Genomic DNA, 57671 nt, shown 5'->3' with positions numbered 1-57671 from the left:
AGAACTTTGATGCAGGAGTTAAATATTCAATAAGTAAAGTGGAAGAATACAAAAAGAGTGATTACTTTATCAATAAAGTTGCTGAAGGGCTAAAAGATGATCTTAAAAATTTTGAAGCATCAAAAAAACAAATAAGTCAATCAACAGATTCAAATAAGGTAAAGGAACTTATTGAATTAAATAAAAAAATAGATGAAACTAAAAAGAGCATTCAAATAGAAGAAGAGAATAATATTGATACATATTTTAAGAAAATATTCAATGATTTTGTATATATGGATGTGTATGATGATAAATATAAAAATGAAATAAATACTGAGGTCAATAAGGATGAGCTTAGAAAGAGTATAGTAGGCAAAGAATATATTAAAAATATAAATGAAATAGATACAGATAAGAGATATGCGCAAGTGAATTTTAGTAATAATAGTGTAACCTTATTAGTTGATGATACTGAAAAAAATAAAGATGAAGGTAAGAATGCAGGTATTTCCTACACAACATTAGAAGCTGGTTCGGATAGAAAATATAGTACTAGAAAATATACAATAAAAATTACATCTTCATATACTACTTCAGACAGAAATGGAACAAATGAAAGAAAACTTCAATCTATATATAATATAACAGTGCCAGATTATAAAGATGTTGCCTACAGTGAAAGTAATGGTGGACTTGCTAATTATGAATTTTTAGAAGATAAAGCATTAATTGTTGGCAAGAATATGAATATAACTTCTGATCTTTCTATTACTGGAAATACATTTGTTCAGGGAGAACCCACTGGAGATATTTCATCTAGAGTTTATGATAAGTATAATGGAGGAATAGTTTTAGATGCAAGTTCTAGCGAAAAAGTTGAATTTACTGGAGATGTGATTACAGGGAGAACTTTTAATATTAGAGATAATATAAATTCAATTATAAATGGTGATTTATATGCTATGAATGTTTATGCAGGAAATCAAGAAAAGGAATCTATGGCAGATGGGTCAACATTATTAGTTAAGAATAGTGATAATACTGGAAAAGTAATAGTAGATAATGATATTACATTGAAAGCAAGTCGTACTAAAATCATAATTGATGAGTTTTATGGAATTAATGACAAGAACATAAATTATGGTGACTCAAAAACTACTATTGACAGTAAATTATTAGATAGAACATCAAGTAGTATTATAGTAAATGGAAATAAAGAATCTAGTGTTAAAATTAACAAAAAAGCTTATATTATGGGGGTAGCCCACATTAATACTAAGAATGAAGAAGGTTATACTACAGGTGAGTCTACAGGGGTAAAGGGAAACTACATAGCATATGCATATCCTACTAATAATGATGAAAAATTTGATTATTATGAGCCACTTCAGTTATTAGACGAAGATAATATTATTAAAAAGAGTGAGCATTTTGTTCAGTATTGGAAAGATAAACTTGATAAAGTGAATACTGGAGGTATTGAGCTTCCGGATGAAAGTAATATATATTCAATAGGAGCATTAGTTTATAAAGATTCAAATGGAGAAACAAAAGTTGTAAATAGCAGCTATAGTTTAGATGGCCAAAATTCCGTAAAAGATAAAAAAGAAGAATTTGCAGAAAAAGTATACAATCTTGGAGGAAAAAAATTAGAAGATTGGGAAAAATTAAATCTATATGAATCATTAGGAACTTCAAAGGATAAAGTAGAAGATTTGATGATTACAAATAGCCAAGATGAAGCTTTTATAAAATATAAGAATGCAAATGGAAGATTCTTCAAAGGCAGTGTAGATGTTGAGCCAAATGAACAAAGCAATAATGAAAAATTTATAATAAGTGATAAGAATATAAAAATTGTAGCTTCAACTTCAAGTTCAGAAAATAAAGATGGAATTAGCACAGAAGGGGATGACACCATAGTAATAAATGTACCAGAAAAGTCATCTGTACATAAACTTAATGCTTTTATAGCAACAAAAGGAAATGTAACTATAACAGGAAATATTGATTTTGAAGGCTTTATTTTAGCACAAGGCAATTTAGAGATAATAGGGGATGGAAATACAATAAAATACAATAAGGATTTAGTAAACAGGATTACTGCTTCAAATGCAGAGGTATTTAATTCTGTATTTGGACATATGAGACAAGATATAGATGCTTCTCAACAACAAAGTAGTGAAGCTGCTGCTACCATTGATTATGATAGAAATAAGTTTGTAAAAGATATGATTTGGAAGATTGTTAAATAAATATTATCTAAGGATGTGAGGCAGATTTGATAATTCGTAGAAAGAAAAAAGGTTTTACAGTAACAGAATTAGTGATTGCTATGACTATTATGATTACTGTGCTTGGAATACTGTGGGCCATGTTTAGTATAAGCAACAAAACAATTTCAGATGTAACTATTAAATCTGACTTGCAAAGTGAAGGGCAGGCTATTCAAGAAAAATTAAGTAATATTATGATGCAGGCAACGGTAATAAAATCAATAGATGGAGATTCACTAACAGGAGAAATAAATTCTATAAAATTTGAATCCTATGGAAGTGATTTAAATCTAGAGGAATTTGCAATTGAAAAGGTAGAGTCGGGTGATAACTATAAAGATGGTGGGAAAAACTATAAACTTTCTATAAGGAATAATGTTAATACAAATAACTTAACTATTTCAAATAATGTAAAGAGTATAAAAATTAGTAATCCAGAGGTCATTCAATATAGTGGAGAGGCACTTAGAAATGTAAAGACAGCTGAGTTTTATATTATATTGAAGAAAGAAAATGGCTACAGTAAAAACATAGAGTATCCCATATCAATAAAGGCTAGATTTAGAAATAACAGCAAGGGTTAAAAATTATCATCAGCAAGGAAAGGAGTGAATTGTTTGTATTTTTTTAAAAACAAAAGATTAAGTGGAAGAGGCTTGTTTTTAGTTACTTTCTCATTAGTAGTGATGATAAGTTTTATGTTTGTAAAAGCTGGTGTGTACAAGCCTAATATGACAATTACCTATGATAGTACAATTATATCAGGGACACCAACTACAAGCTTAGATATTAAGGGACTCGTAAATCAAGATGTAGAGATAAAGTATAAGGTAACCCCAGATTCACTTGCATTTGGAGATGTTAACACAAAAGTAAACAAAGAAATAGTACTTGTTCTAGATACTTCTGGAAGTATGAATGATGGTATTTCTTCTACAGACAAAACTATTAGAATTGATGCATTAAAGGTAGCAGCAACAAATTTTATTAACAATTTCAAAACTGAAAGTAATGTGAAAATAGGTATAGCTAATTATTCAACTAAAGCAAATTATAATAATTTAAGTTTGCCACTTACAGCTGCAAGTACTGGCAATGCTACATTATTAAGCAAGATAAATAGCTATAAAAGAAGTACTTATGATAGTTATGGAAATAAAACTAATGATGGTAATATTGAAGGAGGAACTAATACTGGTGATGGTATAAGGTATGCTTTGAATATGTTAAATAATGGATCTACCGCTAAAAAATTTGTTGTGTTGATGTCTGATGGAGAACCAACATTTTATATGAAAAAAGCAGTGTATACTCAAAAGCAAGTATGGCATGATGGATATTATACAGGATACTGGTGGAATAGAGTATGGCATGAAGGGTATTATACAACTGAAACTGTAACTACATATGAGTATTACACACAATTAGATGATAGTAGTGGGCCAATACTAGATGGACCAGGTAATGCAGATGATGCTTCACAGAATTGCTTAAACTATGCATCAACTATGTCAGTCAAGATAAAAGATGCTAATTATTCAAGTTTCAATATAGCATATAGTTCTGGTGGTTCAGCAGATAAGATGAAGGCATTAGCAACAGCATCTGGAGGAAAATACTTTAGTGCATTAGATGCAAATGCTATTAATAATGTTTTTAGTGAAATTGCAGATCAAATTAAGGGTACTTATGCAATAAGTGGTGTAAATTTAAAAGCTACACTCCCTGCTGGTATAGAATATACTGGATCAATGGCAGATGTAACTATTGATGGAACCACATATACTCAAAAGCTTCCTGATTTAATTTATAGGCTTAGTAGTGATAAAAGCAAGTATATAACTGATCCTTTTTATATTAGTTTTAAGTTTAAAGCTACTAAAAGTGGAACATATAGCTTGCCACAAAATGCCACATTAAACTATAAAGGAACAGATGGAAATTTAATTTCAATAAATTTAAATCAAACCATAAATTATGTTGCCAATGACTTAGTTGATGAAGGTACACCTTTAATAAAGGCTGCTATAGTAGGGCAAGATCCAACTCCAGGAATAGTAGGACAAGATTTAAAGCTTAAATATAGTGTGAGTTCAGAAACATTTAAGATTTTTGAAACTACAAACTTTATAAAGCCATCATCATATACAATTAAGGCAAAACTTAAATTTAACTTACAGGGAAAATTTGAGAGTGGGTTAGGATTAAATAAATCTACAGATTCAAATTTTGAGGTTGAAACTCCAGAGTTTGATGTGGTTTATAAACTAGATACAAGTGGTAGTTATGTTCTACAACCTATTGAGAATAAGGAATTTACAGTGAAAATTAAAGAGGCCATAGATATAGAAAATTTACAATTTGGGCCTGGTATTGTTTCATATATTGATCTAAATAATAAGCCGGTAAATACGAACATAGAACCATATTTGATTAAAATGGTTCAGATTGGGAAGTTTGGAATGTATAGAGGCATAAAAGATAGTGTGCCTGATATTTTAGAGAATAGTAGTTCATTTAATATACAAAGAAGGACAAATATAAGGTTAGGTGCTACTTTAACTGGAAGTTTGAATAATAAATCTCAACTTAGATTAGAAATTGCAAATGGACTTGAATTGTATAAGAATATAGAAGTATATACCTATGATGATAAAGGTACATTAACTTTAGTTGGAAATATGGAAGAAAAAACTTCTACTGATACACGTAAAAAAACTTATAGTTATAATGGAAAAGATGTTACTAATCAAAAAATATTGATATTGTATAATGAAACTATAAGTGAAAATGCTATGTCAGGTAGTAAATATGTAAATGAGTTATATATAGGAAAAGATATAAAAGATGTACAAATAAGTGTTTATGATGGAGAAGTAGAGCTTTTCTAAAAGTGAATTAAAAGAATTTAATGCAGAAGAGAAATGCTGATGTTATTTAGTCAACATTTCTCTTTTGTTTATGAATTTGAATTGATAGTATAAGGTTCATATGTTATAGGTACTGCAATTTCTTGGTCATTAACTGTTAAATTAGTATTAACAGTAGGATTTTTACCAGATACTAAATTCATTCCAACATCATAGAGAGCTTTAGCTACAGGTTTAGTTTCTTGAGAAACTGTACCTGTCATAAATCCTTCTTTTACTAAGTATTTGGCTTCAGGAGTTCCGTCCGCTCCAAACACTGGAATGTATTTTAATTTATTACCTTTGTTATATCCATATTGCTGAAGTGCTTCAACAGCTCCAATAGCCATAGTATCATCATTTGCAATAATTGCTTCAATATTATTTCCGTATTTTAGAAAAGCTGAAGAAATCGAATTTTTAGCTAAATCTTTATCCCAGTTAGCAGAGATAGAAGCAAGTTCTTGAGTTTCTATTCCAGCTTCATTAATTGTTAAAATAGGGTACTTTGTTCTTGCAGCTGATAATCTAGAACCTGGTCTACCTTGCAACATTATGTATTGAAGTTTACCATCTCCATTCTTATCCATAGATAATTTATTATTTTTCCATTCATCTACAATTAATCTTCCCTCCATAATGCTAGATTCTTTATAATCTATATTTATAAAAACAACTTTAGAATAATATTTAATAGGACTAGATTCTGGAATTGTAGAATTAAAAAAGATTAATGGCAAATTTTTTTGCTTAAGTTTAAAATAAATATCATCCATTATATCCTTTCTTTTCTGACCTATATTAAATATAAAAAGGTCAAATTCACTATCGGTGATATTTTTCATAATTTGTGATTGTGTATCTGGATTTCCTTTTCCGTCAAAGAAAGTGAATTTAACTTTATCAGGATTATCTTTTTGAATATCCTCTAAATCCTTTTGTATCATTTTATTATATAAGTAATCAAAAGAATATAATAATACTGCTACATTAACTGGACTTCTTGTATTTGAACTAGTAATTATAGGGTTAAAACCATAGCATTTTATATTAGAAGATAGTGTGAAGAAAATTATAGTAAAAGAAAGAATTTTTTTTAATACTTTCATTTTTTACCTCCATACTTAGCAAATTTCATTATTTATTATGTGCTTCAATCAATAAATATATAGATTTAATATAGTACAAAAATTCACCAATTAGTATAAAATTAATAAAATAGAAGTGTATTAATTATTTCTAGGAGAATAGTAAAATTTTGATGGAACAGTATAATAACCAAATGAATGTCAATCCCAAAATGAAGGAAACTCTTGAAGGTATAATGAAAGGAGTCCAAGGAGAAAGAGAAGATGAGTTGTTTTATGACTATTTAATTAGTCAAGCTCCAACTAATGATGAAAAACAAATAATAAGTTCTATAAGAGATGATGAACGTAGACACAATATGTTATTTAGAAGAATGTACAAAGACTTTACAGGAATGGAAATTCCACAAGGTGAAGAAGAAAAATTTCAATCACCTGAATCATATTTAGAGGGGATAAAAAGAGCTTTATTTGGAGAACTAAGTGCAGTAGAAAGGTATAGAGCTATAAGAAGAAGATTACCTAGAGAAATATATAGAGATATGTTATTTGATATAATTACAGATGAATTAAAACATGCTTCAAAATACAATTATCTATTTACTTTAAATAGCATGAACAATAATACATCTATGAGTGGAAATATGACAGGTGGACCACAGATGCAAGGAATGACACCAGGCACATCTATGAGTGGAGATATGACAAGTGGACCACAGATGCAAGGAATGATACCAGGTACATCTATGGGTGGAAATATGACAGGTGGACCACAGATGCAAGGAATGACACCAGGCACATCTATGAGTGGAAATATGATAGGTGGTACACAAACACAAGGAACAACTCCTGGTTCATCTATGAAGAGAAATGTGATAAGAGAAGATACATCGGAGTATACACCAGATGATTGGGTTAAATATATTACACCATTGGTTAGTCTTGCTATGGAAGAGACTAAGGAAGGTATTAATAATGAACATTTATATCAAAAATATATAATACTAGGAGTACTTGTTGGAACAGGAATGACACCAAAAGAAGCTATTGATCAAGTTGAAGAGTGGAAGAAAACAGGAAGCTCTAAGTTATTAAGATTAAGTAGGATGAGCAGATACTTTGATTATTAAGATGATTGTTAAATCAATTCAATAATTAAATTTTTAAAAGTGATTTTATCCAATAGCTAGCATCCATAACACTCATCTTTCTTCAAGTGGGATTAACGGTTGCACGCTCCTGGACTGGGTGCCCCTTGAGGGTATAAGTTCAACTAAATTCAGGTGGAGTTAAAACTCCACCTGAAAAGTTTCACTTTATATGGGATAAGCTTGTTATTTTTTATAGCAGCTTATCTTTTTTTTTATAAGAATTTTAGGGCGAAGATTCACAAAGATTAAACTGATAATGGTGATTTATGGTAGTAATTGCTATGAATATAAAAATGAAATTTAAACAAAATAGAATTGGAGGTGTTTTATTTTGCAAATAAATTTAACTCAAAAAGAAAGACTATTATTAGAAGATCAAAAAAGTCATGAAGAAACTTGCATAGAAAAGTATTCTAACTATGCAAATCAAGCAAAAGATATTCAATTAAAGCAAATATGTAAGAATAATGAACAAATTGAAAGAAGTCATCTTGACACTATTAATCAATTATTAAGTGGCACTGTTCCACAAATTAACCAACAACAAAATCAAAATACTGCACAAGTTTCAAATAGTACACAAAGTGCAGCAGGTAATTTTTCAGATAAGGAAATATGTTCTGATTTGCTGATGACAGAAAAATATGTATCTGGAGCTTATGATACAGCTATTTTTGAATTTAAAGATACAGAAGTTCGTGATGTGCTAAATCATATACAAAAGGAAGAGCAAAAACATGGAGAAGCTATATTTAAGTATATGGATAGTAAGGGAATGTATAATATTCAATAATAGCTAATATTATAAAAACACAAAAATGATTACTTCTATGAGTAAATAATTTTTGTGTTTTTATTTTTTTATGTTAAAATGTGTGATTTAGAAAAATGTTAATAATATGTACATTGTTCTAAATATAAACTAAATTGTTAGATTGAAAAAGAAATAATGAAAACGATATTGTGTTTACAATTACACTAATAATATGATAAAATATTATTATATTTAACAGAAACAAACTTGTTGGATTAATATTTTTATTAATAAATTTGTTGTTATTTTAATAATTGTTTTATTAAATTGAAATTACATTAGAAATGTGAAGAGCAGATTATAATGTTAAAAATGCTTTTTAACAAGAATATAGTTCAACAAAAAAATGTGTACTAGCTTTGAGGAATAATTAAATTAGACAAAAGAAGAGTTTGGGGAACAAAGGAGGAAATAATATGAATTTTAAAAAATTTATGGATGTTTTATTGGGCAATAATGAAGAAGATAGTGATGATAATGCAGACTATAATGCAAATTATATTGAAAGTATTGGCCCTAAAGATAATCAAAAAAAAGATTTGAGTGAAGCACAAGAAATAGAAGAAGTGCAAGAAATAGGAGAAGAACAAGAAGAATATATTGGAGATCTTCCAGAAAGTACAATAAGAGATATTTTTATAGATTTATACTCTCAGCTAGATATTGAACCAACAAAGAGAATATATAGAATCTTTTTAGATGGTTGGAGAGATGGATTGGTGAATATCGAGAGTACAACAATTAAAGAAGAAATAATTGCACCAAAGGGGATGGATGAATTTAGTGCTTTGTGCATGGCTTTTAAAGGGATGCTAGAAGAACAGCTAAATGAAGAGCTAGATGTGAACTTTGTAAGAGGTTATTGTTATTGTTTATGTTTCTTTATGCCAAATAAGTAAGTGTAAATAAATGAGTAAAGTTCCATATGTAATCGTATGCTAGAATATAAATCAAGTTATTCTAGAAAATCCAATGAGTGGTAAATAACAATCTGTTTTAAGTTAATAATTATAAGAATAGAGAAAAGTGTATATAAAATAATAAAAGGCAATAAACATCTATTTAAGAGTTTATTGCCTTTTATTAAATTGTGTGGTTATTAGTATTATTGACATTACTATTTTTTTTATACAAAAATATAACAATTAACTTTTCATATTAATCCAACTCTCTAAAGAATGAATAGAAAATCCATTAAAAGAAGAATTAGTTTTGTAGTTTAGATAAACTTTATTTAACTCTTTATACATATAATTTTGTCCTTGATCAAAGAAAGTAAGGTGTGTACCATCATTTACATCAGTGGTTTCAATAGCTAAAGTTGATTTTACATTATATCTCTTAGCTAAATTTATTTCGTTTTTAGTAATCTTAATGATACCATTATCTCCATTTGCAGTATCTCTATATGACATAATTGAAATTGATTTTATATTCTTAAATATCCATTCTGCAAGATTTCCATTTCCGTAAGATGTGTTAAATTCCACTTCATTAAACCAAAAAGGAATATCAATAGCTAAATTTAAGTTAAGTTGGTTACAAATATCTTTTGATTTTAGCAAACAATCTTGAAATCTAGATATCACCTCATCTTGATTAATGTTGTATTCATCATATCCATAAGGTTCAACATCAAGATGAACACCTTTAAATCTAGCATTTATTGGTGAGTTTTTTTGATAATCATTAAGCCAATGAAAAAAATTATTTTGAAGCAAGGTTCCATCTGGAGATACCCAAGCAGGGGAACCATCTAAAGCTTCAACTATTATATTATTTTCATAAGCTTTATTAATAAAGTTATTATAATGATCATAATCTAAATTATAGTCAATTTGAAGATATAAAGTCTTAACCTTATTTTCTGATAAAAAATCAATTATATTGTCTGAATTATTTATGATTTCATTTGTATTCCAAAGCCAAGTAGAAAAATTTGTAGAATTCATTAGTCTTTTTTTTGAGTTAAAAAGTGTTGCATTAACAATATTCTGTTCTGGTACGAAAAAAATCCCAATTAACAAAATGATTAAAAAGAGTCTTGAAAGTTTCATAACTGTGTCTCCTTTGATAATGTGCTTTTAACACTTATACAATAGAAAATTTTACTTAATATGATTTTCATAATATTTTTTATATAGATATACATATTGTAGCTGTTTACTGTGCAAATTATACAATAGAATATATATTTACATAATTAAGATAATAAGCGTATTCGAGGTACATTATTATGAAAAATGAATTAAAAAATGTAGAGCTTGCAGATGGGGTCTACTGGGTAGGAGAGATACCAAAGAATAATGAGCTTAATTGCAATCCATATCTTATTATAGATAATGAAGAAGGTGTTCTTATTGATCCTGGCTCAGTATTGGATTTTGATGTTGTATATTCTAATGTTATAGAATTGATACCATTAAACAATATTAAATATGTAATACTTCATCATCAAGACCCAGACCTTTGTGCAAGTGTACCTCTATTTGAAAAGAAAGGATTAAAGGCAAAAATAGTAACACATTGGAGGACTACTTTAATAATTAGGTATTATGGTATAAAATCTGAATATTATATTGTAGATGAAAATGATTATAAGTTAACATTATCATCAGGAAGGATTTTGAAGTTTATTTCAACACCATATTTACATTTTTCAGGAGCTATAACAACATATGATACTAACACTAAGATATTGTTTTCAAGTGATTTATTTGGAGCATTTAACAGTAGTAATTGGAGTTTGTTTGCAAAAGAGGAGTATATAGAATCAATAAAAGCTTTTCATGAACATTACATGCCTGGAAATGAAATTTTGAGACCAGTGATGGAAAACCTATTGATGATGGATATTAAGCAGATAGCCCCTCAACATGGATGTATAATTCAGGATAATATAAAAACTTATATCAAAGTACTTAGAGATTTAGAATGTGGAACTTTTTTAAATCCTATAAAAAAGATAATATCAAAGAAGGATGAATATTTAGGGATTTGTAATGAAGTGATAAAGAGACTTTGTTCTGTTTTGCAAAAAGAAGAGATAAATAGAATTCTTATAAATGTGGGAATAAAATTAAATGAGGTAACAGGAGAAATAGAGGATTCTAATTTTACTGGACAAGAACTTTGGAATAAAATTTTTGAAGCTTTGTATAAAGAAAAAGGGATTAATTTTTTAACTATTATGGAACCTTTTGCACATAAAATATCAAAAGAATATGATGTTTTATTGCCTGAAATAGTAAGTTCTAAAATAGCTGAAGGAAGAAAAAAGGCAATACATCTTAGTGAAAAAAATAAAAAGTTAATAGAAATAAACAAAGAATTAAAAGAAGATGTGAAAAAAATACAGGATAAATTTACTGTTGATCCTATTTCAGGATTATATAATGAAGCTTTTTTCCTAGATTATTTGGAAATAACTTTCGATAAACATAAAAATTCTGCCCTATTGTTAATTACTATAGATAACATGACTGAAATAAATTTTAAGTATGGAAGAGAAATTGGAAATGAAACTATAAAAAATCTTGCCTATTTTCTAAAGAATTATAAGAATGAAAACCATGAAATATTTAGGTTGCATGGATCAATGTTTGGGTATTATATGATAGATGTGAATAAGAGTGAAGCAATAAATATAGCAGAAATTATACGAAAAAATGTGGCTAAATCTGAAAGTTTTATTGAAAGTATAACTGTATCAATTGGATTGGTTTATTTAAAAGATTTGGAAAATGCAGAGGATTCAACTGAAAAAATCTCTAGTACTATTTTTAATTCTGCTCTTAATAGTTTAAAAACAGCTAGATCTAAAGGAAAAAATATAGTGAGTAGTGAATCATTAACAGAAGATTCAAATTCTGAAAGAAAAAAAGTTTTGTTAGTTGATAATGATAATATGAGTTTAGAAATTTTAAAGATTTACTTTGAAAAAGAAGATTTTGAAGTAATAATAGCAAGGGATGGATTAGAAGCATTAAAGATGATAGAGAAGGAAGATATAAGTATAGTGATTTCTGAACTGATGCTTCCTAAATTAGATGGCTTTTTAATAAAGGAAAGGATGTCTTTTTACTCTAATAAAGCTAATCTTCCATTTATACTTATTTCTCATCAAAAAGATAAAGAAACAATAAAAAGAGCAATAGATTTAAAAATTGATTATTATTTTAAAAAACCATATATGATTATGGAGGTTATTGGATTTGCTAAAAATATGATAAAGGGAGCAGAGAGATAAAATGGATTTAGATTTAAATACAATAATCTATATTTCCTTCTTAATGATGATTGTGAATTTAATTTTATTATCTTTAATTTTATTTAATAAGAAATATTTTAAAGTAAAGGAAGAGAAAATTAAAAAAATAGATTCTTTCATTATTAATGAAATGATATCAAAGAAAGAATTTCATTCAAAAATGAATGGAAAACTATTCCTAGAACGCTTCTCAGAATTAAAGCAGATTTTTGATTTTGATAAAGAAACAGAAGAAAAATTTGTTGAAATAATTAAAAGGAATAAAATAGAAACCCATTTTTTAAAAAGATTATCTTCTATAATAAAATATAGAAGAATAGAAGCTATAGTTTACTTAGGTATTATAGCAACTGAGGAAGCAAGAAAATCATTAGAGAATATCCTAGGCAAAGAAGATGATTATCATATAAAGATATACATAATTAACTCATTGGTTGATATAGGAAGTTCAGAATCTATTTATAAAATTATTAATACCTTACCTGATGCTCCAAGTTGGTATCGAAAAAAAGCTCAAGAATTACTATATGAGTATGGTGTAGAATTATATAAATATATTGATGAATTGAAAGATAGCAATAATAGTTATATTAAAGAGCTAATAATAGGGTTTGCAAGTATATTTTCAACCAAGGAGTTAAGTAAATATTTGGTGAAACTTATTGAGAGTGAAGGTGAAGAATCAATTATTAAACGAAAAGCAGCAAAAACATTATCAGATGGATATTTTACAGAATTAAATAGTGATAAGTATATTTATAATATGGACCCATATATACGTGGAATTGCAATAGAATCACTTGGAAATAATTATTCAAATGAAAATATATTAAATTTGATTTCAATGCTTGAAGAAGAAAAGATAAAAAAACATGTGATTATAGCAATTACAAAAATTCTTGAAGAAAAACCAGAAAAAATTAATATATTGATTTATGAATTCAATAAGCAAGAAAATTTAACTATTAAAAATTCTTTAGCTGAAGTTATATCCGTTAGAATGGAATATTTAATATTAAAACTTTCTGGAGAAGATAAATTACTAATTAGCAATGCAATTAAAGAAATTATGTTAATGGGAAAAAATAGTGAAGTCATTAGCTTTTTAAATAGAAATAAGGATTTAGAGATTGAAAAACAGGTTATTTCTATATTAAAAAAAGTTCTAGAAAAAAAGCCGGAATTAAAATTAGAATTTAGCATTTATTTAAATGAAAATGTACTAAATAAATGCAATTTAATTAAGTATAATCATGAGTTAAAAGAAATTGATGAAAAAAAGAATAAAAAAATAGTAGCATTTTTATATTTATTAGCTATATTTCTTATTATAGTTTTTCCAGGAATATATTCAATAAGACATAATGACTTGCTTTATGTAGCACCATTTAATGAACAATTAGAAATCTATATAGCAGAGTTTAATTATTATCTTGTATATTATTTTTTTGTGTTAAATAGTAGCTACATAATAATATTATTGTTTTCTTATGTTGGGGTTTTTAAGCAATCAAAGTATTGGAAAATTAAGAAGGTGAATTTTCTGTTTAAAAAAGGTATTATGCCAGATATTTCAATAATTGCTCCTGCCTTTAATGAAGAAGCAACTATTGTTGAAAGTGCAAATTCACTTTTAAATTTAAAATATCCTGATTATGAATTGATAATTGTTAATGATGGATCGAAAGACAATACACTTGAAAAATTAATTGAATATTTTAATCTTGAAAAAGTAGATATTATTGTATATGAAAAATTAAAAACTAAACCTATAAGGGGCATATATAAAAATAAGTCAATTCCCAAACTTACAATAGTAGATAAAGAAAATGGAGGCAAAGCAGACTCACTAAATACAGGAATAAATATATCTCAAAAAAAATATTTTTGTGGAATAGATGCAGATTCACTATTAGAATCAGACACATTATTAAAGTTAACGTCTCAATTGTTAGATGAAGAAGTTGAATGTCCTGCAATAGGAGGAAATATATTGCCTATAAATGGATGTAAAATCCATAAAGGGGTACTTGAAGATATTAGAATTCCAAAAAACAATTTAGCAAGGTTGCAAAATATTGAATATATAAGAGCATTTATGGCTGGGAGAGCTGGATGGGCGCAAATAGAAAGTCTTTTAATTATTTCAGGTGCTTTTGGATTATTTAAAAAGGATAGGATTATTGAAATAGGAGGGTATCTTACAAGTAGTGGAAAATTTCTAAAAGATACTGTAGGAGAAGACATGGAACTTGTAGTTAGATTAACTAAATATCTTATTGATAAAAAAATAAGATTCAAAATTAAATATGCCTTTAATGCAAACTGTTGGACAGAAGTACCAGAAAGTTATAAATCATTGAAAAAGCAGAGGGATAGATGGCATAGAGGGCTTATTGATATTTTAACCTATCATAGAGCTATTATTGGAAATCCTACATATGGGAAAGTTGGTATGGTTGCTTTTCCATACTTTTTTATATTTGAAATGGTAGGACCATTAATTGAGTTCCAAGGGTATTGCATGGTTTTGTTATCTGCTATATTTGGATATTTAGGAGCGAAAATTGTAATGCTTCTTTTTATTAGTATTATATTAATGGGAATTATGATTTCATTATCTTCTTTATATTTAGCTGAAAAAGAAACAAATTATTACACAATAAAGGAAGTAATGATACTAATACTATTTTCATTTATTGAAAACTTTGGACCAAGACAAATAATTAGTATATGGAGAGTTGGAGGGTATATAAGCTCTTTGAGAAAGTCAAAAGGATGGGGAGTTGCTGAAAGAAAAGGATTTTCTATGGAAAGGTAATAAACATTTTAAATTGGATATTACCTTTCCAGTTAACTTTTTTAAAGTTTAATAGAATTTTAGCTAATTTAATTAAGTTTAAAGCATTATAGTGCCATTATTATAAGAAAAGAGTGAAAAAAATATAAAAACATTAAAAAAATCTTTACCTATATAAAAATATGAAATATAATAAAAACCATAACAAAAAATAACAAAAAAGGTTAATTTGTTTTGATTTTGTTAAAAAAGCCTATAGAATAGGCTTTTAGAAATTATATCTTATTATTTTAATATGGGGAGATGGAATAATGATTAAAAAGAAAATTACTTTACTTACATCAGTTGCATTTTTAGCAACTACTTTACTAGGGGTTATACCAGCCAAAGCTGTTACTATTAATCCAAGTAATACAATTAGTTCTGCAATGCAAAACTCAAAAAGTACAGGAAAGAAGCTAACAGTTATGGTATATTGTGATGCAGATAATAATCTTGAAGATTATCTATTAGGAGATATTCAACAAATGAAAGATGGGTATGTAGATAATCCAAATTTAAATTTGATTGTTTTAGTAGATAGAACTTCAGGGTATTCTACTAATAGAAGTGTACTTGGGCAGAATTTCACGGACACTAGAATGTATAAAATTGGTAGTGGAAAAGCTATAAGAATAAGTGGAGGGAATGAATTTCCTGAGATAACCACAACTAGTAATTATGAAGCAAATATGGGTGATGGAGATACATTGAAGAAATTTATAGATTCTTGTAAATCTAATTATCCAGCAGATGAATATGCTCTTATCGTTTCAAATCATGGTGGTGGAGCAAGAGAAAATGAACTTGTCAAAAAAGTAAAAAATCCAAAAGCAGTTTGTTGGGATGATACAAACAATGGAGATTGTTTATATACAGCAGAAGTTACAGACTCGTTAACTAGTGCTGAATCTGTAGATTTATTAGCATATGATGCTTGTCTAATGGGAACAGCGGAAGTTGCATACCAATATAGACCAGGCAATGGAAGCTTTCAAGCAGGAGTTATGGTAGCATCAGCACCTGTAGTCTGGGGCGATGGTTATGACTATAAAAAAATATTTAGCAGAATTAAATCAGGTGGAGGAAATAATGGACAAGCTGATTCAACTTTAGGTGGAAAAGAGTTATATTATGATCCATCAACAGTTACAGCTGATCAACTTGGAGCAGTAATGGTTGAAGCTCAAAGAGATTCAGTTAATGCTGCCGGAGATACTACTCAAGTATTAAGTTGTTTTGATCTTGCCCAAATTTCAAATGTAAAAAATTCTGTAGATAAACTAGCTAGAGCTTTATGGAGTGAAAATGATAAAGCAGCTGTAGAAAAACTTAGAGGTACTGGAAGAAATACATCTTTAATACACTACTTTAATGAGACAGATCAAAGTGAGTGGTTAGATTATCCTTATTTTGATTTATATGATTTATGCAAACAAATAAGTACAAGCTCTGCTTTTAGTACTAATGTTAAAAGTTTAGCCACTGAAGTTATGACAAGTGTAGATGATATGAACCTTTATTCATATGGTGGATCACAGTTTAAAGGCTTTACTGAAGGAAAAAGTGGTTTAAGCATTTTCTTACCAGATGGAAGTAAAACTTATAGAGATTCTTATTCTGGGACAAGCTATACAGGATGGCAAGCACAAAGATGGTACAATTCAGTAGACACTGGTGCAATTGATACAGATTTATTATATGGTAAGTTAAGTTGGTGTATTGATGGAGAAACACCTAAGACCAATGATGTTGGAAACTGGTTTGAGCTTCTTGACTCATGGTTTGATAGGTCAAACGATACTAGTGGTGGAGTTAACTGGTATCAATGGTAGTTATATAAAATTTTTAACCTCGACTGGATTTAATTGTCGAGGTTTTTTGCAAATATTCTAATTCAACAAAGTATTATGAATTAAAGCTAATGAAAAAAATCTTTTTTAACACTAGAATAGGATAAATAAAATACTATATAATATAAAAAAAGGATAATTAAGGGGCTATAATATGAATAAATCTGTAACAAAGCAATATGCTTTGCTTGTAATGAATAAACGATTTAATATTAATTCATTTTTAGTAAGAGATTTTTTAGTAGCTACAATTGCAGCTGGATTATTTGAATTGGAGAAAAATAAAGTATTAAAAGTAGAGTATAGTAAAAATAATATAACATTTTCAATACAAAAAAAGTTGCCTGATAAATTAAATTATTTAAGTGAAATTTATAATGTAATATTAGATTGTCATGAGAAAACTTTATATGATGTAATAAAGTTATTTAATATGGAATCCAATAGGAGGTACTCAGAAAATTATGTACAAGGATTAACACATTCAATGGTAAAGTCTGGAGTACTGAGTGAAACCAAAAAAAATAAATTATTTGGAAAAGAAAAAACAAGTTATGTTGTAAATAAAGAAACAGTTAATGAAATTATTAAGTATATTAGGGAGACGTTTTTATATGATAAGAGTGATGATGAAGAGTGCTGTATTTTATCTATTCTTCTTAATAGAACAGGATTGTTAAAAAGTTATTTTGGAAAAGATGAAGCCGATATAATAGTTAATAAAATAAAGAAGTTAATTAAAGGAGATTATGGTTTAACAACAATAATAAGAGGATTAGATGATTTAATAGTTATGTCTTTAGGGTTTGTAAAGTTTTTTACGTAAAACAAAAAAATATTATTAAGTTGAAAATTGGCATTAATAAGTTATATACTATATTAAGTTGCAGTTATTTTAAATAAAAAATGAGGTAAACAATATGATATATAAAAATGAAGAAAATTTGTATAGCAAAATATATGATTGTCTAAAAATTAATTGTCAAAAATGCTTTGGTTTTTGTTGTGTTGCATTATATTTTTCAGCTTCTGAAGGATTTCCAACAGATAAAGCAGCAGGAAATCCTTGTATAAATTTAGAGCCAGATTTTAGTTGTACAATTCATAAAAATCTTAGTGAAAAGGGACTTAAAGGGTGTACAGCTTATGATTGTTTTGGAGCAGGGCAAAAAGTTGCTCAAGTTATATATAATGGACAAAATTGGAGACAAAATCCTGAATTATCAAAAGAAATGTTTCAAGTATTTTTGATTGTTAGACAAATTCATGAGATGATATGGTATTTATCACAAGCTTTTATCATTGAGAAAAATGATTCTACAAAGGAAAAGCTTATGAAATTAATAAGAGAAATGGAAAGTATTACATACTTAAAATCTAATAAGATTATTAATTTAGATATAGAATTATATAGAGATAAAGTTAATCCTTTTCTTAAAAAAGCCAGTGAGTTTGTTAGAAGTAAGGTTTATAATGGACAGAGAAATACTTTAAAACATAGAAAGACGATTGCTGGTAGGTTAGATCTTATTGGTAAAGATCTTAGAAAAATAAATCTTAGAGGAGCTGATTTAAGAGGTTCCCTTCTTATGGCAGCAGATTTAAGAGGGAATGACTTAAGTGGTGCAGATTTTATTGGGGCAGATCTTAGGGATGCAGACTTTAGAGGAGCAAACCTTAGTAGAAGTATATTTATTACACAAAATCAAATTAACTCAACTAAGGGAGACTCTAATACTAAACTTCCAAAAGAGCTAAGTAGACCTACAGATTGGGATAAATAAAATCTTAGAAGCACCATACTACTTTAGTTAGTGCTTCTTTTGCATTACATATTATTATTAAATGTAATGCAAAATTTTTAGTTGTTATTTTATTAAATTTAGATATTGCTGATTTAAGTCTTTTTAGATTTAAAAAATCTTGAAAATAAATTTTCTTTTTTGTCGTCTATAATTTCGTCTTCTTCACTTTCTTCTTTGAGATTTTCATTATTTTCTTCTTCTATTTTTTTTAGAGTTTCGCGTATCAGATCCTTTTGGTCTATAGCTAGGTCTTTTAACTTTCTATCGACACTAGGAGAAGTTATTACATCACTTAAGTACCGTAAAGCTTCTTCATAGTTCCCTAAATGCCTATTTAGTTCACCTATTAAATAGAGAACTTTAAACCTATTCATTCCATATATAGGGAAATCTTCATTAAAGTAAGCATCTTTAAAACCTATTAATGATTGTTCTCTAAATGTTTTTTCATTTTGTTCATCGCCTAGTTCTCTATATAACCATGCTAACTTTAAACAGTTCATAGCTTTTTTGCTAGATTTTGAGCCTATCACTGAAAAGTTAAGCAAGGATAGTTTATATCTTTCTATTGCAATATTTATATCATAAACTTCTGGATATTTTCGTCCATGCCAACGAGGGGTTATGTTTTTTAACACACTTTCTCTTTCAAAACTTCTTAATTTACTAAAATCAGCTTTCATAGAAGCATAACCACATACATTACATAACCATACATCATAAAAGTATGGATTTATAAGGCTATAATCTACATAAAAGTCACTGGTTTTTCCTTTCATTCTATAGCCATCTGTTTTTACTGTACGAACTGTAAATTCATTTGTGCATACCGGACAAACTACCTTTTTATCATATAAATATAAAGTTTCATCAATTTTCTCAGTATCTTTTTTATCTATGTGCTTATCATTTGTTTTAGCATCTTTTTTTTCATATAAGTTAATGTTTTTTACATTTTCAAAGCCTAACTTCTCTAAGCCAGAAAAAATATCTGTGTTTTTATCCATAAATCAAAAATTCTCCTTTATGTCCATTGAAGATAGATAATTAAATTAAGGATATCTTATTATTCCTTAGTTAATTCATATGGATTTTCGTCATTTTCAATACAAAACAATTGTAACATATTTAAGTAAAAAATGAATCCAAAAAAGTGATATGTATATATAAACTATAGGAAATTTTTTCTCCTTCTTTGGAGTTTATTTCTAAAAATGAACAAAATATTGGAATATGTTTATTGAATGGTAGTTTTCAGGTAGTATAATAAATATATAAAGTTTAAGATTATCTTTTCATATTAAGGAGGATTTTATAATGGCAAAAATCTTATTTGTCAATGTACCAGCACATGGACATGTTAATCCAACTTTGTCCTTAGTTTCAACACTTGTAAAAGCTGGTCACTCTGTAGATTATGTAGTTTCAGAAGAGTTTCGCAAAAAAGTTGAATTTTGTGGAGCTACCTTAATTCCATGTTATAAGAAAGTTAACATTGATCCTAAAGAAAAATTAAAATTTTTTAAGTTTATACGTAGATTGTTTAAAGAGATGAATATGAAAATAAAAGAATTAGCACCACAATATGATGTTGTATTTGTGGGAGGGATGAACCCATCTATAAAAAGTTTAGAAAAAGATATCAAAAAGCCAATTATCCTTTGTTCTGCAGTATTTCTGCAAAATGAGGAGACCATAAAGCATATTTTTAAAAAGTCAAAAGGAATTTCAGAAAAACTTAACTTTATTATGCTCCATCCTAAAATTAGAAAGTTAGTTTCAAAAATTATAATATCTAATATATTTGCTGTTAGAATTGATGATATATTAAATATGTTTAGTCCACAATCATCTACTTTAAATGTTGTTTTTACAAGTAGATACTTCCAACCTTTTGGAGAAATATTTGATAATAAATGTCTATTTATTGGTCCAACTCCAACCATTTCAGTTAAAGACAATTCATTCCCTTGGGATAAATTAGTGAATTCAGAGAGAAAAATTATTTATGCCACCCTTGGTACGGTTTTTAATAGCTGGATAGATTTTTTTAAAAATGTTATAGAAGCCTTTAGTGAAAGTGAATATCTTGTTGTAATGTCAACAGGGAATAAAGAAAGACTTAAGGAAATTGGAGATATACCTAAAAATTTTATTGTTCGTGACTTTGTACCTCAAGCAGAAGTTTTAAAGCATGCAGATTTATTTATAGCGCATGGAGGTATGGGGAGCGTTTCAGATGGGATGTATCTTGGTGTACCTATGATTTTAGTACCTCTTGGAGCAGATCAATTTTTTAATTCTTATAGATTACAAGAGCTCGGAGCTGGTAAGGTTTTAAAGAAAGACCAGGTAACTGTAGAAAATTTAAGACGTGAAGCAGAATTAGTTATGGGAAGTGAGGAATTTAAAAAAGGAGTAAAAAAAATTCAAGAATCTTTTATAAATGCAGGTGGGCCAGAGTTAGTAGTAAAGGAAGTTGAGAAAATACTCAGTAAATCTCATTAATGAAACTAGCCTTTTTAATGGACTGGCTCATTTTTGCTTACTAAATAAGTATTAGGTTTTGTTAAATAAGTGTAGTTGATAAAATATTTATATAAAGATGATAGGAGGAAAGTTTTATGGCAAAAGATTTTTTTAATGCTTAGCAAGGGCTATGCATTATTAATAAAATGATGAAATAGCCTTTGTAAATCCTAAAATTAATACTAGGAGGAGCACAATGAGCTATTTAAATAAGTATCAATGGGAACTTATTCCTGAAAATTTACCAAAAGTAGAAAGAGGTTGTCCTAAATGCAATAAAAAAACTTACTATATAAATAGTGAAAAATTTAGAGTTAATGCAAATAAAAATAACATTGATGTTTGGATGATTTACCAGTGTGAAAAATGCAAATCAATATGGAATATGACAATATATGAGAGAATAAAACCTCATGAAATTAATAAATATGAGTATGAAAAATTTATTTCCAATAGTAAAGAATTAGTAAGAAAATATGCTTTTGATATAAGTATATATAATGCCAATAAAGCTGATTATTGCTTAAAAAATATAAATTATAAAATGATAATAAAAAAATTAGAAAAGTTCTATATAGAGGAAAATATGTTGGTTATTGAAGTTATTAGTAATTATCCAATAGAAATGAGAATTGACAAGTTTATAAGTGATAAATTTGGAATATCAAGAAGTAAAATAAAAAATATGCATAAAAAAGGGCAAATTTTTATTAAAAATAATAAAAATACATTGGATGCTAGAATAAGAAATGGAATGGAGCTGCATTTAAAAATTATATAGAATGAATAAAATATGGATATAACCTTCTTATTAAAAATAGTTTTGAAGGTTATATTTTTTTTAATAACATGAAAAATATTATTTTAAATGAAATATATGGTAAAATTAATTTTGAAATAAAACTTCTGTAGTAAGGAGAAGTAGAGTATGAATAGTGAAAATAGATTTGAAAAATTCCCTGTTATTGAAACAGAAAGATTAAAACTTAGAGAGTTAACAAAAAAAGATTCAAGAGATGTATTTTCGATACTTTCATTAGAAGAAGTGACAAAATACTATGGTATGCATCCTATGAAACAAATTTCACAAGCAGAAAAATTAATTGAAAAATTTAAAATTTCTTATGAAATAGGTAATGCTATTAGGTGGGGGATTGAAATAAAAAATTGCAATAGAATTATTGGGACTTGTGGGTTTCACAGTTGGAATAGAAGACATTTTAGAGCTGAAATAGGATATGAGCTTAATAGAGAATTCTGGGGATTGGGATATGGAAAAGAAGCAATTCAAGCTATAATTAAATATGGATTTAATGAAATGAATTTAGAAAGAATAGAAGCTATTGTATATCCAGAAAATAAAAAATCAGAAAAAATGCTTAAAAAGATGAATTTTACTTATGAAGGACTCTTAAGAAAATATGCATATTTTAGAGACAAGCATCAGGATTTAAATATGTTTTCCATAATAAAATAATTAAGAAATGTATATATGATTTTATTTATAGGTATATAATTTAAGATGAAATATAGATTTAGAGGAGGATATTGTAAATTGAATCTTAAAAAAAAGATTTTAATCTGTATATGTGTATTATTTTTAATGATTACAACTCTTGGTTGTGAAAAAGGTAATGATAAAGCTGATATTTATAATGACAAAGATAAAATCGCACAAGAAAATAATAATTTTACTTTTGTAAAAAGAATATGCAATGAAGAATCTAATGATAAATTTGATATGGATTATGATGGTTTTTATGGAACTAATAATATTTGGAATATACAGTCAAAAGAAAATGGTGAAATTACATTTGATTATGATTCTGTAGTTAATAAAGGTAATTTTAAAGCAGTTTTAGTTCATCCTAATAAGGAAATAGAAACTATATTAGAAGGAACAGAAAAGGATAGTAAAACAATAAAACTCACAGAAGGAAAGTATATTTTTAAGATTGTAGGAAAAAAAGCAAAAGGAAAATTAAAAATTTCAAATAGTACAAATGAAAATGTTAATGTAAGACAAGGAAGAATATATTGATTTTTAATTAAAGTAGATTGAATTATCTAGTTAAATATAGTTCAATCTACTTTAAAGTTTTTCTATAATTTCTAAATTCATCAACTATATGAGGATTGTTTTTTACAAACTCAACAAAGTCCTGAAAGCATTTAGCTGTTTCTGTGCTTATGGTATGTTCAATTTGTTCAGTTTGGTTTAATATATCAGATTCTGGAATATCAAATATTCTTAAAAAGTTTTCTATGACATTATGGCGGTTAAGTAGTAATTCACCAAGTTTCTTTCCATTCTCTTCAAGAATAAGCATTCCATATTTTTCATAATTTAAAAGATTCAATTGAGCTAATTTTTGTACCATTTTTGTTGCAGAAGGAGGTTGAACATTAAGTGCAATAGAGAGATCATGTATTCTTGTGAATCCAGTATTCAAGGATAATCTATATATCATTTCAAGATAATCTTCCATAGAAGCAGTAAGGGAATTATTTTCTTTTTTCATATATTCAGTAAAAGTGTAAAAATCATTTTGATTCATATTTTCACCCACATTTGAGAGAAGTTCTTAATTAATTATATGCCTAAGAGAATAAAAAATTGCATTGCTGTAACATTTATTAAATTATTTCATAGTTTATATTGTAAGTCGAATTTAGTCTTAACTAACAATGTTAACTTCAGGTTAATTTGAAATTTTAACTAGAAAGATTCATTTTATACATAAGAAAGTAAACTAAGAAAGGTATTTTAATGTTATGGATTACGAAAGAAATATATCTGATACTAAATTCACTGATTCAAATATAATAACATGGGAAAGAAAAAAAGTAGGTAATTTAAATAAATTAAGCAAGTTAAGACAACTATTAAAGTATTTGGGACCAGCTTTTGTTGTAAGTGTAGCATATATAGATCCAGGAAATTTTGCAACTAATATCAGTGGTGGGTCCAAGTTTAATTATGCACTTATATGGGTTATATTATTTAGTAATCTAATGGCTATATTTTTACAAACTATGTCTGCAAAAATAGGAATAGCTACAGGTTTTAGTATTCCAGAAATGTGTGCTAAAATCTTCCCTAAAAAATTAAATTGGATATTTTGGATTGTTGCTGAAATAGGTGCTATGGCAACAGATTTAGCAGAATTTCTTGGAGGAACAGTGGGATTATATTTACTATTTAATATACCAATGATTTATTCAGGGGTTATTGTAGGAGTTATTACGTTTTTCATTTGTTATATGGAGAAGTATGGGCAAAAAACAATTGAAATAATAATAACACTACTTGTTCTAGTAATATGTATTGCATATACAGTAGAATTGTTTCTTGCAAAGCCAGATTGGGTACAAGTTGGCTTCCATACAATAATTCCATCATTACCAAATAGTGAGGCTGTATATATTGCAGTAGGAATGCTTGGAGCAACTGTTATGCCCCATGTAATATATCTACATTCACAATTAGTAAAGCATAGAGGGATAGATTGTACAGATAAAGGGAAAGCAAAGCATTTAAAACTTGAAAAAATAGATATTGCTATAGCTATGAACATAGCTTTTATAGTAAATGCAGCAATGGTTGTAGTTGCAGCTGCTGTATTTTATAAAAATGGGATAGAAGTAAGTACAATGCAACAAGCGCACCAATCACTTGAGCCATTATTAGGTTCATTATCAAGTGGTGCATTTGGAATCGCATTAATAGCATCAGGGTTATCATCATCAGCAGTTGGAACTCTTGCAGGACAAACAATAATGAAAGGTTTTGTTAATTTAAGTATTCCAGTAAATATAAGAAGATTAATAACGATGTTGCCAGCATTAATCGTTATAGCTATAGGTGTAAATCCAATGAGTGTTCTTGTTTTAAGCCAGGTTGTACTTAGTTTTATTTTACCATTTCCGATAATTCAAATGCTTAGTATAGCAAAACAAAAAGAACTAATGGGATTTTTAGTTAATAAAGCACCAATTAAATTTTTAGGAAGTATAATCGCTTCTATTATAATAGTTTTAAATATAGTTTTAGTCTATTTATCATTTAAAGGATAGACTTAATTCAAAGAAAAACAGAATGTTATATAACATTTAAGAAAAAATTAATTAAAATATAATAAAGAACCACCATTTCTAGTATATACTTTATTTGCTAACTACAATTTACTAGATGGTGGTTTTAATAATTAAAAAAAATTTATATATTTTTTAGACAACAATAAGGAGATGCAAGAAAGAGTAGATGAGTAGAAAAAAAACAAAAGATGATATAATTTCACAAATAAAATATGGAACAAGACATCCTTGGAAGGCAGTCTTGAGGGTAATAAAAAGAGGATCACGTGTAGAAGGATATATAAAGGATAAAGGTGTATATATTGCAGTATTAGGAACAACTTTAGATGTTTCATTAGTGATAGATGTTTTGTTGTTGATTTTACCTGAATACTCCATAATGGCAGCGTTAAGTAAAATATTTTTTAGTTATATCTTCTCATTAATAATACTTATTTTTATAATAATAGTAGGAGAAGAGATATATTCAATTTATAAGTTGATTTCTAAAATGCGTAAATAAAAAAGATTATTTAGATGTTGATATAAAAGAAAATGTTGTATTAAAATATTTTATTGATAGGAAGTGCATTTATAATGAATGAATTAAACAGTAATAATTTTGAATATAAAAGAAATGTAGTTTTGTATGGTATTATGGGATTATGTATAGGTGATGCTCTTGGGGTACCAGTTGAATTTTTATCTAGAGAAAGTCTTAAAAAGAAACCAGTTGAAGAAATGTTAGGGTATGGAACTCATAATCAACCACAAGGGACATGGTCTGATGATACATCATTAACATTAGCTTTAATTGATGCACTTATAGAAGAAAACTACACCACAGAAAAAATAGGTGGAAAATTTATAGATTGGTACTATAAAGGGAAGTATACACCACATGGCGAAGTTTTTGATATTGGAATAGCTACGAGAAAAGCTTTAGATAAAATTAAAAATGGGGTTAAAGCTGAGGAGGCTGGTGGAAAAACAGAATATGATAATGGGAATGGATCATTAATGAGAATTTTACCATTAGCTTTCTATTTAATAGATGAAGAAGATATAGAAAAGAGAGTTAAGATAATATATGAAGTATCTGGAATAACACATGGACATATACGTTCAAAGGTTGCTTGCCATATGTATGTTGAAATGGCAATAAATCTTATTAAGGGAAAGGATCTTTTTGAATCTTATATTAATATGGTAAGGGCTTTAAAGGAATACTATAAAAATAAGTTAAGTGAAGAGGAATTAGAGATATTTCATGATTTATTTAGCGAAAAAATAGGAAATAAAAATGAGAATAACATAGAATCATCAGGGTATGTTATACATACTTTAGAAGCATCTATATGGTGTCTTTTAAATACAACATCTTATAAGGAAGCTGTTTTGAAAGCAGTAAATTTAGGTGAAGATACAGATACAACAGCAGCAGTAACTGGAGGACTTGCAGGAATATATTATGGATTTCATGGAATTCCAATAAAGTGGATTGTTTGTACAGCAAAGACAGATGAAATATATGATTTGTGTAATAAATTGTATAGAAAATGTTTTGAACTGAATTAATATAAAAATAAGGTAGGATCATCTTTAGTCCTACCTTGATTTGTAAAATTAACAATCTACATGATTAAGTGCTTCAACAAGAGCCATAATAGTTAGTGATTGACCATAAGCCATTGGAGCTATAATAATGTTTTTGTAATGATCTTTATTATATCCCATTCCAGTACCACCAGATACATTTAGTACAGTACCATCTTTTTCAATGTTGTTACAAATTGCTTCAATAGCTTTTTTGCCAGCAGGTTTAAATGAATCATCTAATATTCCAAGTCTAATTCCTGTTAATATACCAGCAGCAATTGCAGCAGAACCAGAGACTTCTTCATAACTAGTAGAATCATCTATGACAGTATGCCATAATCCAGATTTTGATTGATACTTAACTAATGTATTTACTTGAGCCTTAAATGTATCAACTAAGAATTTTTTAAGGCCAGGATTCATTTTGCCATCAAACATTTCAATGTAATCTAAAATTCCAAATGTAAACCATGAATTACCTCTACACCAGAAAATCTCACCAAAGTTACTATTTTCGTTAAAACTCCAACCATGATAGAATAAACCAGTTTTCTTATCATATAAGTACTTTATATGAATAAGTACTTGATGAATTGATTCATCAATCCATTCTTTTTTGTTATATTTTTGCCCCATTCTATTTAAGAATAAAACAGTCATAAATAAAGTATCTATCCACATTTCACTTTCGTTTAATCTAACACCTTGTCTATCACCATTTGCACTAGTTACATGTTGGAACCCACCTTCTTTAGTTCTTGGAAGACAATTCATAAGCCAATTAGCCCATTTTAAGCAAAGGTTTTCAAAATCTGCATTATGACTTACATCCAATAAGTTAATTAATGTTAATAATGGAGCTGTAGTATTTATGTTTTTTGATGGAAGCCCATTTTCTATATTAGTTTTATACCAATTAGTTAAGAAATCTAAGTATTTTTTACTTTTGTCATGCTTGTCTAATTTTAATAAACCATATAAGCCAACTCCTTGTGGCCAATCCCATTCTTGAATTCCAAAATCTCTTGGGAACATTCCAATAGCTTCGCCACCTTCTTTGGTTAACTTTTCTTCATCAACTGGGCGATCTAGGTTTAGAAGTTTATCAACTACTAAATCAAGTTTAGTACGTATTTCTTTTTCTGTTAATTTCATAATATACCACCTCGTAAAGTTATTATTAAAGAGAATTATAAATAATGCTCTTAAGTTTTTTTATTTTTATGAGTTTAATAATTAATAAATAAGTAACCGATATGATAGTTTATTATAGATTAAATGTAAATGTAAAAATTATAATTGTTAGAATAAATTATCCAATAATAGTATTAAATTGATTTATATTCTTAATTCAAATTATACAGCACAAAACAAAATAAATCTATACATAAACAAAATAAAGTAAAGAAGAAAATATATAAAAAACCATATAAAATTTAAAGTTGTTAAAAGGATGAAGTTGATAAAACATTGAATTTATCGTAATTAGTAGCATTTTAAGAAAGAAAATTAATAAATTTGAAATTTGTTTATTTATGTGGTATTTCAAAAATGAAACAAAGAAAAATATTGAGTTTTAAGAAAATAGAGTATATGATTTAAGTATGAAAAATATATTTTAAGTGAGGGGAAAATTATGAGAATTGGAATTAGAGGACATGATATTGGAGATTATGAATTAGATAAAATAGGTGAGATAATGCAAAACAAAGGCCTTAAAAGTGTTCAGTTTGTGCCAAAAAAAATTATTTCTGAATTTGAAATTGCTAAAGGCAGTTATACACCAGGAATGGCTCAATATATAAATGATATCTTGAATAAATATGATGTTAACATTAGTATTCTTGGATGCTATATAAATTTAGCTAACCCTGATGATAATGAACTTAATGATTTATTGGAAAGTTTTAAAGAACATATACGTTTTGCAAAATATTTAGGATGCAGCATAGTGGGAACAGAAACAGGAGCGCTTAATAAAGAATATGTTTATACAGAAAAAAACAATACAGAAGAAGCATTTCAGAGGTCTTTGAATTCAATAAAAATACTTGTAGAGGAAGCTGAAAAATTTGGAGTTTTAGTTGGAATAGAAGGAGTTACAAAACATGTAATGAATACACCAGAAAGATTAAAAAGAGCAATTGATAGTGTTAATTCAAATAACTTACAAGTTATATTTGATCCTATCAATTTTATTGATGAAAGTAATTATGATAAGCAGGATGAAATAATAGAAAAATCTTTTGAGTTATTTGGAGATAAAATAGTAGTTATACATGCAAAAGATTTTGTATATAAGGATGGAAAAGTACAACAGGTTTCAATTGGTAAGGGAAAATTTAATTATCCATTATTATTATCTTTAATAAAAGAAAGAAAACCACATATAGATATAGTTTTAGAAGATACAATACCTGAGGATTTAGATTCAAGTATAAAATATATAGTAGAAACTTATAAAAGATTGTAAGTTTGTGGGAAAGTGTAGAAATAATAAAATTCTATGCTTTTTTCTTATAGCAATAGATGAAATTCATTTATATAATTTACACAAGCAAGTATAGAAATAAGTCGAAACAAAACAAAGAAGTAACAAAAATCAAACAAAAACAAAGGAAAATAAAAGAAAAAATGGTGAAAAATATTGACTTTATGTCGGAATAAAAGTAATATGGAAACATAAGGAATGTAAATGTTTTAAGTAATCGATAACAAAAAAGATAATTGCTTTATATTCGTTTGGGAAATGTTAACGAATTAATATAATTTAAAGAAATAAAAATTTTCATATATTTAGGAGGAAATATGAGTAAGAATGATGGAAAGTTAAGATTTATAAATTATTTTTCATATGGAATGACTGACTTTATAGGAGCAGGAGCATTTGCATTAACAGGGGCATGGTTATTATATTTTTATACAACATTTTGTGGACTAACTCCAATTGAGGCTAGTTCGATATTTGCATTTGCTCGTATAGTGGATGCAGTAGCAAGTCCAACTATGGGATTTATCACAGATAATTTTCATAAAACAGCTCTCGGAAGAAAATTTGGAAGACGTAAGTTCTTCTTGCTAGCAGCAATTCCGTTAATCATTATATATAGTGCTATTTGGATAAGTGGATTTTCATATTTATACTATTTAACAACATATATTGCTTTTGAAGTAGTGTATACAATGGTATTAATCCCTTATGATACACTAGCTGCAGAAATGACATCTGACTTCAAAGTGCGTGCTAAACTTACAAGTGCAAGAATGTATATAGCGCAATTTTCAGCATTCTTAGCAGCATTTATCCCAGGAAGACTTATAAATGTATTGGGAAAGGAATCATCAACATCATTTTTAATTGCAGCTGGAATATTTACAGTGATATTTGTATGTGTTTTAATTTTAGTATATCTATTTACTTGGGAAAGGTCTTTAGAAGAAATAGAAATTTTAGAATCGAGACATTCTAAGGAAAAACTATCGTTTTTGCAAAATATAGAAAAAATATATATAGATTTAGCTACTACTCTTAAGATTAGAACATTTAGGGCACATTTAGGAATGTATCTTGGAGGGTATTTAGCACAAGATACTTTTAATGCAGTGTTTACTTATTTTATAGTATTTGCTTTATTCAAAGGGGCTGTTGTAGCTTCAAACTTACTATCAATTATGTATATATTCCAAATTGCTGGAGTTGCAATAGCCACTTATTGTACAATTAAGTTAAGTCCAGGTGGTGCGTTTAGAGTTGTTTCATCAATCTTTTTAGTAGCTATTGTAGGATATTTAATTGTATATGGAACAATTCCAGATAGTTTTATAGCTTTATATTGTGTATCTGCTTTAGCTGGTCTTGGAAGAGGGGGAATAAATTTTGTTCCATGGAATAACTATACTTTCGTACCAGATGTAGATGAGATAGTATCTGCTGATAGAAGAGAAGGAGTTTTTGCTGGATTTATGAGTCTTCTACGTAAGGCTTCACAAGCACTAGCTGTTTTCTTAGTTGGTGTTGTACTTCAAAAATTCAACTTTACTTCAGGGGCAGAAACACAACCACAAGAAGCTTTAACAGCTATGGCAGTAATATTAATAGCTGTGCCAGCAGTATTGCTTGTTTTTGGTTTTATTTCATCATTAAAGTTTAAAGTAAATCATGAAACTCATGAAGTTCTTAAGAAAGAAATACAAAGATTAAAAGATGGTGGTTTAAAATCTGATGTGGATGAAAAAACTCGTAAGATTGTTGAAGAGTTAACAGGATTAGATTATGACCATGTATGGGGAAATAATAAAGTTGGTTATAGAAACTGGAGAAGATTTAAAGAAAATCAAAGGAAATAATAAATAGAAGCCTGATTGGATATAGAAAAATGTGTCATTCACATTTTTGTAGTGTCCAAGCAGGCTTGGCTTTTTTTTGTGCTCAAATTTGTAGTTTTAAGATTATTTTAGATTAAATACATTAGTTAATTCTGTAGAAACAGGACTATTATCTGGATTAGTATCCATAATATCTTTCATGAAAGCCCACCATTTCTTACATGCTTCTGTTTCAGCAACTTGATTCCATAATTCTTCGCTTTCCATTTCCACATAAGAAAATAGGTAATTAGTCTCTTTATCGTGAAAAATTAAGTAGGTTGATGCTCCATGATCTTTTAATTCTTTCACAAGTTCTGGCCAAATTTCAGTATGCCTTTTTTCATATTCTTTTTCTTTACCTTCAAATAATTTCATTTTAAATGCTTTTTGTATCATAAAAATTCTCCTTTAAAAAAATATAATATATTTATATTATAAACCTTTACAAAAAAAGCAGTCAACAATTAACTTGGTTTCATATTGTGTTATCTGTGTTAATTTGGTATATTTAAGTTGGAATTATTAAAATCCAAGTAAAAATGCATTGATAGATTATTTGATGTATGATTATCAAAAAAATATTAAATATGCTGAATATATAAGGAGGAAATAAAATGTTACCTAGAGAAAGGTTAGAAATTATTAAAGAAATAGCTCTAAAAGAAAAAAAAGTATATGTGTCAAAGTTAAGCGAAAAGTTTGAAGTAACAGAGGAAACAATAAGAAGAGATTTAGAAAAATTAGAATTGCAAGGAATAGTTACTAGAAGTTATGGTGGTGCTATATTAAATGTTGAAAAAACAAATGAAGATGTACCATTTTATAAAAGGTCGAAGACCAATATAGAAAACAAAAAATATATTGCAGCAAAAGCTATAGAATTTATTAAAGAAGGAACCACAATAGTTGCAGATTGTAGTTCAACAGTTCTTGAAACACTAAAGTTAATTAAAGAAAGAAAAGATGTAACAGTTATAACTAATTCAGTAGAAGTGTTACAAGAACTTAACCAATCAGAATTAAATATTATATCAACTGGTGGAGGTCTAAAACCAAGATCTTTATCATTACAAGGACCAATAACTCAAAATACAATAAGAAAATACAATGTAGACATAGCTTTTGTAAGTTGTAAAGGTATGGATTTTGAAAAAGGTATATTGGATTCAAATGAAGCAGAAGCAGAAATTAAGAGGGCTATGATTAAACAATCTAATAAAGTTATTTTATTGGTTGATCATACAAAATATGATAAAACATCTTTTGTGAAATTATTTGATTATGAGGATATAGATTATATAATTACTGATGGTGAGCCAAAAGAAGAATGGATGAATCTATTACGTTCTAATAATATAGAGATTATATATTAAGAAAATCATATTCTAGTTTTTAATGTGTTTTGTAAAGTTAATTGCTATATGAGAAAAAGCTTAATAAAAAGAATGAAAGTTAATATAGTTTTTAGGAGATGTATATATGGATAATGGGAAAGTTATAAAAGTATATATTGCAGGTGATTCAACAGTACAAACATATGATAAAAGCCACATACCACAAGCAGGATGGGGACAATTTATTGATAGTTATTTTAAAACAAATATCAACTTTATAAATCATTCAATGGCTGGAAGAAGTTCAAAATCTTTTGTTAAAGAAGGAAGATTGAATTCTATTTTAGATGCAATAGAAGAGAAAGATTACTTGCTAATTCAAATGGGGCATAATGATGCAGCTAAAGATAAACCTGAAAGATATACCAAACCTTATGATGAATACAAAGAATATTTAAAAATGTATATAGATGGAGCTAGAAAAAAAGGGGCTATTCCAATATTGATTACACCAGTAGCAACACTAAATTTTGATGGGAAACAATTTGTTAATGATTTCCATGAATATTGTAATTCTATGAAAGAACTTGCGATGGAGAAAAAGGTAAAGTGTATTGATCTTATGGAAAATAGTTTAGAATATTTTACATCTATAGGATATGATGAAACATATACTCTCTTTATGGTTTCATCAAACGGAACTGATTATGCTCATTTTAATCAAAAAGGAGCTAAGAGGATAGCTGATATTGTTTCAAAAGAATTAGTAAAGGTAGATAATATTTTTTTAAATTATATAAAATAATTATATGGTTGTTCTTATTGTGAACTAGGAAACCAAAATCCACACTTTAAATTTAAGTGTGGATTTTTATTTGTTTTTCTTTCTTTATTTATAAAGTTGTTGAGTTTTTTTGGAAATGAGTATAAAATTTATATGAGAAGTTTATTCATAAATGGAAAATAGTGAAAGGAAATGTGTGGTTATGAAAGATGTATGTTTAATTATTAATGGAATGGAAGCAATTTTAGATAATGGATTAATACATATTGAAATTAACAAAAGAGGATCAGTTTCATCTTTGATAAAGAATGGGAAAGAGTTAGTGAGTAACTTAGTAGGAGCAGATGGAGATGTAAATAAAAATAGAACATTCTATTTAGATTATCATGCAAATGGTAAGTTCAGAGATTTTACACCTAGTGAACTTAAGGTTATAAAACAAAAAGAAGATTTTGTTCACATTGTATATATTGACAAAACAAGTTTGCTTTATGCCGAATATCATATGATTATGAAATCTAATGTTAGTGGGTTGTATTCATATGTAATTGTAGAGAATAATTGTAAGGAAAAGCTTACTTTAAGCGAATTACGTACTGTATATAGAATGGGATTGAAGAATTTTTACATGGCATATAATGTTGAAAGAATAGGAAGACAACCTACTCATATTGAATTGGAAAAAAAGATCAAGCTTCAAGATGAAACTTATAAATATGAAGATGGAGAAGTATATTCGAAATATGATTATGCAGGATATTATAAAGATAATAAACTTTGGGGACAGTATGGAGATGAATTTGGAGCATGGTTCATACCTGTAAGTACAGAGTATTATCCAAGTGGACCCATGAAACAAGAACTTTTAATTCATTATGATGGAATAATATTAAATTATATGACAGGTGCACATTTTGGAACTGGTGCATTTGATGTGCCAAAGGAATGGAAAAAACTTTATGGACCATGGTTATTTTATATAAATGATGGAACAGAAGAAGAAATAATAAATGAAGCTATTAAAGTAGCTGATGAGCAAGAAAAACAATGGCCATATTCTTGGATGGAAGAAAAATTATATCCAATTAAAAGAAGTATAGTTAAAGGAAAATTGGTGTCATCAGATGGACGAGTTACTGATAAGTCAGTAGTTGTTCTTGCTAAAGAGGGTGGAGAATTTTTAAGACAAAAAGGTGATTATATTTTTTATGGTAATGCTGATGATAATGGGAATTTTGAGATTCATAATGTAAGACCAGGAAAATATACACTTTATGCTTATGCAACTCATGGAACAATAACAAGACAATTAGAAAAGAACAATATAAATGTAGAGTTAAGTGAAATGAATTTAGGAGATGTGATTTGGGAAGCTCCAAAATATAATAATTTACTTTGGCAAATTGGACAATCAAATAGAGAGTCTTCTGAGTTCAAATTTGGAAACGAACTTAGAAATTATAAATGGAAGACTATGTTACCATCTGAACTGGAATTTAAAATTGGTGAAAGTAAAGAATGTGATGAGTGGTATTATGCGCAGCCTAAGGATTCAAAATGGAATATCAAATTTAATTTAGATAAAAAGTTTAAAGGAAAAATACATTTAACAGTGGCATTAGCAGCAGCAACAACATATCAAATAGGATTAAAAAATTCACCATGTCTTATTATTAAAGTTAATGACAATGTTATAAAGAAGGCAGAATATGAAAATGATACAACAGTCTATAGAAGTGCTGTTAAAAGTGGAAGGTATCATCTAGAAGAAATCGATTTCTGTGGAGATTTATTACATGATGGAGAGAATGTGATTACGTTTGAAAGTATTGATGGTGCATTTATGTATGATACGATTCTTTTGGAAACTGATGAATCAGGGACATGCCTTACAATAGATCAGATGATAAAAAATTATAAAATGTCAGGATATATAAGCGACAAGGTGTATTTAGAATTGAAAAAAACTCTAGAAAAAGTTAACAATATAGAAGAAATTAATTTAATAGAAGAGATTATTCAATCAATAGAGTTTAATTGTGATGTTAAGGAAGCAATAAAAACAAATATAAAAACTATAAAAAATAAGTAAAATCAATCCATGTACAAGTATGTACACGAGATATATTAAGGAGTGATTATATATGAACACAATTTATAGATGTTTTCCAGGTGGAAAATTCAAGGTATTAACCCTAAGTTATGATGATGGAAGAGAAGGAGATAGAAAATTAGTTGAAATCTTCAATAAGTATGGAATTAAAGGAACTTTTCATTTAAATTCAGGCTTAATAGATAGATATGAACCATTAATAAGCGATACTTATGGAGGAAGAATTCAAAGAGATGAAATGCAAGAATTATACAAAGGGCATGAAATAGCTTGTCATACATTTACTCATCCAACTATAGAAAGATGCCCAATGTCACAAGTAGTAATGCAGGTTATAGAAGATAGAAAAGAATTAGAAAAAATATTTAAATATCCTGTGAGGGGGTTATCTTATCCTAATGGATCTTATAATGATGAAATAAAAAGCATGTTACATCATGTGGGAATAGAATATTCTAGAGTTGTTGGAAATACTGATAATTTTTCCATTCCAAAGGATTTCTATGAATGGAAGGCAACTTGTCATCATAATCATAATCTACTTAAACATGCAGAGGAATTTATTGCACTAAATAAAAAGCAATATTTATATATGTTTTATGTTTGGGGACATAGTTTTGAATTTGGTAGAGATGACAATTGGGGACTTATGGAGGAATTTTGTGAGAAAATAGGTGGGAGAGATGATACCTGGTATGCAACTAATATTGAAATAGTTGACTATATGAAAGTTTGTGATAATTTACAATTTTCTATGGAAGGAGATTTTGTATATAATCCTTCAGCGCAATCAGCATGGATTAGTATAAATAATACAATTTATGAGATTCCAGGCGGAAAACAAGTATTTTTTCATAATTTATAAAAAATATTACGGATATATTATATTTGGGGTTTAAAAATAAGAAATTGGAAGAATTAACAAAAAACAAAATAAATAAAGAAAAACCCACTAGAATATATTGACTTGCAAGGTAAAAGGAGGTAATATTTACTTAAAAGAGAATGTAAATGTTTAAAGTAATCGTTAACTGTAATTGAATGCTATTTGTTGTGTTTGTGATTGGATTTGAAATCGATCACAAACACAAATGTTATAAATGAAAAAAATGATAGTGCAATAATAACTAATAAATATGTAATAAGAAAAATAGAAATTAGGGGATGGTTAATATGTCAACATACACTGCAGATAGGAAACTTACATTAATAAATAAAATTGGATTTTCATCCTATCAATTGAATTCGGTTACAGATGTTTTGATAAGTGCATGGCAAATGTATTTTTACACAACTTTTTGTAATATATCTATAGTTTCGGTTACACTTGTTCTTACTATAGGTAAGATTATAACTGCAATAGTAACTCCAATGGTTGGTTATATAAGTGATAACCTATATAAAACTAAATTTGGTAAACGTTTTGGAAGAAGAAAAGGACTTCTTTTGATAGGAATACCAGTAAAAATACTTACTTTCCCATTATATTGGATACCTAATATGCCAACTGCATATTATTGCACAATAATAATTGCTATATCATTTGTAAGCCCTTTTCTTACTGTTCCACAGGGAACTTTTGCAGCAGAGATGTCAAAGAATTCAACTGAGCGTGCTCAATTAACAGGGCTAAACCAAATGGCTGCAGCAGTAGCAGGAATAGCATCTTCAATGTTTACAGTAAAGTTATTTAGCATGTTTGGAGAAAATAATGCAAGTACATTTTTTATAGCAGCTTTAATATATGATGTTATAGCACTTATAGCACTTATCTTTTTTTATGTATCAGTTTATGAACGTCCAGTAGATGAATCAAAAGTTCAAATTACTAGAGAAAAACCTTCATTAATAAATGGAACAATAAAAATATTTAATAATTTTAAATCAGCAATTAGATTAAAAGCTTATAGACATTATCTTGAAATGTATTTATCAGAGCAAATGTTTAGGTCTTTAGCAGGTACAATAAATACGTATTTTATAGTTTTTGTATTACTTTTAAATCCAAAGACAGTATCAGTTTCAACTAGTGTAGGATTTGTATTTGGAATAATGTTTTTAACTTTCTATATGTGGTTAACAGCAAAAACTACAGGTACATTTACTTATAGGATAGGTGGAGTAGCAACAATATTGGTTCTTTTGTGTTTTGGATATCTTGGTTTATTCAGACCAGCGCATACAGAATTGTATTTGTTAATTTTAACAGTTGCTTTGAATTTTGGGAAAACAGGACTTGTTAATTCAGCACAATTCCTATTTACTTTTATACCAGATGTAGATGAAATATTAACAGGAAAGAGAAGAGAAGGATCATATGCTGGGGTTAATAGTTTCTTAGATGTACTGTTTACTACACTTGAAGTGTTTATCGTTGGAGTACTTTTAGAAGCTACAGGTTTTGTAAAAAATGCAACCACTCAACCTCAATCTACTATAGATGCTTTATTAATTTTATATGTTATTGTTCCAATAATATTAGTCTTAATTGGTATAAGGGTATCTTATAAATTTAAACTAACTGTAGAAAACCATAAAATATTAGAAGCTGAAGTTGACAGATTGAAAAATGGTGGCTCTAAATTAGATGCAACTGAAGAAGTTAAAGCATTAGTTGAAGAGTTAACTGGATTCAGCTATGAAAAGTGTTGGGGAAACAATGAATTATTAGATTATGAAAATAAGAAAGAACTTAAAGAAGCATTATCATAGTATGAGATATAAATAAACAGTGTGAAAAGTTACACAAATTATTAATGACTTGGAGGGAATATAGTGCCAAAAGTAAAATGGTTAGATGAATTACCTAAATCTAAATGTAATGTAACATGGGGAATGCCATGGGAAAAAGGTGAGTTAAAAAAAGGAGATAATTTAACAATAAGAAATAAGAATGGTGAAGATTTAAGTCTTCAAAGTTGGCCTTTAGCTTATTGGCCAGATGGAAGTATAAAATGGAGTGCACAATCTGCAATTTTTGATGGTAATAGTGATAAAACATATGAAGTTATAAAGATAAGTGAGCCACTTAATCATAAAAGTTTCATTAAAATTAAAGAAGATGAAAATAGTATTACTGTGGATACAACTAAAATGATATGCAAAGTAAATAAAAATGGACAAGATATTATTGAAGAAGTATTAATTGATGGGAAAAGAGTTAATGCAGGAGGAAGATTAGTTGCTATAAATGAACTAAGAGATAAAGATACTCGAAAGTATGAAAAATATTATAGCAAAATTGAAAATGTGGAAATAGAACAAGAAGGGCCATTAAGAGTAGTAATTAAAGTAAGTGGAGTACATGAAAACAAAATAAGAGAATGGCTTCCATTTACCATTAGACTGACTTTTTCATTAGGATTATCAGATTTTAAAATTACTCATACATTTTTTTATGATGGAAATCCCGAAACTGATTTTATTAAAGGGTTAGGATTGGAATTTAAATTAAATTTACATGGAAACGATTTTAATAAACATGTTAGGTTTGCGCTGGAAGAAGGAATTTATTCAGAACCAGCTAAATTGCTTTTGACACGATTCTATCACAAGGAAAATAAGGAATATGAAAAGCAAATTAATGGTGAATTTGTAAATATAGATAAAGCAGATAAAGGATTAGTAGAAGCAGCAGAACAAAATGCTATTTGGAATGATTTCAAACTTGTACAAGACTCCGCTAACCATTATAAAATTATAAAGAGAAGTGATGAAGGTTTAAGCTATATTGATGTGATACATGGAAATAGAGCTAATGGACTTATGTATATTGGTGCTGAAAATTGTGGATTAGCTTTAGGATTAAAGAATTTTTGGCAAAGGTTCCCTTCAGCTTTAGAAGTAACCAAGCTTGCTGGAGAAGAGACAAGAGCAACATTATGGTTATGGGATACTTCAGTTCAGTCTATGGATTTAAGACATTATTCTAATAATCATCATATGGTAGCATATGAAGGTTTTGAGGAAATAAGATCAACACCAGTAGGGATTGCAAATACAAGTGATATTTACATTAGTTGTTATAGTGGCTTAGAATCTAATACTAAATTAAAAGATATTGCAAAGGAATGGCAAAACAATTCTTTATTAATATGTGAACCAGAATATTATTACAATACTAAAGCTGCAGGTAAATGGGGGCTTCAGGACAAAAAAAATGAACTTAAAAAATTCTTTGAAGAGCAACTAGATAATAATTTTGAGTTTTATAAGAATGAAGTAGAACAACGTAGCTGGTATGGATATTGGAATTATGGAGATGTAATGCATACTTATGATGGAGTGAGACATCAATGGAGATATGATTTAGGTGGATATGCATGGCAAAATACAGAATTGGTACCTAATATTTGGCTGTGGTATCAATTCTTCAGAACTGGAAATAGAGATGTATTTAAAATGGCTGAAGCCATGACAAGACATAATAGTGAAGTTGATGTTTACCATTTTGGAAATTATAAAGGGTTAGGCTCTAGGCATAATGTAATACATTGGGGATGTAGCTGTAAGGAAATACGGATTAACATGGCTATACTTCATAAGTATTATTACTATCTAACCGCTGATGAGAGGCTTGGAGAATTATTATCTGAAATGAAAGATGCTGATAAAGCTACTGAAGAATTAGAACCATTAAGAGGATTTTTTCCAAATAGTAAGTTGAAAACACATATAAGAACAGGGCCTGATTGGTCTGCTTTTTGTTCAAATTGGGAAGCTGAATGGGAAAGAAATGAAAATGAAGAATATAAAAATAAGATTCTGGTAGGACTGGAAAATATAAAAGAGTTGCCAATGAGATTGCTATCTACTCCAGCTTGTGGATATGATGCTAAATCATCAAGGTTAACTCATCTAGATGAAAGAGCAACAGGGGAATATCATATGATGATTTCTTTTGGAGCGCCTCAGATTTGGATTGAAATAGCAGAACTACTAGAAGACGAAACATTTAAAGATATGATTTCTGAATTTGGTGAATTTTATATGTTATCAGATGATGAAAAGAGAAAAAGAACAAATGGGAAGCTTAGCAATAAGTGTTTTAGTTGGCCAATGTTTGCTACAGGAATGGTTGCTTATGCCTCAAATAGAAATAAGAATCCAAAATTAGCTGAAAAAGCATGGAGATTATTATTTAAAGAGTTGAATCAAGATACTAAGAAGATGATATCTATAGATTCAATTAATTCATGGAAAAGAATAGTTGAAGATCCTAAGGTAACAACTAATTGTGTTTCACAATGGAGTATAAATGTTATTATGTGTCTTGAATTGATAGGAGATATGATTCCAGAAGATCTTATAAAGATTTAATTTATATATTAATGAAACAATATTAAAAGAATGAAGGGAGAAAGACTATGACAGGACTTCCATTTCAAAAAATAATAGAATTCACTGAATGCATTACTGAATTTGTTATGTTAAATATAATGTGGTTTGCAGGTTGTCTTTTGGGAGGAATTGTTTTTGGGTGGGCTCCAAGTACAGTTGCATTATTGACTGTATTTAGAGATAAGATAATGAAGAAAGATTATCAAGGAGCAATAAGTTCTTTTTGGACAACATACAAAAAGGAATTTAAAAAATCCAATATACTAGGGGCTATATGTGTGCTGTTTTTACTTATAGTAAGTATAAATAAAGCAAATTTTGATGCACAACCAGAACTAATATTTTTAATATTGTCTACAGTATCAACAGTTGCAAGAATATTCATTTTTGGAATAGTTCTGTATATGTTTCCCTTATATGTACATTATGATATGGAACTTAAAAAGTATTTTTTCACAGCTATTAATTTGTTAGTTGCAAAGCCATTTGTAACAATATGTATTGCCATTTGGACTTTACTTGCATATTTGATGGTAGCTAGTATGCCAGCTATAATAGCTGTATTAGGAATAAGTTTGTATTTTTATGGAATAATGGCTATTAACTATCAATTTTTTATGCGAAATGAAATGAGATTAAGAGCAGAAAATTCCAAATAGAAATCTAGTTATGTTCACAAAAGGGATATGAAATAAATATTTACAATATCCCTTTTTAAATATACTTAATATTAAAGGAGTGGTAGCTAAAAATGAAAAAATAAAGATGCACTAAAAAAAGAACAACATGAAGAGGTAAAAGACAAAAAAATTTCATCTTAAAGTAATGGTTTACATTTCCCGGTAATCAATTTTAAATTTAAAATTTTTAATATAAAAGGAGAGGTAAAAATATGAAAAATAAAAAAATTGCTCTTATTTTAGTTGGAATATTATCTACAAGTATATTAGCAGGATGTGGTAGTTCAAAGAGCTCGTCAAGTAGCGCAGATGATAAAAAGATAACAATAATGGCTCCGGTAGTATCTGCAGATCCACCAGCAGCTGATAATCAATTAGAAAAGAAGCTTGAAGAACTAACAGGTTATGATGTAGAAATTACTTGGGTACCAAATAGTTCCTATGCTGATAAAGTATCAATAACAATGGCTTCTGATAATGTTCCAGAACTTATGGTTATACAAGGAAAAGATGCAGCAACAATAAGTAATGTTAAAAAGGGAGCATTTTGGAAATTAGATGATTACTTAAAAGATTATGATAATTTATCAAAATATGATGAACAACTTAGACTAAATGCTTCTTTTAATGGAGATACTTATGGAGTATATCGTAAAAGGGATGTTATCCGTTCTAATGTAGCAATTAGAAAAGATTGGTTAGACAAGCTAGGACTAAAAGTTCCAACTACTATTGAGGAATTTAATAATGTATTAGATAAATTTACAAATGGTGATCCAGATGGAAATGGAGTTAATGATACAACAGGGATGGTAATACCAAAATGGCCAGGAGCATTAAATTCAAATAGCCCATTCGATCAGATGGCAGTTTGGTTTGGAGCACCAAACACAACCATTATTAAAGATGATAAAGTAGTTCCAGATTTCATGACTGATGAATATATGAAATCTTTGGATTATTTCAAAATGCTATATGATAAGGGGTATATGAATAAGGATTTTGCTGTTTTAGATTCAAATAACTGGGATGATCCATTTGTTAATGGAAAAGCTGGAATTTTAGTTGATACTCAATCAAGAACTATGGATAAATTAGCTAAAAAAATGATTGAGAAATATGGAGATGATGGCAAACATGGTGATTCATATATAACCATGGTAGGAGATATAACAACAGATGCTGGTGATCATATATTACCAACTACTGGATATTCAGGAATGCTTATGGTACCAAAGCAAAGTGTAAAAGATGAAAAACATCTTAAAAAAGTTTTAGATTTTATGGATAAGCTTAATTCAAAAGATGTTACCTATCTTTTGAATAATGGTATTGAAGGTACTTATTATGAAATGAAAGATGGTAAATATACACCTACAACTGACAAAACATTATTAAATGATATAGCTGCATATTCACAATTATCAACTAATACTCAATCTTTTGATATTTTAAAGGTGGAATATGACAATAAGTTAGAAGCAGATAGAAATGAAATAATGAAAAATGGTGAAAAGAAGGCTGTATTTGATCCATGTGCTTCACTAATTTCAGATGTGTATGCTTCAAAGGGGGCCCAATTACAAAATATTATGAGTGATGCTAGAATCCAATATATTGCTGGACAAATAGATAAAGATGGATATAAGGCAGCTCAAAAGCAATGGCTAAGTACAGGTGGGCAAGAATATATAGATGAGTTAACAAAATTGTATAATGAAAAAATAAAAAAATAGCATATTCAATTAATCAAGAAAGAAGTGATTTCTTTCTTGATTATAAATAAGTATAAGAAAGGAAGTGGATTACATGAATAACAGCGCAATAAGTACAGAATTAGATAAAGTAAAAATTTCGTCAAAAAAGAAAACTAGTTTAAAAGATCAAATAATGTATAATAAATGGTTATATATTATGCTAATTCCAGGGATAATATATTTTGTAGTATTCAGATTTGCACCTATGTGGGGGTTAACTATAGCTTTCAAAGATTATTCTCCTTATTTAGGTTTTTGGAATAGTCAATGGATTGGATTTGAGTATTTTAAAGATTTTTTTGCAAGTCCTGATTTTACAAGATTACTATCAAATACATTAGTACTTGGTGTATTAAATGTTACTATAGGATTTTCCTTTCCTATTATATTGGCACTACTACTTAATGAATTAAGGCTTGAGATATATAAAAAATGTATTCAAACAGCTATATATGTTCCTCACTTTGTGTCATGGACAATTGTTGCAAGCATATCTGTAATTTTATTAACAACAGATACTGGAGCATTAGCAAATTTATTTTCAAGTATTACAGGGCATCAAGTAAATGTACTTACAGAACCAGGATTCTTCAAACCTATGATTGTTATACAAGGTATATGGAAAGAAAGTGGATATGGTACAATCATTTATTTGGCAGCTTTAGCTACTGTTGATATAGAACAATATGAAGCTGCAATTGTTGATGGAGCTGGAAGATTTAGAAGAGTTATTAGTATTACTTTACCAGCCATAAAAAATACAATAGTAATAATGTTAATTCTTAAATGTGGAGCATTTTTATCTACAGGATTTGATCAAATATTCTTGATGACCAATTCATTAAATCGTATGGCAGCAGATGTGTTTGATACCTATGTTTATCAAGTTGGTATAACACAAGGAGCATATAGTTATGCTACTGCAGTTGGATTGTTTAAATCTGTAGTTGGCGTTGTTTTGGTACTTGGATCTAATATGCTTGCTAAGAAAATTGATCCTGATAGTGGAATTTATTAAGGTAGGGGGAGATGTGAATGTTTAAAATTAAAAGAGAAAAAGATAAATTTAATACCCCTGCTGGAAGAGTGTTTGATGTTTTTAATGTAATTATATTAGGGATATTTGGATTTGCAACACTAGTACCATTTTTGTTTGTTATAGCAGGGTCATTTGCTACTGAAACAGAATTAACAACAAGGCACTTTTTCCTAATTCCTCAAACTTTTACTACAGAAGCGTATTCATATATTTTTGAAACAGGGAATGTTATGAGGAGTTTATTTAACACAATAGGAGTCACTGTTGTTGGAACTATAGTGCAATTGATAGTTACATTTACTATGGCATATCCTCTTTCAAGAAAATATCTAAGAGGAAGATCATTCTTATTAAAATGTATTACTATAACTTTGGTTTTTAGTGGTGGAATGATTCCAACATACTTGGTTGTTAAATCATTAGGTTTGTTAGATTCTTATTGGGCATTAATATTACCAATAGCGATAAATCCATTTAACTTGATTATTATAAAAAATAATTTTCAGGAGTTTCCTGAGGAATTAATAGAGGCTGCTAAAATAGATGGGTGTTCAGAAATAAAGATATTCTTAAAGATAGTATTACCTTTATCAATGCCAACAGTAGCTACATTTACATTGTTTTATGCTGTAGGTATTTGGAATGATTTCTTTAACGCATTTTTATATATAAATGATAGTGCAAAATGGACATTGCAAATAATCTTGCGTCAAATCACATTAATGTCAGATGTATCCACTAATGGAGCAACAATAGATATTAATACAATTCCTAAAGAATCTGTTAAACTTGCTACAATTGCTATTGCAACTGTACCTATATTATGTATATATCCATTCCTTCAAAAACATTTTGCTAAAGGAATGATGATTGGTTCAGTAAAAGGTTAAAATTTAATACTTAACTAAAAGGGGATTATCTCAAAAAGAAAAAATTACATCTGTAATTAAAAATCATTTTGAGACAACCCCTTCTGCATAATATAAGATAGGAAATAAAATATACCATATAATAGAAAGATTTATTTACTAGAAAGTAAGAGGTGATTGTAATTATGAAAAAAAGATTGAAGATACTAATTTTAACATTAATAGGTTGTTTAATAATTGTGGGAATATTATCTGTTTTCATAAACAAAAGTAAGGCAACTGATACAGATGAAATTACAATTATGGCACCTCTAAATGGAATATCTGAACCACAAAAAGATAATAAAATAGAAGTTGGAATTAAGGAATTAACTGGAGAAAATATAAAGATTATTTGGATACCAGAAGATAGTTATAAAGAAAAAACTATGGCGATGATGGCTTCAGGAGAATTCCCTGATATTTTAGTTTCAGAAAATGAAACAGAGGATATTGTTAAAGGTGTAGAACAGGGAGGTTTTTGGAATATAGGATCATACTTAAAAGATTATCCCAATCTAAGTAATGCAGATGAAAGTATTTTGAAAAATTCATCTTTTAATGGGGAAAACTATGGTATTTATAGGTATAAGAATCCTATAGATAATTGCATTCTATTAAGGAAAGATTGGATGGAAAAATTAAATATTAAAAATCCAACAACAATAGATGAGTTTACAGAAATATTAAAGAAGTTTACTTATGACGATCCTGATGGAAATGGAGTAAATGATACTTATGGATTATCCATTCCAGGATCTGATTATAATACATTTAATTCATTAATTGAACAGATAGCTGCATGGTTTGGAGCACCAAATAAATGGAAAGATGAGAATGGAGAGCTAAAACCAAGTTTCATGACAGAAGAATATAAAAAATCTTTAGATTATATAAAAAAATTATATGATGAAAAGCTTATTGATCCTAAATTTCACACCAAAAACACTTCTGATATTCAAGAAAATTTCAAGAACAATCAATTAGGCGTAATTATGTGCAAGAAAGCAGATGCACTAAAATTAGAAAATGTATTATCTGCAAAAAATGAAAATAATAGTAATCTTATTACAGCTATTTCAGGAATAAAGGGAAACAATGAGGGAAAGATCCTGACTAGTTCAGGATATTCTGGAATGCTTATGTTTCCTAAAAGGGGTATAAAAACAGAGGATAGATTAAAAAGAGTATTAAATTTTGTAGATAAATTAAATTCAAAAGAAATGTATATGTTACTCAACTATGGTGTAGAAGGTGAAAATTATACAATAGAAAATTCTAATATAAAAACAATAGAAAACATAAGTAATTATAATTTGCTTTCATATTCGGAGATAAGGACAAATTGTAGAAAAGAAAATATTTTTAGTGATAATAAAAAGCAGTTCATAAATGAATTGAATGCTGCAACAGAAATACCAGAAAAAGATAAGGCGATTAACATAGCAGAACCACTGAAAATTCAAGGACATGTGCAAAATCAAAATAAATTACAAGAAACAATAGAGGAATTAAATGCTAAATATATATTTGGAGAAATTGATAATAGTGAATATGAGAAAGGGATAAATGATTGGTTAGATAATGGTGGAGAAGATTATATTCAAAAGGTAAATGAATTATATAATAAATATTTAAATAAATAGATTTAGGAGGATTTGTCATGAATAAATCAATTTGTAAAGTTCCAGAACCAGTACTGCTTAGAAAATTAAATATAGGAGCAGCGGGGAAAAATGCAAAAGCTCTTATTGGGGATATTAATGGTGATGGAAGAATGGAACTTATTATGATTCAAGCTAATGGAGGAATAGATGATAGGTATGAACCTCATCAAGTTCAATGTATCACCACATTTGATCTAAATGGAAATATGCTTTGGCAAGTAGGTACCCCTAGAATAGTGTCTGGAACATTTGGTTCATTTGGTTCTGACTTTCCGGCTCAAATTGTGGACATAGATGGAGATGGAAAAAATGAAGTCTTGTGTGTAATGAATAAAAAGTTCTATATATTAGAAGGAAGTAATGGTGAAGTAAAGAAAGAATTTGAACTTCCAGATAATGAGGCTCATGATTGTATAATAGTTGCTAATTTAACAGGTGGGGCATATCCTCAAGATATAATCCTTAAAAATAGATATTCTAAAATGTGGGCAATGGATAAAGAATTTAATTTACTTTGGGAATATGAAGGTAATATAGGACATTATCCATGGATACATGATATAAACGGAGATGGCAAAGATGAAATAATGGCTGGTTTTGATATGTTGGATAGTAAAGGAAATGTATTATGGTCATGTAAGGATTTAGATGATCATGCAGATTGCATTACTATAGGGGATTTACTTTATGACCCTGCCAGTGGAGTGGAAATAGCAATTGGTGGTGGAGTAAATTCTACTGTTATGTATGATTGGAAGGGAGAAGAGTTGTGGAGGTACAATGGCTCAAAAGAAACTCAACATATTGCAGCAGGAAAATTTAGAGATGATATAGATGGAATACAGATAGCAGGATTAGATAGGATAGAGCGTGGAGATACATCAGGAAAGGTTAATGCTAAGATTGGAAAAGATGGAATATTCATTTTAGATAATAAAGGAAATGAACTTGCTAAAGAAAATCGTACAACAAATGGATGGTTAACATTTATTGAAAGTTTTCATAATTGGGGAGGATTAAAGAAAGATCACATCTTAGCTTATAGAAGAGGTGGAGGGATTTTTCCTGCATTATATAATGGCTTTTTGGAACCAGTTGCTGAATTTCCGGTAGATGGCTATGTTGTACATGGGGATTTAATTAATGATGGAACTGAATGTGTAATTATTTATGCTGATGGTGAAGCTAGTATTTTTGCTCATAAAAATATAGACTTAGATTCTTTTGAAACTAAACCAATTAAACAGAATAAAAGGCTTTCGCATTCAACATTATATCCAGGAAGTGATTATAATAATATAGCTCAAAAGAACTATAAAGTTAAAGAAGTGGAAGGTGATTTTAAAGAAATTAGATATAAATTTCCATTAGAAAATGGAATTTATAAAGTTAATATTATTTTTGGTGGAGAAAATAATGATTCTAAGGTAGAAAAGGTGGAAGTTGGAGATAGGCGGTTAATGCTAAGAAATATTATAACACCAAGTGGAAAATTTAATAAAAAATCATTTTCAGTAAATGTACTAGATAATGAATTAAGAATAGTTGTAATTGGAGAAAATCCCATAGTAAGTGGATTAGAATTACAAAAATCTGATGCTATAACTATTTTTTTAGCTGGAGATTCAACAGTTTGTGACCAATATGAAGAGCCTTATAAAGGATGGGGACAAGTATTGCCATGTTTCTTTGATGATAATGTTGCTGTAAGCAATCATGCCTTTTGTGGAAGATCTGTTGTTAGTTTTATGAAGGAAAGAAGATTAGATAATATATTGGAAGTTATAAAACCAAATGATTATTTGTTTATACAGTTTGGGCACAATGATCAAAAATTAGGTGCCTTTTATGCAGATGCATTTGGTAAGTATAAGGAGTTATTAAAAATATATGTTGAAAAATCAAGGGAGAAAGGTGCTAAGCCTGTCTTAGTTAATTCATTAGTTAGAAGAAGATTTGATGAAAATGAGAAAATAGTAAATACTTTAGAAGACTATCCTGAGGCTATGAGAGTATTGGCAAAGGAAGAAGGAATACCTTTATTAGAATTAAACAAGTTAAGTGAAAGGTTATTGAATGAATTAGGAAGAGAAAAAAGTAAAGATATATTTTTGCATATAAACCCAAATACTCTAGAAGCATATCCTGATGGAATAGAGGATGATACACATCTTAGTGAATATGGAGCTCTTAAGATGGCAGAGATAATAATTGAAGAAATTAAAAAACAAAATTTAGAATTAGTAAAATATTTAAGAGAAAATAAATAGCATTGGAGGGATGAGAGATGAAGAAATTATACCATGGAGCAGCATTTTATCCTGAATTGTGGGATGATAAAACAATTAAAGAAGATATAAAAATGATGGTTGATACTGGAATAAATGTAGTCAGAATAGGAGAATTCTTATGGAGTAAGCTTGAGCCTACCAAGGGAGCTATTGAAATAGCTGTTCTTACTAATGTTCTTGATTTACTTTATGAGAATGGAATAGATGTTATAATGTGCACTCCAACTGCAACTCCACCAATTTGGGTGACTGATGGGCATGAAGAGAGATTACATGTAGATTCAAAAGGAAGAACTATGATACACGGTTCAAGACAGCATGCATGTACAAATAATTTACATTATAGATCACAGTGTAAAAATATTATAGAACATATAGCTTCAGAAGTTGGTAAACATCCAGCTATAGTACTGTGGCAATTAGACAATGAATTTAAATGTCATATAAGTGAATGTTTTTGTGAATCTTGTAAAGAGCAATGGCATAGATGGTTAGAAAAAAGGTATGTAAGTATAGAAAATTTAAATAAAAAATGGGGAACTATGATATGGAGTGAATTATATCAAGATTTTGACCAAATTCCACAACCTTTTGAGGCAACTCCATTTATTCATAATTCTTCATTATCAACTATGTATAGAACATTTCATAGAGAAAAAATTGCTGAGTTTGCAACAGAGCAAGCAGAAGTAATAAGAAAGTATTCAGATAAACCTATAACAACAAATGCAGCTTTAGGCTTTACAACAGATAATGAAATGTTATTTGAAAATTTAGATGTAACAGGATTTGATTCATATGCTTCTCATAAGACACCACATGCATTTACTTTAAATTGTGATATATGGAGAAATGTGAAAAAAGGAAAGGAGTTTTGGCTTCTTGAAACAAGTACTTCTCATACTGGAGCTTTAGATAGACATGCAGAAGTTCATCCAAATGGATACTTGGTTAGTGAAGCTATAGCTAACTATGCATTAGGTGGGGAATCTTTTTGCTACTGGTTATGGAGACAACAACCATGGGGCTGTGAACAAAGCCATTCGGCAGTAATTAGTGCATGGGGAAAACCATCAGTGGGATATGAAAATGTATTAAAGGTAGAAAAAGAGAGAAAAAGAATAGAAAAATTTATGATAGACACTAAATTTGAACAGGCTGAATTAGCTATTACTTATTCAGATAGAGCAAAAACTTTTTTGTTAACAGAATCTCATAAGTATGATAATTACAGAGGATTAATGACAGATTTCTATAAAAATGTATTAGATACAGGGGTTCATAGAGATCTTATACCAGAATCAAGAGAGTTGGATGGGTACAAGATATTGATTACACCATTTATGTATTATGTATCTGATGAATATTTAAATAGAGCCAAGGAATTTGTAAAGAATGGTGGAGTATGGATTGTTGGTCCTCTAACAGGAGGAAGAACAGAGGAGCATACTGTAAATTTAGATGCAGCACTAGGTGAAGAACTAGAAAAAATAGCAGGAGTAGAAACTGCATATACTTATCCGATAGAAAATTCAGGAGCAATAGGTGAGGCTTTTGGGATAAGTGCGCCTCTTAAATTATGGTCATATGTATTTAATCTTAATGAAGCAAAAGCGATTGGTGTGATAAAAGATGGAGTTACATCAGGATATCCTTTCATCACAGAAAATGAATTTGGGAAAGGGAAAATAGTTATGCTTGGATCTCTTCCATATGGAGAAAATGGAAATAAAATGATTAAAAAATTAATAGAGCATTATTCAGAAGAGGTAAATATAGTAGTTAGAGAAAATGTTTCAGAAGGGACATTGGCTATTCCTAGATATAAAGATGATGAAAAATATGAAGTTGTTGTAAATATGGATGGAAAAGGTGGAACAGTTAAGTTATCAGAGAATGTATATGATGTTTTAGAAGATGTTATAATAGCAGCAGGTATGTTAAAAATTCATGCATATGAATATAAAATTATTAAATTAAATATTAATTAATCTTATATTTGTTTGGGATTAGTTTGAATTATTTTTGATTTTATTATATTGAAATATATAATTAATCAAGATTAGCCTTTCTATAGCTTTTATTCAGTATAAATGTTGAATTAATATAATAAATCAAAAAAAACAAATAAAAAACAAATAGAAACAACATAAAAACGATTGATTTTATAAAGGAAGTTAAGTATAATAAAATATATAAACTATAATTATGTTTTGAATTAATAAAATAGAAAGACTGAATATATTAAAGAAAGCAGGAGAGAGTAATGATTATAGAAGACATGAAATTTATACAAAATTTTAAGAAGATAACAGAGGATGCGTGGCTTAAAGGTTGGCATGAAAGAAATGGAGGAAATATTACTTATAGATTAACAAAAGAAGAAATATCATCAATTAAAGAGTTAACAAATGAAGATTCAGAATATATTCCAATTGGAGTAACAGTTAAGAATTTAGCTAATGAATATTTCTTGGTTACAGGAAGCGGTAAGTTTATAAGAAATATGAATGTCTGTCTAGAAGAAAATGCAGGTATAGTTAAAATAGATGAAAGTGGAGAAAACTACAAAATAGTTTGGGGATTAGTAAATCATGCAAAACCAACAAGTGAACTTCCTTCACATTTAATGAGTCATTCAATAAAGGTGGAAAAAACAAATGGAACTCATAGAGTAATAATGCATTCTCATACTACTAATGTAATAGCATTAACTTTTATTTTACCATTAGATGGAGCAGTATTTACTAGAGAATTATGGGAAATGGCAACAGAATGTCCAGTAGTATTTCCAAGTGGAATAGGCGTTGTACCATGGATGGTTCCAGGGGGAGCAGCTATTGCAGAAGCTACAGGTAATTTAATGAATGATCATGATGTTGTAATTTGGGCACATCATGGAATTTTCTGTTCAGGAGAAACTTTAGACCTTACTTTTGGATTAATGGATACTGTAGAAAAATCAGCTGAAATTTTAGTTAAAGTATTATCTATGGGTGGAAAGAAGCAAACAATAACTTCTCAAAACTTTAGAGATTTAGCAAAAGATTTTAATGTTACTATTTCAGAAGAATATTTAGCTTAATTAAGTTATATATAAAGGACCTGCTTTCAAATGATAGCAAGTCCTTTATATATTTATTAGTTATTTAAAATAGCAATTGCACGAACTGGAGCTCCATCAGAGTTTTCAAATTTTAAAGGAAGAGCCAAAAAAGTAAATAAATCACTTCCAATATCACCTAAGTTGGTTAGATTTTCTATAATAACTATATCATTATCAAACAAGAGTTTTTTATGAAGTGTTAAGTTTATGTCTGAAATAGGGTCAATACTTATTACATCTAAACCTACTCCTTTTTTCTTACTTTGAATCAAATATTCAATAACTTCTTCTGTAAGACATGGATATTCTCTAAAATAAGAATTTTTACCCCATCTAGCATTAAAACCAGTATAAAATAAAAGAAAATCAGCTTTGTTAGCTTTCTCTTTAACAGATTCTATATAGTTAATTGTAATTTTCTGACTTTCTAATAAATCAGTGCAATCAATAACTAAACCTTTTCCTATAAATTGTTCTACTGAAAATGAATCTAGAGTAGTTCCCTCAGGAAATATATGATTTGGAGAATCCATATGAGTTCCTGTATGTGAAAACATAATTAATTGAGTTTCTTTAAATCCATCTTTCTTATGAGTACTTACAACCTGTAATTTAGTGGGTTCAGTTCCAGGATAAACTGACATATTTTCTGAAATAGTATGTGTTAAATCAATTATTTTCATAATACAACCTACTTTCTCTATAACAACTAATTTGCATATAGTTACTTATATTTTACTATAATCTATAGAAATAAAGGTATAACTTTGAAGATATATCTGAAACATTTCAGCATAAGTATGGTAGAATAGCAAAAATATTAATGAATTTTTAGAAGGGATGAATGAGTAAGGATGTCTCAAATAATCACATTGAGGCATCCTTATTAGATTAAAATTTAGATGTATTTAAAGTTACTCTTGTATCTGGTAGTTGAACATTACCAGGAACAATGTAAGCTTGAGAATTTCCGTATTGAGGTAAATTTGATATTGTATCAGTTACAGATACTCCACGAATATCAGTAATTTTTATTTTAATAGAGCCTGTCCCCATATTTAAGCCAACAAAATGGTTATAAGGCATTTTTTCCATATTAATCCAAGAACCATTCTTTAAAAATTCCATTTTTACAACTGGATATTTATGATTTCTTACTTGAATAGCTGCCCAATATGGATTACTACCTTCTTTAATACGATAGGAAAACATTCCTGTAACAGGTGCTTTCACAACATGCCATTTTATATTTATTTTACCATCAACCATATTACCAATCTTACCAAAGGAAGTTGGACAAAGATCTAAAGCTCCATTTGCTCCTTCAGGATATAAATCAGTAACATAAACAGTAGTCTTTCCTTTAGGACCTTCAACTTCTAGATATGAACCAGCTAAAGCTGCATTTATTCCATTATAGTTGTAATCATTAGGATCTAAAGCTGTAATTTCCATTGAAGATGGGATAGGATCTAGGAGTGCTGCACCACCAGAATATCCAGAGCCAGTATATGTAGCATAACTTGAACGAGTGCTATCCCAAGCTGCAAAAGCTTGTACACCAGAAAATAGTGAAATATTTATTGCAACAATTGTAGATAGAAGAAATTTTCTTTTTATACTTTCTGTTCTCATAAAAAACCTCACTTTCAAAATTAACTTATCTTAAAATATCTAGAATTATAAGATAGTTAAATATAGCATACTAATGATTCATATAATTGGCTATATAAAATACATAAAAGGACAATTTATATTCATAAAAGATTTATTTCTGCTTAAATAATATTTTTTAGGAACATAATATTGCTTTTTATGACATTGATTATAGATAATAAATTAAAGCGTTTTTCTATTTTTAGCAATAGCATAGTTTTAAGGATATTACCATATATATGGTTCTTTTATTTAAATTTATCGTGGAAATGCACCATTATTTATATCAATGCATGTACCATTAATGTATTCAGGACAATCTGTTGCAAGCCAATAAATTGCTTTTGCAACCTCTTCTGCTTTTGCAAATCTATCAGTAAATACACTATTTTTTATATCTTTTTTTCTTTGCTCTGGTATTACTGACAGCATATCTGTTTCTACTGGACCTGGAGCTACAGCATTTATTACAATTCCTTTTGGTCCTAATAATTTAGCAAAACTTTTAGTAGCATTAATTATTCCTGCTTTTGATACTCCATACCATATATCTGGGTGTCCAATTTGTCCTGCAACAGATGCTGTATTTATAATCCGTCCATTTCCAGTTATGATCATTGACCTTGAAACTTCTTTAATAAATTCTATTGGGGCATACAGGTTTATATCCATAAGCGTATTGATTTTTTCTGATGAATAATTTTCATATGGAATGGAGTTCATTATTCCAGCATTATTCACCAATACATCTACATGGCCAATTTTGCTTACTAAATCACCAATATCTTTTATGTTAGAGACATCAAATTCTATTTTCTCTACATTATTGTTGTCATTGAATTCAAAATTTTTAAAATCTCTTGCAACTACAATAACCTTATAGTTATTTTTAAGAAATAAACGTGTAGTTTCTAATCCAATTCCTTTATTTCCGCCAGTTATCAAGACTTTTTTGTTCATCATATACACTTCTTTCATATTAAAATTTTTATTTATGAATAAAACTATATTTGCAATAGTAAATTCATTCTGAACAGCTAGAGTTATTTGAATTTATTATACCATGTTTTACTATACAATATATGTAGTGAAAATGATGCAACTTAAGATATTATTTTAAAATTGATAATATATAAATTTTCACAAATTTCATTAAATCCAAATATATGTTAATATAAATGAAGGAATATTTATTTTAAATTTATATAAAAAATAAAATTATAAGAAATGGAGAGGGGTATGGTAATTTATACAATGTGCAAAAAATATAAAATGAGAAATATTTTAGCTGTTTGAGGTATATAATGGATATAAAAATTGAACTTGGGAAAATAAATGATGTTGATCAATTGGAAGAGCTTTATAATGATTTAAATAATTTTTTAGAAGAAGGAATTAATTATCCTGGTTGGAGAAAGGGATTATATCCTGTTAGACAAAATGCAATTGATGGAATAAACGATGGGAATTTGTATATAGCCAAGCATAACAATAGGGTTGTTGGGTCTTTAATTTTAAGTCATAAACCTGAATCTGGATATGATAAAGCTAAGTGGACATTTGAATCTGATTATTCAGATGTGCTTGTTATATATACTTTTGCTGTTCATCCTGGTTTTTTTAAATGTGGTATAGGTAAATCACTAATAGACTTTTCTTTTGAGAGAGGTGTTAAATCAAATGTTAAATCAATTCGACTAGATGTGTATGAGAACAATGTACCAGCTATTAAGCTTTATGAAAAGTGTGGATTTAAATACATAGACACAGTTGATTTAGGGTATGGAGAATACGGTCTTGATCAGTTTAAACTTTATGAAAAAATGTTATAAGAAAATAAAGTGGTGATTAAGAATATGTTAAATCACCACTTTTCTTTATTCTAATTTTTAAATTACTTCTGATAAATTTTTTTGAATAATTTTTCTAAACTTTTTTTCTGCTGTGGAATTACTAAAGACATTCTCACATATATCTTTCCATTCATCTATTGTTACGCCAATTTTACTTTCAAAATCTTTTTTGCTATTTGTTATCATAGCAGACTCTTTTACAAATTCTCCAAGCTCAATAGGGTTTTTGAATATTTTTATATATAAAAATTCTTCATCATTTCCAAACCAGCTTTTGTTAAATTCTCTTGCAAATTGTATTAATTCTGGCACTATTCTTTCATTTGGAAGGTCCCAAAGTTTTTTAATTCTGGTGTAATAATTTGACATAACCAGAGCTGTTTTTTCATCTATTAAGCCTTTGGTTAAACCGTTTTCAATTATGGTATCAACAGGTTCACATGGAATTTGATTTATAACTTTATTTTTTCCATATATCCATTTATAGAAGGCTTCTTGTAAAAAAGAATATTGAATATACCCTAATAATATTTTTGAATCTGGAAAATAAGCATAATTATTATTAATGCCATTTTTTTTACTAAAAATAAGTGTATGAATATATAACGATTTTGGGTCGGGTGGATTTTGCATAAACATGTGGCCTCTAATAGTGCTATTTTCTCTGATTATATTTTCCCAGTACTTAAAGGAATTATAATTTTGTTTCACTATAATCATCACCTTTCATTATATATATGTTATTGAGTTGTTTTAAAATTAATAAATATTAAACATTAGAATATAAAGCTTTTAAAAGATTTATGTACTCAATTAATTCAAAAACCACTTAATTTGTTGCAAAAAATTTATAATAAAAATTATCAGTGATAATTTTAGGATTATAACGAATATTTTTAGGATTTTGAATTAAAAAAATAATATATATTCATTATATATTATTTAAATATAAATTTCCTTTAAATATCCAATTTTGTGACTAAGGTCCTTTAACATTAAGACCAAGGTCATATTTTCTATAGGACCATAAGTGTCTTTTTGCATTTTTGTGAATATATGTTATGGTTTTTAACTATAGTTTACAAAATAAAAAAGTACTGATTAATTTTAATGTCAGTACTTTTTAATAAATGATAAGTTAAAAGATTAGTGTTTCTAGAAAAGTTAAGAATCCTTTGAAAATTAAATACCAATCTATTGCTTAGAAATATTATTGAAAATTGAATAGTTTTTAGCATTCTTCTTGAAAATAGATTGATTTTCATTAGGATTATTGCCTCTAGAAAAGTTTTCATTAATGTTATTTTGGTTAGTTCTAGGATAATTGTTAGGTATATTGGAATAATTATCTTCAACAGCAGCTGCATTTTCTTGATAATTATCTTTAACATCTTCTACAGTGTCAGTATAGTTATTACTAGAATAATTATCTTCAACATCTTCTACAGTGTCAGTATAGTTATTACTAGAATAATTATCTTCAACATCTTCTACAGTGTCAGTATAGTTATTACTAGAATAATTATCTTCAACATCTTCTACAGTGTCAGTATAGTTATTATTAGAATAATTATCTTCAACAT

The 57671-nt window shown here is 28.1% G+C and carries 46 protein-coding genes (1 of these 46 running past the window's edge); 35 read left to right on the top strand and 11 right to left on the bottom strand.

From position 1 onward, the window contains the following. The 3 genes in view from NNC19_RS08385 to NNC19_RS08375 are tightly spaced (at most 33 nt apart) and all read left to right on the top strand, a layout consistent with a single transcriptional unit that may run on beyond the window. Window positions 1–2237 carry the 3' portion of a hypothetical protein gene (locus NNC19_RS08385; RefSeq protein ID WP_310938182.1) on the top strand. 190 nt of this gene lie to the left of the window's left edge, so the window shows 2237 of its 2427 coding nt (coding positions 191–2427); its start codon lies off the left edge, out of view; the stop codon is at window positions 2235–2237. A gap of 26 nt (window positions 2238–2263) precedes the next feature. Beyond that, window positions 2264–2842, top strand: a complete 579-nt coding sequence (locus NNC19_RS08380; RefSeq protein ID WP_310938181.1) for a type II secretion system protein — start codon at window positions 2264–2266, stop codon at window positions 2840–2842. A gap of 33 nt (window positions 2843–2875) precedes the next feature. After that, complete coding sequence (locus NNC19_RS08375; protein ID WP_310938180.1) at window positions 2876–5149, top strand: vWA domain-containing protein; 2274 nt, start codon at window positions 2876–2878, stop codon at window positions 5147–5149. Window positions 5150–5217: 68 nt separating this feature from the next. On the opposite strand, the gene NNC19_RS08370 is transcribed toward NNC19_RS08375, so the two are convergent. Continuing rightward, window positions 5218–6276: a galactose ABC transporter substrate-binding protein gene (locus NNC19_RS08370; RefSeq protein ID WP_310938179.1), complete on the bottom strand. Its 1059-nt coding sequence runs from the start codon at window positions 6274–6276 to the stop codon at window positions 5218–5220. Window positions 6277–6467: 191 nt separating this feature from the next. Here NNC19_RS08370 and NNC19_RS08365 point away from each other — a divergent pair, with 191 nt between their 5' ends. From NNC19_RS08365 to NNC19_RS08355, 3 genes are all read left to right on the top strand, one after another. After that, window positions 6468–7385: a ferritin-like domain-containing protein gene (locus tag NNC19_RS08365; RefSeq protein ID WP_310938178.1), complete on the top strand. Its 918-nt coding sequence runs from the start codon at window positions 6468–6470 to the stop codon at window positions 7383–7385. Window positions 7386–7737: 352 nt separating this feature from the next. Beyond that, window positions 7738–8199 carry a spore coat protein gene (locus tag NNC19_RS08360; RefSeq protein WP_310938177.1) on the top strand — a complete coding sequence of 154 codons (462 nt, stop codon included), beginning with the start codon at window positions 7738–7740 and terminating at the stop codon, window positions 8197–8199. A gap of 437 nt (window positions 8200–8636) precedes the next feature. Further along, window positions 8637–9119 (top strand): hypothetical protein, encoded by a 483-nt coding sequence (locus tag NNC19_RS08355; protein WP_310938176.1) that lies wholly within the window; start codon window positions 8637–8639, stop codon window positions 9117–9119. Between the two features lie 246 nt (window positions 9120–9365). Here NNC19_RS08355 and NNC19_RS08350 read toward each other — a convergent pair whose 3' ends face one another. Continuing rightward, window positions 9366–10277 carry a hypothetical protein gene (locus tag NNC19_RS08350; protein ID WP_310938175.1) on the bottom strand — a complete coding sequence of 304 codons (912 nt, stop codon included), beginning with the start codon at window positions 10275–10277 and terminating at the stop codon, window positions 9366–9368. A 179-nt stretch (window positions 10278–10456) separates the two neighbouring features. Here NNC19_RS08350 and NNC19_RS08345 point away from each other — a divergent pair, with 179 nt between their 5' ends. From NNC19_RS08345 to NNC19_RS08325, 5 genes are all read left to right on the top strand, one after another. Beyond that, complete coding sequence (locus NNC19_RS08345) at window positions 10457–12469, top strand: diguanylate cyclase domain-containing protein (RefSeq protein WP_310938174.1); 2013 nt, start codon at window positions 10457–10459, stop codon at window positions 12467–12469. Between the two features lies 1 nt (window position 12470). Further along, entirely contained in the window at window positions 12471–15311 is a 2841-nt protein-coding gene (locus NNC19_RS08340; RefSeq protein WP_310938173.1) for a glycosyltransferase, read from the top strand. Between the two features lie 290 nt (window positions 15312–15601). Next, entirely contained in the window at window positions 15602–17164 is a 1563-nt protein-coding gene (gene cloSI / locus NNC19_RS08335) for a clostripain (protein ID WP_310938172.1), read from the top strand. A gap of 172 nt (window positions 17165–17336) precedes the next feature. Then, the gene (locus NNC19_RS08330; RefSeq protein WP_310938171.1) at window positions 17337–18008 is read left to right on the top strand and encodes a GPP34 family phosphoprotein; all 672 of its coding nucleotides are present in this window, start codon (window positions 17337–17339) and stop codon (window positions 18006–18008) included. A gap of 94 nt (window positions 18009–18102) precedes the next feature. Beyond that, window positions 18103–18966 (top strand): pentapeptide repeat-containing protein, encoded by an 864-nt coding sequence (locus NNC19_RS08325; RefSeq protein ID WP_310938170.1) that lies wholly within the window; start codon window positions 18103–18105, stop codon window positions 18964–18966. A 113-nt stretch (window positions 18967–19079) separates the two neighbouring features. Here NNC19_RS08325 and NNC19_RS08320 read toward each other — a convergent pair whose 3' ends face one another. Next, window positions 19080–19994 carry a DUF2225 domain-containing protein gene (locus tag NNC19_RS08320; protein ID WP_310938169.1) on the bottom strand — a complete coding sequence of 305 codons (915 nt, stop codon included), beginning with the start codon at window positions 19992–19994 and terminating at the stop codon, window positions 19080–19082. Between the two features lie 310 nt (window positions 19995–20304). Here NNC19_RS08320 and NNC19_RS08315 point away from each other — a divergent pair, with 310 nt between their 5' ends. From NNC19_RS08315 to NNC19_RS08300, 4 genes are all read left to right on the top strand, one after another. Beyond that, a complete protein-coding gene (locus NNC19_RS08315) occupies window positions 20305–21495 on the top strand; it encodes a macrolide family glycosyltransferase (RefSeq protein WP_310938168.1) in 1191 nt (396 codons plus the stop codon). Between the two features lie 217 nt (window positions 21496–21712). Further along, window positions 21713–22297: a DUF1062 domain-containing protein gene (locus tag NNC19_RS08310; protein ID WP_310938167.1), complete on the top strand. Its 585-nt coding sequence runs from the start codon at window positions 21713–21715 to the stop codon at window positions 22295–22297. Between the two features lie 147 nt (window positions 22298–22444). Then, the gene (locus tag NNC19_RS08305; protein ID WP_310938166.1) at window positions 22445–22993 is read left to right on the top strand and encodes a GNAT family N-acetyltransferase; all 549 of its coding nucleotides are present in this window, start codon (window positions 22445–22447) and stop codon (window positions 22991–22993) included. 78 nt (window positions 22994–23071) lie between these two features. Further along, window positions 23072–23557, top strand: a complete 486-nt coding sequence (locus NNC19_RS08300) for a hypothetical protein (RefSeq protein WP_310938165.1) — start codon at window positions 23072–23074, stop codon at window positions 23555–23557. Window positions 23558–23603: 46 nt separating this feature from the next. On the opposite strand, the gene mntR is transcribed toward NNC19_RS08300, so the two are convergent. Then, the gene (mntR, locus tag NNC19_RS08295; RefSeq protein WP_310938164.1) at window positions 23604–24074 is read right to left on the bottom strand and encodes a transcriptional regulator MntR; all 471 of its coding nucleotides are present in this window, start codon (window positions 24072–24074) and stop codon (window positions 23604–23606) included. A 217-nt stretch (window positions 24075–24291) separates the two neighbouring features. On the opposite strand from mntR, the gene NNC19_RS08290 reads away from it, so the two are divergent. The 3 genes from NNC19_RS08290 to NNC19_RS08280 all read left to right on the top strand — a co-directional run bounded on the left by NNC19_RS08290 (window position 24292) and on the right by NNC19_RS08280 (window position 27171). After that, window positions 24292–25593 carry an Nramp family divalent metal transporter gene (locus NNC19_RS08290; protein WP_310938163.1) on the top strand — a complete coding sequence of 434 codons (1302 nt, stop codon included), beginning with the start codon at window positions 24292–24294 and terminating at the stop codon, window positions 25591–25593. 187 nt (window positions 25594–25780) lie between these two features. Further along, window positions 25781–26116: a hypothetical protein gene (locus NNC19_RS08285; protein ID WP_310938162.1), complete on the top strand. Its 336-nt coding sequence runs from the start codon at window positions 25781–25783 to the stop codon at window positions 26114–26116. A 74-nt stretch (window positions 26117–26190) separates the two neighbouring features. Then, the gene (locus NNC19_RS08280) at window positions 26191–27171 is read left to right on the top strand and encodes an ADP-ribosylglycohydrolase family protein (protein ID WP_310938161.1); all 981 of its coding nucleotides are present in this window, start codon (window positions 26191–26193) and stop codon (window positions 27169–27171) included. 48 nt (window positions 27172–27219) lie between these two features. Here NNC19_RS08280 and NNC19_RS08275 read toward each other — a convergent pair whose 3' ends face one another. Further along, window positions 27220–28347: a glycoside hydrolase family 88 protein gene (locus NNC19_RS08275; protein ID WP_310938160.1), complete on the bottom strand. Its 1128-nt coding sequence runs from the start codon at window positions 28345–28347 to the stop codon at window positions 27220–27222. A 481-nt stretch (window positions 28348–28828) separates the two neighbouring features. Between NNC19_RS08275 and NNC19_RS08270 the strand changes: the two genes are divergently transcribed. Both NNC19_RS08270 and NNC19_RS08265 read left to right on the top strand, forming a co-directional pair. Beyond that, window positions 28829–29665 carry a sugar phosphate isomerase/epimerase family protein gene (locus tag NNC19_RS08270; protein ID WP_310938159.1) on the top strand — a complete coding sequence of 279 codons (837 nt, stop codon included), beginning with the start codon at window positions 28829–28831 and terminating at the stop codon, window positions 29663–29665. Window positions 29666–30000: 335 nt separating this feature from the next. Next, complete coding sequence (locus NNC19_RS08265; protein WP_310938158.1) at window positions 30001–31539, top strand: MFS transporter; 1539 nt, start codon at window positions 30001–30003, stop codon at window positions 31537–31539. Between the two features lie 102 nt (window positions 31540–31641). On the opposite strand, the gene rhaM is transcribed toward NNC19_RS08265, so the two are convergent. Then, the gene (gene rhaM / locus NNC19_RS08260) at window positions 31642–31956 is read right to left on the bottom strand and encodes an L-rhamnose mutarotase (RefSeq protein WP_310938157.1); all 315 of its coding nucleotides are present in this window, start codon (window positions 31954–31956) and stop codon (window positions 31642–31644) included. A gap of 218 nt (window positions 31957–32174) precedes the next feature. On the opposite strand from rhaM, the gene NNC19_RS08255 reads away from it, so the two are divergent. The 14 genes from NNC19_RS08255 to rhaD all read left to right on the top strand — a co-directional run bounded on the left by NNC19_RS08255 (window position 32175) and on the right by rhaD (window position 52558). Further along, a complete protein-coding gene (locus tag NNC19_RS08255) occupies window positions 32175–32933 on the top strand; it encodes a DeoR/GlpR family DNA-binding transcription regulator (protein ID WP_310938156.1) in 759 nt (252 codons plus the stop codon). A gap of 106 nt (window positions 32934–33039) precedes the next feature. Beyond that, window positions 33040–33699, top strand: coding sequence for a rhamnogalacturonan acetylesterase (locus NNC19_RS08250; RefSeq protein WP_310938155.1), 660 nt, complete (start codon window positions 33040–33042; stop codon window positions 33697–33699). A gap of 151 nt (window positions 33700–33850) precedes the next feature. Continuing rightward, window positions 33851–35770, top strand: coding sequence for a polysaccharide lyase family protein (locus NNC19_RS08245; protein WP_310938154.1), 1920 nt, complete (start codon window positions 33851–33853; stop codon window positions 35768–35770). Window positions 35771–35822: 52 nt separating this feature from the next. After that, a complete protein-coding gene (locus tag NNC19_RS08240) occupies window positions 35823–36656 on the top strand; it encodes a polysaccharide deacetylase family protein (protein WP_310938153.1) in 834 nt (277 codons plus the stop codon). A 308-nt stretch (window positions 36657–36964) separates the two neighbouring features. After that, window positions 36965–38503: an MFS transporter gene (locus NNC19_RS08235; RefSeq protein ID WP_310938152.1), complete on the top strand. Its 1539-nt coding sequence runs from the start codon at window positions 36965–36967 to the stop codon at window positions 38501–38503. Between the two features lie 63 nt (window positions 38504–38566). Beyond that, window positions 38567–41110, top strand: coding sequence for a hypothetical protein (locus tag NNC19_RS08230; RefSeq protein WP_310938151.1), 2544 nt, complete (start codon window positions 38567–38569; stop codon window positions 41108–41110). 47 nt (window positions 41111–41157) lie between these two features. Then, the gene (locus NNC19_RS08225; protein ID WP_310938150.1) at window positions 41158–41790 is read left to right on the top strand and encodes a DUF624 domain-containing protein; all 633 of its coding nucleotides are present in this window, start codon (window positions 41158–41160) and stop codon (window positions 41788–41790) included. A 233-nt stretch (window positions 41791–42023) separates the two neighbouring features. Further along, the gene (locus NNC19_RS08220) at window positions 42024–43547 is read left to right on the top strand and encodes an extracellular solute-binding protein (protein ID WP_310938149.1); all 1524 of its coding nucleotides are present in this window, start codon (window positions 42024–42026) and stop codon (window positions 43545–43547) included. 73 nt (window positions 43548–43620) lie between these two features. Further along, window positions 43621–44586: an ABC transporter permease subunit gene (locus NNC19_RS08215; RefSeq protein WP_310938148.1), complete on the top strand. Its 966-nt coding sequence runs from the start codon at window positions 43621–43623 to the stop codon at window positions 44584–44586. Between the two features lie 17 nt (window positions 44587–44603). Further along, a complete protein-coding gene (locus NNC19_RS08210) occupies window positions 44604–45497 on the top strand; it encodes a carbohydrate ABC transporter permease (protein ID WP_310938147.1) in 894 nt (297 codons plus the stop codon). 164 nt (window positions 45498–45661) lie between these two features. Beyond that, window positions 45662–47161, top strand: a complete 1500-nt coding sequence (locus NNC19_RS08205) for an extracellular solute-binding protein (RefSeq protein ID WP_310938146.1) — start codon at window positions 45662–45664, stop codon at window positions 47159–47161. Between the two features lie 17 nt (window positions 47162–47178). Beyond that, window positions 47179–49452 (top strand): GDSL-type esterase/lipase family protein, encoded by a 2274-nt coding sequence (locus tag NNC19_RS08200; protein WP_310938145.1) that lies wholly within the window; start codon window positions 47179–47181, stop codon window positions 49450–49452. 17 nt (window positions 49453–49469) lie between these two features. Further along, the gene (locus NNC19_RS08195) at window positions 49470–51464 is read left to right on the top strand and encodes a beta-galactosidase (RefSeq protein WP_310938144.1); all 1995 of its coding nucleotides are present in this window, start codon (window positions 49470–49472) and stop codon (window positions 51462–51464) included. Window positions 51465–51739: 275 nt separating this feature from the next. Next, window positions 51740–52558: a rhamnulose-1-phosphate aldolase gene (rhaD, locus tag NNC19_RS08190; protein ID WP_310938143.1), complete on the top strand. Its 819-nt coding sequence runs from the start codon at window positions 51740–51742 to the stop codon at window positions 52556–52558. A 56-nt stretch (window positions 52559–52614) separates the two neighbouring features. On the opposite strand, the gene NNC19_RS08185 is transcribed toward rhaD, so the two are convergent. From NNC19_RS08185 to NNC19_RS08175, 3 genes are all read right to left on the bottom strand, one after another. Continuing rightward, complete coding sequence (locus NNC19_RS08185) at window positions 52615–53262, bottom strand: cyclase family protein (protein WP_310938142.1); 648 nt, start codon at window positions 53260–53262, stop codon at window positions 52615–52617. Window positions 53263–53470: 208 nt separating this feature from the next. After that, the gene (locus NNC19_RS08180; protein WP_310938141.1) at window positions 53471–54214 is read right to left on the bottom strand and encodes an expansin EXLX1 family cellulose-binding protein; all 744 of its coding nucleotides are present in this window, start codon (window positions 54212–54214) and stop codon (window positions 53471–53473) included. A gap of 279 nt (window positions 54215–54493) precedes the next feature. Further along, on the bottom strand, window positions 54494–55213 hold the full coding sequence (locus NNC19_RS08175) for an SDR family oxidoreductase (RefSeq protein ID WP_310938140.1): 720 nt from the start codon (window positions 55211–55213) through the stop codon (window positions 54494–54496). 326 nt (window positions 55214–55539) lie between these two features. Between NNC19_RS08175 and NNC19_RS08170 the strand changes: the two genes are divergently transcribed. After that, complete coding sequence (locus NNC19_RS08170; protein ID WP_310938139.1) at window positions 55540–56067, top strand: GNAT family N-acetyltransferase; 528 nt, start codon at window positions 55540–55542, stop codon at window positions 56065–56067. Window positions 56068–56124: 57 nt separating this feature from the next. On the opposite strand, the gene NNC19_RS08165 is transcribed toward NNC19_RS08170, so the two are convergent. After that, a complete protein-coding gene (locus NNC19_RS08165) occupies window positions 56125–56808 on the bottom strand; it encodes a hypothetical protein (RefSeq protein ID WP_310938210.1) in 684 nt (227 codons plus the stop codon). 474 nt (window positions 56809–57282) lie between these two features. Further along, the coding region (locus tag NNC19_RS08160) for a hypothetical protein (RefSeq protein ID WP_396136404.1) at window positions 57283–57671 on the bottom strand (389 nt) is incomplete at its 5' end.

It is taken from the genome of Clostridium sp. SHJSY1 (genome assembly GCF_031626875.1).
In the GTDB taxonomy this organism is placed as follows: Bacteria; Bacillota; Clostridia; order Clostridiales; family Clostridiaceae; genus Clostridium.
The sequence above is the reverse complement of the archived record's forward strand: the minus strand, read 5'-3'. Positions and strand labels throughout refer to the sequence as shown.

Bases quoted from the DNA above. Each gene is read 5' to 3' on its own strand.
- NNC19_RS08250 (WP_310938155.1), top strand. From the start codon at position 33,040: ATGGATAATGGGAAAGTTATAAAAGTATATATTGCAGGTGATTCAACA.
- NNC19_RS08175 (WP_310938140.1), bottom strand. From the start codon at position 55,213: ATGAAAGAAGTGTATATGATGAACAAAAAAGTCTTGATAACTGGCGGA.
- NNC19_RS08255 (WP_310938156.1), top strand. From the start codon at position 32,175: ATGTTACCTAGAGAAAGGTTAGAAATTATTAAAGAAATAGCTCTAAAA.
- NNC19_RS08265 (WP_310938158.1), top strand. From the start codon at position 30,001: ATGAGTAAGAATGATGGAAAGTTAAGATTTATAAATTATTTTTCATAT.
- NNC19_RS08200 (WP_310938145.1), top strand. From the start codon at position 47,179: ATGAATAAATCAATTTGTAAAGTTCCAGAACCAGTACTGCTTAGAAAA.
- rhaD (WP_310938143.1), top strand. From the start codon at position 51,740: ATGATTATAGAAGACATGAAATTTATACAAAATTTTAAGAAGATAACA.
- NNC19_RS08340 (WP_310938173.1), top strand. From the start codon at position 12,471: ATGGATTTAGATTTAAATACAATAATCTATATTTCCTTCTTAATGATG.
- NNC19_RS08305 (WP_310938166.1), top strand. From the start codon at position 22,445: ATGAATAGTGAAAATAGATTTGAAAAATTCCCTGTTATTGAAACAGAA.
- NNC19_RS08280 (WP_310938161.1), top strand. From the start codon at position 26,191: ATGAATGAATTAAACAGTAATAATTTTGAATATAAAAGAAATGTAGTT.
- NNC19_RS08195 (WP_310938144.1), top strand. From the start codon at position 49,470: ATGAAGAAATTATACCATGGAGCAGCATTTTATCCTGAATTGTGGGAT.
- cloSI (WP_310938172.1), top strand. From the start codon at position 15,602: ATGATTAAAAAGAAAATTACTTTACTTACATCAGTTGCATTTTTAGCA.
- NNC19_RS08215 (WP_310938148.1), top strand. From the start codon at position 43,621: ATGAATAACAGCGCAATAAGTACAGAATTAGATAAAGTAAAAATTTCG.
- NNC19_RS08345 (WP_310938174.1), top strand. From the start codon at position 10,457: ATGAAAAATGAATTAAAAAATGTAGAGCTTGCAGATGGGGTCTACTGG.
- NNC19_RS08240 (WP_310938153.1), top strand. From the start codon at position 35,823: ATGAACACAATTTATAGATGTTTTCCAGGTGGAAAATTCAAGGTATTA.
- NNC19_RS08205 (WP_310938146.1), top strand. From the start codon at position 45,662: ATGAAAAAAAGATTGAAGATACTAATTTTAACATTAATAGGTTGTTTA.
- NNC19_RS08210 (WP_310938147.1), top strand. From the start codon at position 44,604: ATGTTTAAAATTAAAAGAGAAAAAGATAAATTTAATACCCCTGCTGGA.
- NNC19_RS08220 (WP_310938149.1), top strand. From the start codon at position 42,024: ATGAAAAATAAAAAAATTGCTCTTATTTTAGTTGGAATATTATCTACA.
- NNC19_RS08270 (WP_310938159.1), top strand. From the start codon at position 28,829: ATGAGAATTGGAATTAGAGGACATGATATTGGAGATTATGAATTAGAT.
- NNC19_RS08370 (WP_310938179.1), bottom strand. From the start codon at position 6,276: ATGAAAGTATTAAAAAAAATTCTTTCTTTTACTATAATTTTCTTCACA.
- NNC19_RS08170 (WP_310938139.1), top strand. From the start codon at position 55,540: ATGGATATAAAAATTGAACTTGGGAAAATAAATGATGTTGATCAATTG.
- NNC19_RS08315 (WP_310938168.1), top strand. From the start codon at position 20,305: ATGGCAAAAATCTTATTTGTCAATGTACCAGCACATGGACATGTTAAT.
- NNC19_RS08235 (WP_310938152.1), top strand. From the start codon at position 36,965: ATGTCAACATACACTGCAGATAGGAAACTTACATTAATAAATAAAATT.
- NNC19_RS08355 (WP_310938176.1), top strand. From the start codon at position 8,637: ATGAATTTTAAAAAATTTATGGATGTTTTATTGGGCAATAATGAAGAA.
- rhaM (WP_310938157.1), bottom strand. From the start codon at position 31,956: ATGATACAAAAAGCATTTAAAATGAAATTATTTGAAGGTAAAGAAAAA.
- NNC19_RS08325 (WP_310938170.1), top strand. From the start codon at position 18,103: ATGATATATAAAAATGAAGAAAATTTGTATAGCAAAATATATGATTGT.
- NNC19_RS08365 (WP_310938178.1), top strand. From the start codon at position 6,468: ATGAAGGAAACTCTTGAAGGTATAATGAAAGGAGTCCAAGGAGAAAGA.
- NNC19_RS08310 (WP_310938167.1), top strand. From the start codon at position 21,713: ATGAGCTATTTAAATAAGTATCAATGGGAACTTATTCCTGAAAATTTA.
- NNC19_RS08290 (WP_310938163.1), top strand. From the start codon at position 24,292: ATGGATTACGAAAGAAATATATCTGATACTAAATTCACTGATTCAAAT.
- NNC19_RS08285 (WP_310938162.1), top strand. From the start codon at position 25,781: ATGAGTAGAAAAAAAACAAAAGATGATATAATTTCACAAATAAAATAT.
- mntR (WP_310938164.1), bottom strand. From the start codon at position 24,074: ATGAATCAAAATGATTTTTACACTTTTACTGAATATATGAAAAAAGAA.
- NNC19_RS08225 (WP_310938150.1), top strand. From the start codon at position 41,158: ATGACAGGACTTCCATTTCAAAAAATAATAGAATTCACTGAATGCATT.
- NNC19_RS08165 (WP_310938210.1), bottom strand. From the start codon at position 56,808: ATGATTATAGTGAAACAAAATTATAATTCCTTTAAGTACTGGGAAAAT.
- NNC19_RS08320 (WP_310938169.1), bottom strand. From the start codon at position 19,994: ATGGATAAAAACACAGATATTTTTTCTGGCTTAGAGAAGTTAGGCTTT.
- NNC19_RS08245 (WP_310938154.1), top strand. From the start codon at position 33,851: ATGGAAAATAGTGAAAGGAAATGTGTGGTTATGAAAGATGTATGTTTA.
- NNC19_RS08180 (WP_310938141.1), bottom strand. From the start codon at position 54,214: ATGAGAACAGAAAGTATAAAAAGAAAATTTCTTCTATCTACAATTGTT.
- NNC19_RS08330 (WP_310938171.1), top strand. From the start codon at position 17,337: ATGAATAAATCTGTAACAAAGCAATATGCTTTGCTTGTAATGAATAAA.
- NNC19_RS08185 (WP_310938142.1), bottom strand. From the start codon at position 53,262: ATGAAAATAATTGATTTAACACATACTATTTCAGAAAATATGTCAGTT.
- NNC19_RS08350 (WP_310938175.1), bottom strand. From the start codon at position 10,277: ATGAAACTTTCAAGACTCTTTTTAATCATTTTGTTAATTGGGATTTTT.
- NNC19_RS08275 (WP_310938160.1), bottom strand. From the start codon at position 28,347: ATGAAATTAACAGAAAAAGAAATACGTACTAAACTTGATTTAGTAGTT.